Annotated in this window: 53 protein-coding genes, 2 pseudogenes and 2 riboswitches (2 of these 57 cut by a window edge); of the genes and pseudogenes, 20 read left to right on the forward strand and 35 right to left on the reverse strand. The window is 74.8% G+C overall.

Features of this window, described 5'->3' with window-relative positions:
- Nucleotides 1–918, forward strand: partial view of a GlxA family transcriptional regulator gene (locus ACQEU6_RS07990; protein WP_499330167.1) — the 3' portion only. The gene continues 57 nt to the left of window position 1, outside the view; 918 of the gene's 975 nt are visible here — the last part of the coding sequence; its start codon lies off the left edge, out of view; its stop codon occupies nt 916–918.
- Between the two features lie 27 nt (nt 919–945).
- Here ACQEU6_RS07990 and ACQEU6_RS07995 read toward each other — a convergent pair whose 3' ends face one another.
- The 4 genes from ACQEU6_RS07995 to ACQEU6_RS08010 form a co-directional block, all read right to left on the reverse strand.
- Entirely contained in the window at nt 946–1,155 is a 210-nt protein-coding gene (locus ACQEU6_RS07995; RefSeq protein ID WP_499330168.1) for a PDZ domain-containing protein, read from the reverse strand.
- Nucleotides 1,101–1,934, reverse strand: coding sequence for a S1C family serine protease (locus ACQEU6_RS08000; RefSeq protein WP_499330170.1), 834 nt, complete (start codon nt 1,932–1,934; stop codon nt 1,101–1,103). The genes ACQEU6_RS07995 and ACQEU6_RS08000 overlap by 55 nt, the downstream gene beginning before the upstream one ends.
- 88 nt (nt 1,935–2,022) lie before the next feature.
- The gene (locus ACQEU6_RS08005; protein WP_499330172.1) at nt 2,023–2,823 is read right to left on the reverse strand and encodes an SDR family NAD(P)-dependent oxidoreductase; all 801 of its coding nucleotides are present in this window, start codon (nt 2,821–2,823) and stop codon (nt 2,023–2,025) included.
- Between the two features lie 269 nt (nt 2,824–3,092).
- On the reverse strand, nt 3,093–3,416 hold the full coding sequence (locus ACQEU6_RS08010; protein WP_499330173.1) for a hypothetical protein: 324 nt from the start codon (nt 3,414–3,416) through the stop codon (nt 3,093–3,095).
- 18 nt (nt 3,417–3,434) lie between these two features.
- Between ACQEU6_RS08010 and ACQEU6_RS08015 the strand changes: the two genes are divergently transcribed.
- The 4 genes from ACQEU6_RS08015 to ACQEU6_RS08030 all read left to right on the forward strand — a co-directional run bounded on the left by ACQEU6_RS08015 (nt 3,435) and on the right by ACQEU6_RS08030 (nt 7,015).
- Nucleotides 3,435–3,698, forward strand: a complete 264-nt coding sequence (locus ACQEU6_RS08015) for a hypothetical protein (protein ID WP_499330174.1) — start codon at nt 3,435–3,437, stop codon at nt 3,696–3,698.
- A gap of 168 nt (nt 3,699–3,866) precedes the next feature.
- On the forward strand, nt 3,867–4,454 hold the full coding sequence (locus tag ACQEU6_RS08020) for a biotin transporter BioY (RefSeq protein ID WP_499330176.1): 588 nt from the start codon (nt 3,867–3,869) through the stop codon (nt 4,452–4,454).
- A gap of 205 nt (nt 4,455–4,659) precedes the next feature.
- The gene (locus tag ACQEU6_RS08025) at nt 4,660–5,934 is read left to right on the forward strand and encodes an isochorismate synthase (protein WP_499330178.1); all 1,275 of its coding nucleotides are present in this window, start codon (nt 4,660–4,662) and stop codon (nt 5,932–5,934) included.
- 43 nt (nt 5,935–5,977) lie between these two features.
- Nucleotides 5,978–7,015 (forward strand): helix-turn-helix transcriptional regulator, encoded by a 1,038-nt coding sequence (locus tag ACQEU6_RS08030; protein WP_499330180.1) that lies wholly within the window; start codon nt 5,978–5,980, stop codon nt 7,013–7,015.
- Between the two features lie 57 nt (nt 7,016–7,072).
- Here the strand turns inward: ACQEU6_RS08030 and ACQEU6_RS08035 are convergent, their stop codons facing one another.
- Together ACQEU6_RS08035 and ACQEU6_RS08040 are read right to left on the reverse strand one after the other, a co-directional pair.
- Nucleotides 7,073–7,888, reverse strand: a complete 816-nt coding sequence (locus tag ACQEU6_RS08035; RefSeq protein WP_499330183.1) for an Fpg/Nei family DNA glycosylase — start codon at nt 7,886–7,888, stop codon at nt 7,073–7,075.
- A gap of 21 nt (nt 7,889–7,909) precedes the next feature.
- The gene (locus tag ACQEU6_RS08040) at nt 7,910–8,941 is read right to left on the reverse strand and encodes a fatty acid desaturase family protein (RefSeq protein WP_499330184.1); all 1,032 of its coding nucleotides are present in this window, start codon (nt 8,939–8,941) and stop codon (nt 7,910–7,912) included.
- A 228-nt stretch (nt 8,942–9,169) separates the two neighbouring features.
- Between ACQEU6_RS08040 and ACQEU6_RS08045 the strand changes: the two genes are divergently transcribed.
- Nucleotides 9,170–9,958 (forward strand): tyrosine-protein phosphatase, encoded by a 789-nt coding sequence (locus ACQEU6_RS08045; protein ID WP_499330185.1) that lies wholly within the window; start codon nt 9,170–9,172, stop codon nt 9,956–9,958.
- A gap of 525 nt (nt 9,959–10,483) precedes the next feature.
- Here the strand turns inward: ACQEU6_RS08045 and menD are convergent.
- The 3 genes from menD to ACQEU6_RS08060 all read right to left on the reverse strand — a co-directional run bounded on the left by menD (nt 10,484) and on the right by ACQEU6_RS08060 (nt 14,062).
- Nucleotides 10,484–12,151: a 2-succinyl-5-enolpyruvyl-6-hydroxy-3-cyclohexene-1-carboxylic-acid synthase gene (menD, locus tag ACQEU6_RS08050; RefSeq protein ID WP_499330187.1), complete on the reverse strand. Its 1,668-nt coding sequence runs from the start codon at nt 12,149–12,151 to the stop codon at nt 10,484–10,486.
- Nucleotides 12,148–13,077, reverse strand: coding sequence for an o-succinylbenzoate synthase (locus ACQEU6_RS08055; RefSeq protein WP_499330188.1), 930 nt, complete (start codon nt 13,075–13,077; stop codon nt 12,148–12,150). The genes menD and ACQEU6_RS08055 overlap by 4 nt, the downstream gene beginning before the upstream one ends.
- Nucleotides 13,078–13,162: 85 nt before the next feature.
- Nucleotides 13,163–14,062 carry a 1,4-dihydroxy-2-naphthoyl-CoA synthase gene (locus tag ACQEU6_RS08060; protein ID WP_499330190.1) on the reverse strand — a complete coding sequence of 300 codons (900 nt, stop codon included), beginning with the start codon at nt 14,060–14,062 and terminating at the stop codon, nt 13,163–13,165.
- Between the two features lie 111 nt (nt 14,063–14,173).
- Between ACQEU6_RS08060 and ACQEU6_RS08065 the strand changes: the two genes are divergently transcribed.
- The 3 genes from ACQEU6_RS08065 (at nt 14,174) to ACQEU6_RS08075 (ending at nt 18,075) form a co-directional block, all read left to right on the forward strand.
- On the forward strand, nt 14,174–15,337 hold the full coding sequence (locus ACQEU6_RS08065; RefSeq protein ID WP_499330192.1) for an AMP-binding protein: 1,164 nt from the start codon (nt 14,174–14,176) through the stop codon (nt 15,335–15,337).
- Nucleotides 15,338–15,423: 86 nt separating this feature from the next.
- Nucleotides 15,424–16,461, forward strand: a complete 1,038-nt coding sequence (locus tag ACQEU6_RS08070; RefSeq protein ID WP_499330194.1) for a cation diffusion facilitator family transporter — start codon at nt 15,424–15,426, stop codon at nt 16,459–16,461.
- Nucleotides 16,462–16,728: 267 nt separating this feature from the next.
- The gene (locus ACQEU6_RS08075; RefSeq protein WP_499330196.1) at nt 16,729–18,075 is read left to right on the forward strand and encodes an RNA polymerase sigma factor; all 1,347 of its coding nucleotides are present in this window, start codon (nt 16,729–16,731) and stop codon (nt 18,073–18,075) included.
- Between the two features lie 81 nt (nt 18,076–18,156).
- Here the strand turns inward: ACQEU6_RS08075 and ACQEU6_RS08080 are convergent, their stop codons facing one another.
- The 3 genes from ACQEU6_RS08080 to ACQEU6_RS08090 form a co-directional block, all read right to left on the reverse strand.
- Complete coding sequence (locus tag ACQEU6_RS08080) at nt 18,157–19,359, reverse strand: esterase-like activity of phytase family protein (RefSeq protein ID WP_499330198.1); 1,203 nt, start codon at nt 19,357–19,359, stop codon at nt 18,157–18,159.
- A 78-nt stretch (nt 19,360–19,437) separates the two neighbouring features.
- Entirely contained in the window at nt 19,438–20,325 is an 888-nt protein-coding gene (locus ACQEU6_RS08085; protein WP_499330199.1) for an ABC transporter permease, read from the reverse strand.
- Between the two features lie 2 nt (nt 20,326–20,327).
- Nucleotides 20,328–21,311 (reverse strand): ATP-binding cassette domain-containing protein, encoded by a 984-nt coding sequence (locus tag ACQEU6_RS08090; RefSeq protein WP_499330200.1) that lies wholly within the window; start codon nt 21,309–21,311, stop codon nt 20,328–20,330.
- 115 nt (nt 21,312–21,426) lie between these two features.
- On the opposite strand from ACQEU6_RS08090, the gene ACQEU6_RS08095 reads away from it, so the two are divergent.
- Complete coding sequence (locus ACQEU6_RS08095; protein WP_499330202.1) at nt 21,427–21,990, forward strand: MarR family winged helix-turn-helix transcriptional regulator; 564 nt, start codon at nt 21,427–21,429, stop codon at nt 21,988–21,990.
- Here the strand turns inward: ACQEU6_RS08095 and ACQEU6_RS08100 are convergent.
- The 5 genes and pseudogenes from ACQEU6_RS08100 to ACQEU6_RS08120 form a co-directional block, all read right to left on the reverse strand.
- Nucleotides 21,942–22,109 carry a hypothetical protein gene (locus ACQEU6_RS08100; protein ID WP_499340588.1) on the reverse strand — a complete coding sequence of 56 codons (168 nt, stop codon included), beginning with the start codon at nt 22,107–22,109 and terminating at the stop codon, nt 21,942–21,944. The two genes, ACQEU6_RS08095 and ACQEU6_RS08100, sit on opposite strands and share 49 nt — an antisense overlap.
- Before the next feature lie 76 nt (nt 22,110–22,185).
- A pseudogene (locus ACQEU6_RS08105) lies at nt 22,186–22,359 on the reverse strand (sirohydrochlorin chelatase); the annotation flags it as partial.
- The gene (locus ACQEU6_RS08110) at nt 22,352–23,566 is read right to left on the reverse strand and encodes a uroporphyrinogen-III synthase (protein WP_499330204.1); all 1,215 of its coding nucleotides are present in this window, start codon (nt 23,564–23,566) and stop codon (nt 22,352–22,354) included. The gene ACQEU6_RS08110 and the pseudogene ACQEU6_RS08105, both read right to left, overlap by 8 nt.
- Complete coding sequence (nirD, locus tag ACQEU6_RS08115) at nt 23,550–23,942, reverse strand: nitrite reductase small subunit NirD (RefSeq protein WP_499330205.1); 393 nt, start codon at nt 23,940–23,942, stop codon at nt 23,550–23,552. The genes ACQEU6_RS08110 and nirD overlap by 17 nt, the downstream gene beginning before the upstream one ends.
- A 101-nt stretch (nt 23,943–24,043) precedes the next feature.
- A pseudogene (locus ACQEU6_RS08120) lies at nt 24,044–26,148 on the reverse strand (molybdopterin oxidoreductase family protein).
- 291 nt (nt 26,149–26,439) lie between these two features.
- Here ACQEU6_RS08120 and ACQEU6_RS08125 point away from each other — a divergent pair.
- The gene (locus tag ACQEU6_RS08125; RefSeq protein ID WP_499330207.1) at nt 26,440–26,934 is read left to right on the forward strand and encodes an NUDIX domain-containing protein; all 495 of its coding nucleotides are present in this window, start codon (nt 26,440–26,442) and stop codon (nt 26,932–26,934) included.
- A gap of 62 nt (nt 26,935–26,996) precedes the next feature.
- Here the strand turns inward: ACQEU6_RS08125 and ACQEU6_RS08130 are convergent, their stop codons facing one another.
- On the reverse strand, nt 26,997–27,245 hold the full coding sequence (locus ACQEU6_RS08130) for a metallothionein (protein ID WP_499330211.1): 249 nt from the start codon (nt 27,243–27,245) through the stop codon (nt 26,997–26,999).
- A 186-nt stretch (nt 27,246–27,431) separates the two neighbouring features.
- On the opposite strand from ACQEU6_RS08130, the gene ACQEU6_RS08135 reads away from it, so the two are divergent.
- On the forward strand, nt 27,432–28,805 hold the full coding sequence (locus tag ACQEU6_RS08135; RefSeq protein ID WP_499330212.1) for a nitrate/nitrite transporter: 1,374 nt from the start codon (nt 27,432–27,434) through the stop codon (nt 28,803–28,805).
- Here ACQEU6_RS08135 and ACQEU6_RS08140 read toward each other — a convergent pair.
- Both ACQEU6_RS08140 and ACQEU6_RS08145 read right to left on the reverse strand, forming a co-directional pair.
- Nucleotides 28,753–29,478, reverse strand: coding sequence for a maleylpyruvate isomerase N-terminal domain-containing protein (locus tag ACQEU6_RS08140; RefSeq protein WP_499330213.1), 726 nt, complete (start codon nt 29,476–29,478; stop codon nt 28,753–28,755). The two genes, ACQEU6_RS08135 and ACQEU6_RS08140, sit on opposite strands and share 53 nt — an antisense overlap.
- A gap of 179 nt (nt 29,479–29,657) precedes the next feature.
- Nucleotides 29,658–30,074, reverse strand: coding sequence for a plectin (locus ACQEU6_RS08145; RefSeq protein ID WP_499330215.1), 417 nt, complete (start codon nt 30,072–30,074; stop codon nt 29,658–29,660).
- 117 nt (nt 30,075–30,191) lie between these two features.
- On the opposite strand from ACQEU6_RS08145, the gene ACQEU6_RS08150 reads away from it, so the two are divergent.
- Nucleotides 30,192–30,800 carry a TetR/AcrR family transcriptional regulator C-terminal domain-containing protein gene (locus tag ACQEU6_RS08150; RefSeq protein WP_499330219.1) on the forward strand — a complete coding sequence of 203 codons (609 nt, stop codon included), beginning with the start codon at nt 30,192–30,194 and terminating at the stop codon, nt 30,798–30,800.
- Here ACQEU6_RS08150 and ACQEU6_RS08155 read toward each other — a convergent pair.
- Genes ACQEU6_RS08155 through ACQEU6_RS08165 form a run of 3 tightly spaced genes read right to left on the reverse strand, consistent with a single transcriptional unit; the run spans nt 30,787 to nt 33,625 of the window.
- Entirely contained in the window at nt 30,787–31,428 is a 642-nt protein-coding gene (locus ACQEU6_RS08155) for a LutC/YkgG family protein (protein ID WP_499330221.1), read from the reverse strand. The two genes, ACQEU6_RS08150 and ACQEU6_RS08155, sit on opposite strands and share 14 nt — an antisense overlap.
- Entirely contained in the window at nt 31,425–32,900 is a 1,476-nt protein-coding gene (locus tag ACQEU6_RS08160; RefSeq protein WP_499330222.1) for a lactate utilization protein B, read from the reverse strand. Before ACQEU6_RS08160 ends, ACQEU6_RS08155 begins: the two co-directional genes overlap by 4 nt.
- The gene (locus ACQEU6_RS08165; RefSeq protein WP_499330224.1) at nt 32,897–33,625 is read right to left on the reverse strand and encodes a (Fe-S)-binding protein; all 729 of its coding nucleotides are present in this window, start codon (nt 33,623–33,625) and stop codon (nt 32,897–32,899) included. The genes ACQEU6_RS08160 and ACQEU6_RS08165 overlap by 4 nt, the downstream gene beginning before the upstream one ends.
- A gap of 279 nt (nt 33,626–33,904) precedes the next feature.
- On the opposite strand from ACQEU6_RS08165, the gene ACQEU6_RS08170 reads away from it, so the two are divergent.
- Nucleotides 33,905–34,108 (forward strand): DUF5999 family protein, encoded by a 204-nt coding sequence (locus ACQEU6_RS08170; RefSeq protein WP_141575683.1) that lies wholly within the window; start codon nt 33,905–33,907, stop codon nt 34,106–34,108.
- Between the two features lie 98 nt (nt 34,109–34,206).
- Here ACQEU6_RS08170 and ACQEU6_RS08175 read toward each other — a convergent pair whose 3' ends face one another.
- Nucleotides 34,207–34,824, reverse strand: a complete 618-nt coding sequence (locus ACQEU6_RS08175) for an alpha/beta hydrolase family protein (RefSeq protein ID WP_499330226.1) — start codon at nt 34,822–34,824, stop codon at nt 34,207–34,209.
- Nucleotides 34,825–34,875: 51 nt separating this feature from the next.
- Between ACQEU6_RS08175 and ACQEU6_RS08180 the strand changes: the two genes are divergently transcribed.
- Nucleotides 34,876–35,301, forward strand: a complete 426-nt coding sequence (locus tag ACQEU6_RS08180) for a PPOX class F420-dependent oxidoreductase (RefSeq protein WP_499330228.1) — start codon at nt 34,876–34,878, stop codon at nt 35,299–35,301.
- 122 nt (nt 35,302–35,423) lie between these two features.
- On the opposite strand, the gene ACQEU6_RS08185 is transcribed toward ACQEU6_RS08180, so the two are convergent.
- Entirely contained in the window at nt 35,424–36,539 is a 1,116-nt protein-coding gene (locus ACQEU6_RS08185; protein ID WP_499330230.1) for a tetratricopeptide repeat protein, read from the reverse strand.
- Between the two features lie 508 nt (nt 36,540–37,047).
- Nucleotides 37,048–39,915: an aminomethyl-transferring glycine dehydrogenase gene (gene gcvP, locus ACQEU6_RS08190; RefSeq protein ID WP_499330231.1), complete on the reverse strand. Its 2,868-nt coding sequence runs from the start codon at nt 39,913–39,915 to the stop codon at nt 37,048–37,050.
- A gap of 58 nt (nt 39,916–39,973) precedes the next feature.
- A riboswitch (glycine riboswitch) is annotated at nt 39,974–40,085 on the reverse strand.
- Nucleotides 40,086–40,180, reverse strand: a riboswitch (glycine riboswitch).
- A 272-nt stretch (nt 40,181–40,452) separates the two neighbouring features.
- Between gcvP and ACQEU6_RS08195 the strand changes: the two genes are divergently transcribed.
- Together ACQEU6_RS08195 and ACQEU6_RS08200 are read left to right on the forward strand one after the other, a co-directional pair.
- Nucleotides 40,453–41,451 (forward strand): hypothetical protein, encoded by a 999-nt coding sequence (locus tag ACQEU6_RS08195; RefSeq protein WP_499330232.1) that lies wholly within the window; start codon nt 40,453–40,455, stop codon nt 41,449–41,451.
- Nucleotides 41,451–42,926: a lysylphosphatidylglycerol synthase transmembrane domain-containing protein gene (locus ACQEU6_RS08200; protein ID WP_499340116.1), complete on the forward strand. Its 1,476-nt coding sequence runs from the start codon at nt 41,451–41,453 to the stop codon at nt 42,924–42,926. Before ACQEU6_RS08195 ends, ACQEU6_RS08200 begins: the two co-directional genes overlap by 1 nt.
- Nucleotides 42,927–42,936: 10 nt before the next feature.
- On the opposite strand, the gene ACQEU6_RS08205 is transcribed toward ACQEU6_RS08200, so the two are convergent.
- From ACQEU6_RS08205 to ACQEU6_RS08240, 8 genes are all read right to left on the reverse strand, one after another.
- On the reverse strand, nt 42,937–43,542 hold the full coding sequence (locus ACQEU6_RS08205; RefSeq protein ID WP_499330234.1) for a MerR family transcriptional regulator: 606 nt from the start codon (nt 43,540–43,542) through the stop codon (nt 42,937–42,939).
- Nucleotides 43,543–43,880: 338 nt separating this feature from the next.
- Complete coding sequence (locus ACQEU6_RS08210) at nt 43,881–44,351, reverse strand: bifunctional nuclease family protein (RefSeq protein WP_067886188.1); 471 nt, start codon at nt 44,349–44,351, stop codon at nt 43,881–43,883.
- 142 nt (nt 44,352–44,493) lie between these two features.
- Complete coding sequence (ftsR, locus tag ACQEU6_RS08215) at nt 44,494–45,225, reverse strand: transcriptional regulator FtsR (protein WP_499330236.1); 732 nt, start codon at nt 45,223–45,225, stop codon at nt 44,494–44,496.
- A gap of 39 nt (nt 45,226–45,264) precedes the next feature.
- A complete protein-coding gene (locus ACQEU6_RS08220) occupies nt 45,265–45,795 on the reverse strand; it encodes a double zinc ribbon and FHA domain-containing protein (protein ID WP_499330237.1) in 531 nt (176 codons plus the stop codon).
- Nucleotides 45,796–46,104: 309 nt separating this feature from the next.
- Complete coding sequence (locus ACQEU6_RS08225; protein ID WP_499330238.1) at nt 46,105–46,905, reverse strand: DUF881 domain-containing protein; 801 nt, start codon at nt 46,903–46,905, stop codon at nt 46,105–46,107.
- Entirely contained in the window at nt 46,902–47,234 is a 333-nt protein-coding gene (locus tag ACQEU6_RS08230) for a small basic family protein (protein ID WP_179834833.1), read from the reverse strand. Before ACQEU6_RS08230 ends, ACQEU6_RS08225 begins: the two co-directional genes overlap by 4 nt.
- A gap of 22 nt (nt 47,235–47,256) precedes the next feature.
- Nucleotides 47,257–48,087 (reverse strand): DUF881 domain-containing protein, encoded by an 831-nt coding sequence (locus ACQEU6_RS08235; RefSeq protein WP_499330240.1) that lies wholly within the window; start codon nt 48,085–48,087, stop codon nt 47,257–47,259.
- 136 nt (nt 48,088–48,223) lie between these two features.
- Nucleotides 48,224–48,859, reverse strand: coding sequence for a LysE family translocator (locus ACQEU6_RS08240; RefSeq protein WP_499330242.1), 636 nt, complete (start codon nt 48,857–48,859; stop codon nt 48,224–48,226).
- A 93-nt stretch (nt 48,860–48,952) separates the two neighbouring features.
- Between ACQEU6_RS08240 and ACQEU6_RS08245 the strand changes: the two genes are divergently transcribed.
- The 3 genes from ACQEU6_RS08245 to ACQEU6_RS08255 all read left to right on the forward strand — a co-directional run bounded on the left by ACQEU6_RS08245 (nt 48,953) and on the right by ACQEU6_RS08255 (nt 53,480).
- A complete protein-coding gene (locus ACQEU6_RS08245; RefSeq protein ID WP_499330244.1) occupies nt 48,953–50,293 on the forward strand; it encodes an aminotransferase-like domain-containing protein in 1,341 nt (446 codons plus the stop codon).
- A gap of 73 nt (nt 50,294–50,366) precedes the next feature.
- Nucleotides 50,367–51,959 (forward strand): ABC transporter ATP-binding protein/permease, encoded by a 1,593-nt coding sequence (locus ACQEU6_RS08250; RefSeq protein WP_499330246.1) that lies wholly within the window; start codon nt 50,367–50,369, stop codon nt 51,957–51,959.
- A gap of 105 nt (nt 51,960–52,064) precedes the next feature.
- A complete protein-coding gene (locus tag ACQEU6_RS08255) occupies nt 52,065–53,480 on the forward strand; it encodes an aminotransferase class V-fold PLP-dependent enzyme (protein ID WP_499330247.1) in 1,416 nt (471 codons plus the stop codon).
- A gap of 7 nt (nt 53,481–53,487) precedes the next feature.
- On the opposite strand, the gene ACQEU6_RS08260 is transcribed toward ACQEU6_RS08255, so the two are convergent.
- Nucleotides 53,488–55,233, reverse strand: the 3' portion of a protein-coding gene (locus ACQEU6_RS08260) for a sugar phosphate nucleotidyltransferase (RefSeq protein WP_499330249.1). It continues 753 nt past the right edge of the window; 1,746 of the gene's 2,499 nt are visible here — the last part of the coding sequence; the start codon falls outside the window, past its right edge; it ends in the stop codon at nt 53,488–53,490.

Below are 55,233 nucleotides of genomic sequence, written 5' to 3' on the forward strand. Positions count from 1 at the left end.
GAGCTGGGGATCGTCCACCAGTTGTTCGGGCAGGCGCGGTCGGCGGGGGGCGCGCCGCTGTACGAGGTGGTGTCGTGCGGGGTGGAGCCCGGGCAGGTGCGGGCGGACGCGGATTTCGCGGTGGCGGTGCGGCACGGCCTGGAGGCGCTGGAGTCGGCGGACACGGTGGTCGTGCCGGCGTCGCATCTGCTGGACGAGGGCCGTCCCGGGGAGGGGCCGGTGCCGGGGGCGCTGGCGGCGGCCGCGGGGCGGGGCGCGCGGGTGGCGTCGGTGTGCACGGGCGCGTTCGTGCTGGCGGCGGCGGGGCTGCTGGAGGGGCGGCGGGCCACGACGCACTGGCTGTCGTGCGGGCGGCTCGCGGAGATGTTCCCGGGGGTGAGGGTGGACGCGGCGGTGCTGTTCGTCGACGAGGGCGCGGTGCTGACCTCGGCGGGCGAGGCTGCGGGCATCGACCTGTGCCTGCACATGATCCGCCGTGATCACGGCGCGGCGGTGGCGGGGGACGTGGCGCGCCGCACGGTGGTGCCGCCGCACCGGGAGGGCGGGCAGGCGCAGTTCGTGGCGCTGCCGGTGCCGCCGGCGCGGGAGTCCTCGACGGGCGCGGCGCGGGCGTGGGCGCTGGAGCGGCTGGACCGGCCGGTGACGCTGGCGCAGCTGGCCGCGCGGGCGTCGATGAGCGTGCGGACGTTCACGCGCCGGTTCCGGCAGGAGACGGGCGTGTCGCCGCAGGTGTGGCTGGCGGCGCAGCGGGTCCAGGCGGCGCGGCGGCTGCTGGAGGAGAGCGACCTGCCGGTGGAGCGGGTCGCCGAGCGGGCGGGGTTCGGGACGGCGGCGTCGCTGCGCCAGCACCTGCACGCGGCGATCGGGGTGTCGCCGTCGGCCTACCGCGCGACGTTCCGCGGCCCCGGCGGCGCGTAGCGGGCGGCGGCCCCCCGGGAGCGGGGGTCAGGCGCGCTCGGCGTCGAGTTCGACGGGTTCGGCGATGACGTCGACCATGGCGCCGTTGCGCAGGACGGTGACCGGCAGGGGGCGCCCGATCGCCTCGGCGAACATGAGCCGCTGCAGCGACTGGGCGTCGGTGACCGGCGCGCCGCCGGCGGTCAGGACCAGGTCGCCGCGGCGCAGCCCGGCCCGGTCGGCGGGGCCGGCGGGCACGACCTCGGCGACGCGCAGCGCCGGTCGCGGCCGGTGCGCTCGCGCAGGTCGGCGGGCACGGGGACGGGGGCCGCGGCCAGGCCGAGGAACGCGCGGCGCACGCGGCCGTCGCGGATGAGGGCGCCGATGATGCGGCGGGTGGTGGCGTTGACGGGGACGGCCAGGCCGAGGCCGATGCCGGCGACGGCGGTGTTGACGCCGACGACGCGGCCGCGGGCGTCGGCGAGGGCGCCGCCGGAGTTGCCGGGGTTGAGGGCCGCGTCGGTCTGGATGACGTCCTCGATGACGCGGACGGCGGTGCCGGTGCGGGTGGGCTGGGAGGTCGGCAGGGACCTGCCGAGGGCGGACACGACGCCGGCGGTGACGGATCCGGCCAGGCCGAGGGGGTTGCCGACGGCGACGACGAGCTGCCCGACGGCCAGGGCGTCGGCGTCGCCGAGGGTGACCGGGTCGGGGACGGGCCCCTCGGCGCGCACCACGGCCAGGTCCGACAGGGGGTCGGTGCCGACGACGGCGAACGCGCCTTCGGTGCCGTCGGCGAACGCGGCGTGCCCGCCGGACGCGGCGCCGACGACGTGGGCGTTGGTGAGCAGGAACCCGTCGGGGGTGAACGCCACGGCCGAGCCGGCGCCCTCGCCGCGGCGGTGCCGCACGCGCAGGGCCGCCACGCGCGGGGTCAGCTCGCGGGCGACGGCGGTCACGACGCGCGAGTAGGCGTCCAGCGGCGGCTCATCCCCGCCGGGCCGGGCCGCGCGGGGGTCGCTGTCGTGGGGGATCATCACACCTCCCGATGATTACATCGTTACACGGTAACGGTGTGAGGGGAGGGCGTGTTCCCGGCGGCCGCGCATCGGGCCGCCCCGGGGGTCAGCGCAGGGTGGACAGGCCGCCGTCGACGTGCAGGACCTGCCCGGTGACGTAGGACGCGCGGTCCGACAGCAGGAACACCGCGACGTCGGCGACCTCCCACGCGGTGCCCTGCCGCCGCATGGGGATCAGTCCGGCGACCCGGTCGCGGCCGGTGTTCCCCGCGGAGGCGTCACGCCCCATCACGGTGTCGATCAGGCCGGGCGCCACCACGTTGGCGCGCACGCCGCGCGGCGCGCCCTCGGCGGCGATGTGGCGCACCAGCCCGGTCAGGCCGGCCTTGGAGGCGTCGTAGGACGGCGACCGCGAACCCGGCTTGGTCCCGGCCAGCGACCCGATGAACACCATCGCCCCGCCGGCCTCCAGCGCGGGCATCGCGGCCTTGCCGACCAGGAACGGCGCCCGCAGGTTGACGTGCAGGACCCGGTCCCAGTCGGCCAGCGCCGTGCCCGCCAGCCCGTACCCGATGCCGATCCCGGCGTTGAACACCACCCCGTCCAGGCCGCCGAGGCCCTCGGCCGCCTGGACCACGACCCGGTCGCAGGCCACCGGGTCGGTCACGTCCGCCGCCACCACGCAGGCCCGGCCGCCCTCCGCCTCGATCAGCGCGGCGGTCTGCCCGGCGGCGTGCTCGTCGACGTCGGCGCACGCGACCGCCGCGCCCTCCCGTGCCGCGGCGACCGCGATCGCGCGGCCGTTGCCGACCGGCGCGGCGGGATCGTCGCTGGGGCGCGTCCCCGCGCCGACGACCAGGATCCGGCGGCCCGGCAGCAGCCCGCCGGACGGTGCGATCTCGGGCATGCCCGGCACCGTAGCCGACTCCGCCGCCCCCGCCCACCCCCACCGGCCGCGAAGATCACCCGGACCGGTCCCGGCGGCGGCTAGGGTGCGGTCATGGGATCGGCTGCGGACGTACACGGGGAGCCGGCCGCGCCGCCGGAGACGGCGCCGGCGGTGGTGACGGCGCCGGCGGTGGTGACGGCGCCGGCGGTGGTGACGGCGCCGGCGGTGGTGGTCGAGCGCGCCGAGGGGCTCGGCGGCGAGCTGGTGCTGCGCCGGGCGGGCGCCGACTACGAGATCATCAGCAACGGCGTGTTCCTGATGGACACCCGCAACGGCGAGTCCGAGCGGCTGCTGGTCCGCGCCGCCCTCGACGCGGCCGCGCGGCGCCCGGCGGGCCCGCCCGGGTCCTCATCGGCGGCCTGGGCGTCGGGTTCTCCCTCGCCGAGGCCCTCGCCGGCGACGGCGCGGCGCACGTCACCGTCGTCGAGCGCGAGCCCGCCGTCGTCGCCTGGCACGCCACCGCGCTGCGGCCCTGGTCGCGGGGCGCCCTGGAGGACCCCCGCGTCACCGTCGAGCGCGCCGACCTCCTCGACTACGTCACCGCCCCGCACGCGGGCCGCTTCGACGCGGTGTGCCTGGACATCGACAACGGCCCCGACTGGACCGTCACCCCCGGCAACACCCGCCTGTACGCGGCCACCGGCGTGGACGCCCTGGCGGCGCTGCTGACGCCGCGCGGCGTGCTCGCGGTGTGGAGCGCCAACGCCGCGCCGGCGTTCGAGGCGCTGCTGCGGGACCGGTTCGGCTCCGTGGAGGCCAGGCCCGTCCCGGTGCCGCGCGGCGAGCCCGACGTGGTCTACCTCGCCTCCGACCCGCGCGCCGCCGCCGGCTGAGGGCCGCACCGACCGAGGGGCGAGACCGGGGCGCGACCGGGGGCGCCGTCGAAGAGCGCGGTCGAGGGCGGCGACAAAGCGGGGTGCTCGTTTCTGTAGGCCGCGCCGTCCACTCCGGAAAGGCAGTTCGCTAGGTTTCGGCCTGACACAACCGTTTTGGGAGGATCTGTGGCTACTGCCCACGCAGCCCGGCGGCGTCCCGCCGTCCTGGGCGACCTGCTGCCCGGCTCGCTGGCCCGCGACGCCGCGCTCGTCATCGGCGCCGCCGCCTTCGTCGGCCTCGCCGCGCAGATCGCGGTCCCGCTGCCCGGCACCCCCGTGCCGGTGACCGGGCAGACCTTCGCCGTGCTGCTCGCCGGCGCCGCCCTCGGCTTCGGCCGCGCCGGCCTGGGCATGCTGGTCTACCTGCTGGCCGGAATGGCCGGCGTCCCCTGGTTCACCGACGGCACCTCCGGCGCCGGATTCCCCACGCTCGGCTACGTCATCGGGTTCGTCGCCGCGGCCGCCGCCGTCGGACGCCTCGCCCAGCTCGGCGGCGACCGCACCCCGCTGCGCACCGTCGGCACCATGCTCGCCGGAACCGCCATCATGTACGCCGCCGGCGTCCCCTACCTGATGGCCTCCCTGCACGTCGACCTCGCCAAGGCGCTCGACCTGGGCGTCACGCCGTTCCTGGCCGGCGACGCGCTGAAGGTCCTGCTGGCCGCCGGGCTGCTGCCCGCCGCCTGGAAGCTCACCGGCGCCGCCCGCCGCTGACCCCGGGCCGCGCGCGCCGCGCCGCCGCGTCCCGTCCCCGCGCATGGGGACGGGACGAACGGGGCATACGCGCAACCAAGCCCGGCCACCGCGCCCACCGCCCGGACGGCCCCGCCGCCCGGGCGGACCAGTGTGGCGCACACCTCACACCCCACCGCCACCCCGCCCGTTTGAACAGGTTCAAATCTGGCGTACAGTGGCTCACGTGAAGCTCGCCGTGACAGCACCGGACCGACTCACCGTCCGCACCGTCCCGATCCCCGACCCGGGCGACCTCATCGCGCGGCTTCCCCACCCCTCCGCGCTGGCCTGGATCCGCCACGGCGAGGGAATCGTCGGCTGGGGCGAAGCCGCCCGCCTCACCCTCCCCGGCGGCCACGACCGCTTCGACGCCGCCGCCCGCATGCTCCACGACCTGTTCGGAGCCGCCGCCGTCGACGACGCCGTCAACGTCCCCGGCTCCGGACCCGTCGCCTTCGGCACCTTCGGCTTCGACCCCAAATCCCCCGACTCCACCCTCATCGTCCCCTGCCGCATCCTCGGCCGCCGCGACGGCCGCGCCTGGCTCACCACCATCGGCGACGACACCGACCCCCTCACCCTCGCCAACCCGCCGCAGCCCCCCACCGGGCTGGCCTGGAACGACGGCGCCCTCCCCGAGAACGCCTGGAAGGACGCCGTCGCCACCGCCGTCGACCGCATCCGCAGCGGCCACCTCCTCCCCGGCGGCCCCACCGCCGCCGACAACGGCCACCTCGGCAAAGTCGTCCTCGCCCGCGACCTCACCGTCCGCGCCGACACCCCCATCGACGCCCGCGTCCTCCTCCAGCGCCTCGCCGCCCGCTTCCCCGGCTGCTACACCTTCTCCTGCGCCGGCATGGTCGGCGCCACCCCCGAACTCCTCATCCGCCGCACCGGCGGCGACATCGAATCCCTCGTCCTCGCCGGCACCACCGCCCGCGGCGCCACCCCCGCCGACGACCAGGCCCGCGCCGCCCGCCTCTTCACCTCCGCCAAGGACCGCGAAGAACACCGCTACGCCGCCGAGATGGTCCGCGACGCCCTCACCCCCCTGTGCGCGCACCTCACCATCCCCGACGAACCCGAACTGCTCACCCTCCCCAACCTCCTGCACCTCGCCTCCCCCCTGCGCGGACGCCTGGCCGCCGACCGCTCCGTCCTCGACGTCGTCGCCGCCCTGCACCCCACCCCCGCCGTCTGCGGCACCCCCACCGACACCGCCATGGACCTCATCCGCGAACTCGAAGGCATGGACCGCGGCCGCTACGCCGGCCCCGTCGGCTGGGTCGACGCCCGCGGCGACGGCGAATGGGGCATCGCCCTGCGCTGCGCCGAGATCGACGGCACCCGCGCCCGCCTCTTCGCCGGCTGCGGCATCGTCGCCGACTCCGACCCCGAAGCCGAACTCGCCGAAGCCCGCACCAAGTTCCGCCCCATGCAGTACGCCCTGCACGGCTGACCCCCCGCACCCACCACCGCGCCCCGACCGGCACACTTGACCCATGCGCGCGAGCCGGCTGCTGTCCCTCCTCCTGCTCCTGCAGACCCGGCAACGCATGACCGCCCGGGAACTCGCCGCCGAACTCGACGTGTCCGTCCGCACCGTCTACCGCGACGTCGAATCCCTCAGCGCCGCCGGCGTCCCCGTCTACGCCGACCGCGGACCCGACGGCGGCTACCGCCTCCTCGACGGCTACCGCACCCGCCTCACCGGCCTCACCGCCACCGAAGCCGAATCCCTCACCCTGTCCGCCCTCCCCGGCCCCGCCTCCCAACTCGGCCTCGGCGACGTCCTCGCCGCCGAACTCAAACTCATGGCCGCCCTCCCACCCGACCTGCGCACCCGCGCCTCCCGCATCCGCGAACGCTTCCACCTCGACGCCCCCGGCTGGTTCCGCACCCCCGACGACGTCCCCCACCTGCACGCCATCGCCGACGCCGTCTGGAACCAGCACCCCATCGAGGTGCTCTACCGCCGCTGGCGCCGCCCCCAGCAGGTCACCCGCCTCCTGGAACCCCTCGGCGTCGTCCTCAAGGCCGGCTCCTGGTACCTCATCGCCCGCCCCGCCCCCGGCACCCCAACCGACCACGACACCGACACGCCCGCCGACACCGGCACCGCCCCACAGGACCCCCGCACCTACCGCGTCTCACGCGTCCTGAACCTGCGCACCCACACCGACCGCTTCGACCGCCCCAGCGGATTCGACCTCGCCGCCTTCTGGGCCGCCTACGCCGAACGCTTCGAAGCCGACGCCTACCGCGAGCACGCCACCGTCAAGCTCTCCCCCGACGGCCTCACCCGCACCCAGATCCTGCTCCCGCCCACCATGGCCCGCGCCGCCCTCGCCACCGCCACCCCACCCGGCCCCGACGGCTGGGTCCAGGCCACCCTCCCCATCGAATCCGTCCGCCACGCCCACGTCGAATTCCTCAAACTCGGCGCCGACGTCGAGGTCATCGACCCCCCGCACCTCCGCGACATGATCGCCGCCACCGCCCGCGCCCTCGCCGCCCGCTACACCCCCGACCAGAACTGACGAGCAACCGACCGCACGGCACACGCAGAAGACACCCCGCGCCCCCGAGAACACGACTCACACCGCAGGCGGCTGGCACCCCGGACACCAGAACAGATTCCGCCCCGCCAGCTCCACCGTCGCCACCGCCGTCCCGCACACCAGACACGGCAGCCCCGCACGCCGGTACACGTACACCTCACCGCCATGACCGTCCACCCGCGGCTCCCGGCCCATCGCCTCCGGCATGTGCTCCGGCCGCACCGTGTCGATCCGCCCCGCACGCACCCCCGCCGCCATCAACACCACCAGGTCGTCCCACAACGCCGCCCACCGCCGCGCGTCCAACCGCCGCCCCGGCAAACGCGGATCGATCCCCTGCCGGAACAGCACCTCCGCCCGGTAGATGTTCCCCGGCCCCGCCACCACCGACTGATCCATCAACAGCACCGCGACCGCCGTCCGCGACCGGCCGACCCGCCGCCACGCCGCCCCCGGATCCCCGTCCCCCCGCAACGGATCAGGCCCCAACCGGTCACGCAGCAGCTTCACCTCACCCGGCTGCAGTAGCTCGCAGGTATTAGGCCCCCGCAGATCCGCGTACCGCCCGCCGCCCTCCAGCCGCAGCCGCACCATCCCCACCGGAGCCGGCGCCGGCCCCTCCCCCAGCGCGTACTTGCCGTAGATGCCCAGATGCACATGCAGCGTCCGGTCGTCGTCGAACCCCAGCAGCAGATGCTTGCCATGCGCGTCCGCCTCCGACAGCACCCGCCCGTCCAGCCACCGCGCCCCCTCGGCGAACCGCCCCTGCGGACTCGTCGCGGCAACGGCGAGGCCGCCGAACATCCTCTGATGCTCGGCGGCCAGACGGTGAATGGTGTGTCCCTCGGGCATGGCCCGGAGCATAGCCCCGCCCTAGCGCAGAGGCTCCCCGACCTCCCGCATGTGCCCCAGCGCCAACCGGTACGACTCCACCAGACCCGTCTCCGCGTACGGCAGCTCCACCTGCGCGCAGTGCTCGCGCACCAGCGGCTGCAGCCGCCGCAGACTGCACCGCGGAACCCCTGGGAACAGGTGGTGCTCGATCTGGTAGTTCAGGCCCCCCATCAGCCAGTCCGTCACCACACCGCCCCGCACGTTCCGCGACGTCAGCACCTGCCGCCGCAGATGCCCCCACCGCTCCCCCGGCTCCGGCATCGCCATCCCCTTGTGATTCGGCGCGAACACCGCACCCAGGTGCACCCCGAACACCGCATGCTGCAGCGCGACCAGCGCCAGCGCCTGCCCCACCGGAAGCAACGCGAACGCCAGCCCCAGATACCCCACCGCGTGGACGAGCAGCAGCCCGCCCTCCAGAACCTGATCCCGCCGCGAACGCCCGCGCAGGAACAGCAGGCTCCCCACCTTCAGGTTCACACCCTCCAGCGTCAGCAGCGGAAAGAACAACGCGGCCTGGTGCCGCGCCACCCACCGCAGCACACCCCGCTTCCCCTCCGCCTGCTCACTCGTCCACGCCAGCACGCCCTCCCCCACATCGGGGTCCTTGCCGACATGGTTCGGATTCGCGTGATGCCGGTTGTGCTTGTCGTTCCACCACCCGTGCCCCATCCCCAGCAGCAGATTCCCCAGCAGCAGCCCGAGCCACCGGTTCGCCCGCGCGCTCCGCGCGATCTGCCGATGCCCCGCGTCATGCCCGAGGAACGCCGTCCGCGCCGACACCACCGCCAGCGGAATCCCCAGCAGCACCGTCCACCAGCCGTCCCCCGCCCACGCGACCGCCCCCCACAGCGCCGCGGTCGCCGCCAGGTTCAACCCGATCACCCGCGCGTAGTAGCCGCGCCGCCGATCCAGCAGCCCGCTGCCGCGGACGCGCCGCGCCAGCGGCGCGAAATCACTGCCGGCCGACCGCTCGGACGGCCGGGACGGAGCGGACACGGTCGCGAGCATGGAGACTCCATTCACCAGGGGGCGGAACATCGCGCGATAGGCACGGAGAAAGACGCCTCGAAAACTACGGAGCGCGGCACCCCCGGGTCACCCCGCTACGGAGCCATTCACCGTCTGGCTCCCAGGTCCCGGTACCGGCCCGCCCCGTCACCCGCCAAGTCGATCACCCGCGGCACACCGGCCCCTGCCCAAAAGTCCGGACACGTCGGCCATATAGGGTCACAAGTCATGGACGACGACTCTCGATGGATCGAACTGGACGGTGCCGTCAACACCCGCGACCTCGGCGGCCTCCCCACGGCCGACGGCCGCACCACACGGCTCGGACGCGTCCTGCGCTCCGACAACCTCCAGGACCTCTCCGTCGCCGACGTCCGGATCCTCCTCGACGACTACGCCCTCAAGAACGTCATCGACCTGCGCAGCGACGCCGAGGTGCGCCTCGAAGGCCCCGGCCCCCTCGCCCGCGTGCCGTCGGTGACGATCCACCACCTCTCGCTGTTCGCCGAGGGCGGGCGCCACACCGACGTCGCCGCCGACGTCGCCAAGGCCCTGCCCTGGCAGGAAGACCCGTCCGACGGCCCCGAACAGGACCGCTCCACCGGCCACTACCTCGGCTACCTCGCCGACCGCGGCGACTCCATCGTCGCCGCCCTGCGCGTCATGACCCGCACCGACGGAGCCGCGCTGGTCCACTGCGCCGCCGGCAAGGACCGCACCGGAGTCGTCTGCGCCCTCGCCCTCGACGTCGCCGGCGTCACCCGCGAGGCGATCGTCGCCGACTACGCCCAGACCGGCGAACGCCTCGAAGCCGTCCTGGGCCGGCTCCGCGCCAGCGACACCTACGCCGCCGACCTCGACTCCCGCCCGGCCGACACCCACCAGCCCCACGCCGCCATCATGGACAAGTTCCTCGCCCGCATCGACGAGGAGCACGGCGGAACCATCGGCTGGCTCGCCGGACACGGCTGGACCGCCGAAGACACCGACACCCTCCGCGAGCGCCTCCTCGGCTGACCCGGAGAACCCCGGCGGGCATCGCCGTCAGGGAAGGAGCACGGCGACGGCTTGTCGGCGAGCACGGCGGAACGCGGAGCGTCCGGATCGGTCTGCGCCAGACGCTGCGGCCCGAGGATGGCCCCGTAGGCGACCCGCGCCCGCGACGCCGCCCGGTCCGGCGACGTGCTCGTCCAGAGCGGCACCCGGCACGCCTGGCACAACCGCGGCACCGGACCTGCACGGTCGTCGGCGTCGCCATCGGCGCCGACCGCACTCGGCCGGCTTAGAAGGCGCCGGGCAGGGCCCCTACGGTCCGCGCCGCCCCTCCCCCGACGTGGCCCACGAGAGCCACAGGTCGGCGAGTCGGTCTCGTCCAGGAGATCTCAACGACTCATGTGCGTACTGAGGGGTCTCCTCGTCGTTGGTCTTTTGGAGGTTTTGTCGACCGCCATGATCACGCTCCAGCCCGACGCCTTTACATTGTAATTTGAGGGTTGAAGTATTGCGAGGAGGCGTCGGCCCTTCGTGCGGGTGATCTCTCGGTCAGGCGAGGACGTCGCGGACGGCCGCCTGGGCGGCCTTGCGGATCTCCGCGTGCAGGGCCGCGTTCGCTTCCCTGTCGGTGCGCGCCTCGATGATGCGCAGCCCCTCCCCCGCGAGCGCCTTCGGCAGGTCCGCCGCCGCGGCGAGCCGCCGGTACGGGACGCCGTGCGCGGCGGCGACCGCCTCCAGGTCCACCTGGTGCGGGGTGCCGAAGACCCGCTCGAACGGGCCCCGCAGCGCCGCCTGCGGCAGCAGCGAGAAGATCCCGCCGCCCTGGTTGTTCACCACGACGATCGCCAGGTCCGGGCGCCGCTCGCGCGGCCCCAGGATCAGGCCGTTCTGGTCGTGCAGGAACGCCAGGTCGCCCAGCAGGGCGAAGGAGCGGCCGCTGTGCGCCAGCGCCGCGCCCATCGCGGTCGACACCAGCCCGTCGATGCCGCTGGCGCCCCGGTTCGCCATGATCCGGATGCCGCGGCGCGGACGCATCACCTGGTCCAGGTCGCGGATCGGCATGCTCGCCGCCGTGAACAGCAGCGACCCGCCCGGCAGCGCCGCGGCCATGTCGCGGGCCAGCCGCGGCTCGCTCACCTCGGGGACCGCGTCCAGGACGGCGTCCACCGCCGCGGCCGCCGCCCGGTCGGCCGCCCGCCACGACTTCAGCCACGTGTCGTCGCCCGACACCACCGGGATCTCGACCTCCGGCGCCACCTGCGTCGCCGACCGGACCGGGTCCGGCCAGTGCGCCAGGTCGGGCGCCAGGACGATGTGCTCCTCCGCGCGGCGCAGCAGCGACAGCAGCGGACGTGACAGGCCCGGCTTGCCCAGCGTCACCACCACCTCGGGACGGTGCCGCTCCACGAACTCCTGGACGCCCAGCAGGAAGTGGTGCGACGACAGCGCGTGATCGCCGTACCGGGCGTTGCCGTTCGGCTCGGCCAGCACGGGCCACCCCGCCATCGACGCCGCCGCCACGTACCGCTTGACGTTCACCGCGCCGTCCCCGACCACCAGGACGCCGCGCCGCGTCGGCGGCACGTGCAGCACCGACCCGGGCGTCGCCGGGCGCACCTTGGTCCACGCGCCGGTCGCGTCGCCGTCGAGGGGCTCGCACCACGTCTCGTCGCCGTCGGGGATCAGCGGCTCGCGGAACGCGGCGTTCATGTGCACCGGCCCGGGCACGGGCGCCTGCGCCAGCCCCCACGCGCGGCTCACCAGCGACCGCCAGTACGCCACCATGCCCGGACGGTTCTCCGGGACGCCGATCTCGGCGCTCCACCGCACCGCCGTCCCGTACAGCTTCACCTGGTCGATCGTCTGGTTCGCGCCCGTGTCGCGCAGCTCCGGCGGCCGGTCCGCCGTGATCACGATGAGCGGGACGCCGGACTCGTGCGCCTCCACCACCGCCGGATGGAAGTTCGCCGCCGCCGTCCCCGACGTGCACACCAGCGCGACCGGGCGCCCCGACCGCTTCGCCAGGCCCAACCCGAGGAACGACGCCGACCGCTCGTCGATCCGCACGTGCAGCCGCAGGCGGCCCGCCTCCTCGGCGGCGTGCAGCGCCAGCGCCAGCGGCGCCGACCGGGACCCCGGCGCCAGCACCACGTCGGTCATCCCGCAGCGCTGGAGCTCGTCGACCAGGACGGTCGCCAGCGCGGTCGCCGGGTTCACGGCGCCACCCCCACCACCACAGGGCCGTCCAGATGGGCCTGCGCGGCCAGCGCCCGGCTCCGCCAGGGCGCGGCGGGCGCCTCCCAGCGGCCCAGCGCCTCCTCGTCCACCGCCGGCCGGCGCACCTCGATCTCCCCCGCGACCGGACGCAGCGGATCGCGCACGACGTCGCCCTCCAGCAGCGACAGCGTCCCCAGGCCGCAGGCGTACCGCAGCTCCGGCAGCGCGGCGGCCAGCGCCACCCCCGCCGCCAGCCCCACCGACGTCTCCACCGCGCTCGACACCACCACCGGCAGCCCGCACGCCTCCGCGACCCGCAGCGACGCCGCGACCCCGCCGAGCGGCTGCACCTTCAGCACGGCCACGTCGGCGGCGCCCGCCGCGCGCACCTTCAACGGGTCCTCGGCGCGGCGGATCGACTCGTCGGCCGCGATCGGCACGTCCACGCGGAGCCGCACCGCCGCCAGCTCCTCCAGCGTCGCGCAGGGCTGCTCGGCGTACTCCAGCTCCCACCGGTCCAGCGACCGGATCATCCGGGCGGCGCGGTCGACGTCCCAGGCGCCGTTCGCGTCGATCCGGACCCGGCCCTGCGGGCCGATCGCCGCGCGGACCGCCTCCACCCGGGCCAGGTCGTCGGCGTCGGTCTGGCCGCGCTCGGCGACCTTGACCTTCGCGGTCCGGCAGCCGGACTCGCGCGTCATCTCGAAGGCCCGCTCCGGGCCTACCGCCGGGATCGTCGCGTTCACCGGGATCCGGTCGCGGACGGGCGCCGGCCATCCCTCCCGCGCGGCCTCCCGGGCCGCGGCCAGCCAGCGCGCGCACTCGGCCGGCCCGTACTCGGCGAACGGCGAGAACTCCCCCCAGCCGGCGGGGCCCCGCAGCAGGGCGCCCTCCCGCCGCGTGACGCCGCGGAACCGCGTCCGCATCGGGATGGAGTACACCCGCACCCGCCGACCCCCTGACCTGACCGTTTGATCACGGCATTTCGGATCACACCGTGCACTCGGACCCTTAGTAGTACCACGGGAAACGCGACCAATCGGGATCGCGCTTCTCCAGGAAGGAGTCCCGCCCCTCGGCGGCCTCGTCGGTGCCGTAGGCAAGGCGCGTCGCCTCCCCGGCGAACACCTGCTGCCCCACGAGACCGTCGTCCACGAGGTTGAAGGCGTACTTCAGCATCCGCTGCGCCGTCGGGCTCTTGCCGTTGACCTTGCGCGCCCACTCCAGCGCCGTCGCCTCCAGCTCGGCGTGCGGGACGACGGCGTTCACCATGCCCATCCGGTGGGCGGCCTCGGCGTCGTACTCGTCGCCCAGGAAGAAGATCTCCCGGGCGAACTTCTGCCCCACCTGCCGCGCCAGGTACGCCGACCCGAAGCCGCCGTCGAAGCTCGCCACGTCCGCGTCCGTCTGCTTGAACCGCGCGTGCTCCCGACTGGCGAGCGTGAGGTCGCACACCACGTGCAGGCTGTGCCCGCCCCCCGCCGCCCAGCCCGGCACCACGCAGATGACGACCTTGCCCATGAAGCGGATCAGCCGCTGCACCTCCAGGATGTGCAGCCGCCCCGCCCGCGCCGGGTCGATCGTGTCGGACGTCTCGCCCTCGGCGTACCTGTATCCGTCCCTGCCGCGGATCCGCTGGTCCCCGCCCGAGCAGAACGCCCAGCCGCCGTCCTTCGGCGACGGCCCGTTGCCCGTCAGCAGCACGCAGCCGATGTCGCTGGACATCCGCGCGTGGTCCAGCGCGCGGTACAGCTCGTCCACCGTGTGGGGCCGGAACGCGTTGCGCACCTCCGGGCGGTTGAACGCCACCCGCACCGTCCCGTGGTCGACGGCCCGGTGGTAGGTGATGTCGGTGAAGCCGAACCCCTCGACCTCTTTCCAGGCGTCCGCGTCGAACAGCTCCGAGACCATGTCTTCCTCTCCGTGGGCGACCGCGCCGCGGCCGGGGCGCGGCGCTCGGGCACCATTCAACCGGCCCCACGTTTGAACGCGTTCAGCGGGGTCGTCTACGCTGACGAGATCATGGATCGCCCGCTGCACGCCGTCGTCCTGCCGCCCGGCCCCCGGCTGCTGGACGCCCTGGCCGGCGCCCTCGACGACGGTCCCGCGATCTGCCCCCTGCCGCCGGACCTGCCCGAGCCCGCGCTGCGCGCCCTCCTGGACGCCCTGGCACCGGACGCGATCGAGACCGCCGGCGGCCTCGTCCCGCACTCCCCCGGCGGGGGGAACGCACCCGTCGACGCCGACACCGCCGTGCTCATCCCCACGTCCGGGTCCACCGGCGCCCCCAAGTTCGTCGAGCTGTCGGCCGGCGCGCTGCGCCACTCCGCCGCCGGCACCCTCGCCCGCATCGGGGCCGGGCCCGGCGACCGGTGGCTGTGCTGCCTGCCCACCAGCCACATCTCCGGTGTCCAGGTCCTCGTCCGCTCCCTCGTCGCCGGCACCGACCCCGCCATCGCGCCCCGCTTCGACGCCGCCGCCGTCGCGGCCGCCGACGGGTTCCACGTCTCGCTCGTCCCCACGCAACTGCGCCGGCTGCTGGACGCCGGCGCCGACCTGTCCCGGCTCGGCGCGATCGTCCTCGGCGGCGCCGCCGCCTCGCCCGGCCTCCTGGCCGAGGCGCGCGGGCGGGGGGCCCGCGTGTTCACCACCTACGGGATGAGCGAGACCTGCGGCGGGTGCGTCTACGACGGCGCGCCGCTGGACGGCGTGCGCGTCGCGCTCGGCGACGGCGGCCGGATCCGCCTCGCGGGCCCCTCTTTGTTCACCGGCTACCGGCTGCGGCCCGAGCTGACCGCCGGGGTCCGGGACGGCGACTGGTTCGTCACCCAGGACCTCGGCGCGATCGAGGACGGCCGGCTCCGCGTCCGCGGCCGGCTCGACGACGTGATCAACACCGGCGGGGAGAAGGTCGTCGCGGGCGAGATCGCCACCGCGCTGTCGCGGCACCCGAAGGTCCGCGACGTCGTCGTGGTCGGCCGGCCCGACCCCGAGTGGGGCGAGCGGGTCACCGCGGTCGTCGTCCCCGCCGCGTCCGGCCTGCCGGACCTGACCGAGCTGCGCGCGTTCGTGCGCGAGACGATGCCCCCGTACGCGGCGCCGCGCGAGCTGGAGCTGGTGGAGGCGATCCCGCTGCTGGCGTCCGGGAAGCCCGACCGGGCCCGGCTCCGCGCCCCCGCGCGCTGACGGCGCCGCGCCCTGACGACGCCGCGCGGGCGCGTCTCCGCCAGCACCGCGCATGGCGGGCTGACCACCTGGGCAGAGGACGGACCATGGCGGCACAGAGCGATGATCAGCATGAGGACGGGCGGCGGGACGGCGGGGCGAAGGACGAGAGCCGCCTGACCGTCGCCCTCGCCTTCGCCGCCAACCTCGGCATCGCCATCGCCAAGATCGTCGCCGCGCTGATCACCGGTTCGGCGTCGATGGCGGCGGAGGCCGCGCACTCGATCGCCGACACCTTCAACGAGGTGCTGCTGATGGTGGGGCTGCACCGCAGCGGGCGCCCTGCCGACCGCCGCCACCCGCTCGGCTACGGCAAGGAGCGCTACATCTGGACCCTGCTCGTCGCCGTCGCGATCTTCGGGATGGGCGCGCTGTTCTCCTTCTACCAGGGCGTCCAGACGCTCACCGGGCACCGGGGGGCCGCCGAGACCGGCACGGTCGTCGGGTACGCGGTGCTCGCGGTCGCGTTCGTGCTGGAGGCGGTCTCGTGGCGGCAGGCCGTGCGGCAGGTGAGGGCCGCCGCGCGGGAGGAGGACCTGCCGCTGCGCGCCTACATCCGCCGCACCGACGAGCCCACCTCGGTCAGCGTCCTGCTGGAGGACTCGGCGGCCCTCGTCGGCCTGGTCATCGCGTTCGGCGGGCTGGGCCTGCACCAGCTGACCGGCTCGGCGACCTGGGACGCGGTGGGCTCCCTGCTCATCGGCGTGCTGCTGTCCGCCGTCGCGCTCGTCCTCGGCCGGATCAACCTCAACCTGCTGATCGGTTCGCAGGCCGACCCCCGGCTCGTCGCCGACGTCCGCGCCCGCCTCGGCCGCGCGGACGAGGTGGAGTGGGTCGTGGACATCGTCACCGTCACCTTCGGCGCCGACCGCGTCCTGGTCTGCGCCCGGCTCGACTTCCGCGACACCCTCTCCGCCGCCGAGGTCGAGCGCGCCTGCGTCCGGATGGCCGCCGAGCTGCGCGGCGCGCACGAGGAGGTCGACGAGGTGTTCCTCGAACCCGTCCCCCGCGACGACCCTGAACTGCGCGAACGGGTCATCGCGCGTTATGGTCGGACATTGCGGCCCAGGGATTCGGAGGCGTAGTGGTCTATCTCACGTCATGGCGACCGCCGCCACGACCAGGGGCCTTTACGAAGTAAGGTTGAAACGGACCGGTTCGGGCGGTGTGAAACCGCTGGCCGTGGGCACCACGACCGTCTGGATCGCTCCTTCACGATCCCCCGGCGGAACGCCGCCCGGTGACGGAGCCGGGAACAACAGGCCCGTCCTGCGACGTTCCGTTAAGTGCGTGCGCCACGAGCGAACACAATCCGCGCCGCACTCACACACCGAAGGGAGGGGGGTGTCCTCATGCCGCGAAGCGCCGTCGAGACCCCGCTCACGGAGTCGCCGAGCCCCGCGCTCGACGACCTCCTGAAGCGTGGCCGCGCCCACGGGCGCCTCTCGCTCGACGAGGTGAGGGGGGCCTTCGAGACCGCCGGGATCAGCCCGGCCCAGGGCCGCTCCATCCTGCGCGAGCTGTCCGAGGCCGGCATCAGCCTGGCGGGCGAGCCCGACGCCGTCCGCACCATGGCCGCGGCCGCCGACCACGCCGGCGGGGAGACCGCCCAGGACGCCTCCGGCGCCCCCCGGAAGCGCGCCGCCCGCAAGGGCGCCGTCAGGAAGACCGCCAAGGCCGCCGGCACCCCGGCGCGGCCGGGCGGGCAGGACGACGCCCCCGCCGACGAGGGGTTCGAGGTCACCGAGGTCGAGGTCGAGGAGAACTCCGCCGACCTGGACGACCAGTCGACCACGATGGGCGACTCCGTCCACACCTACCTCAAGGCCATCGGACGCCGGCAGCTCCTCACCGCCGAACAGGAGGTCGACCTCGCCAAGCGCATCGAGGCCGGCCTGTACGCCGAGCACAAGCTGGAGAGCGAGGACCTGTCCCCCGCCGTGCGCGCCGACCTGGAATGGGTCGCCGCCGACGGCCGCCGCGCCAAGGCCCACATGCTGGAGGCCAACCTCCGGCTCGTGGTGTCGGTCGCCAAGAAGTACTCCGACCGCGGCCTGTCGCTGCTGGACGTCGTCCAGGAGGGCAACCTCGGCCTGATCCGCGCCGTCGAGAAGTTCGACTACTCCAAGGGCTACAAGTTCTCCACCTACGCGATGTGGTGGATCCGGCAGGCGATCCAGCGCGGCTTCGCCGACTCGGCCCGCACGATCCGGCTGCCCGTCCACGTCCTGGAGATGCTCAGCAAGCTGAGCCGCGTCGAGCGCGACATGCACCAGCGCCTCGGCCGCGAGCCCACCCCCGAGGAGCTGGCCGCCGAACTGGACAAGAGCCCCGAGCAGGTCCGCGAGCTGCTGCGCACCAGCCGCCAGCCGATCAGCCTGGACTCCACCATCGGCGAGGACGGCGAGACCCGCATCGGCGACCTCATCGAGGACACCGACAGCCCCGAGGCGTCGGAGCTGGTGGACCGCCAGCTCATGGCCGACCAGCTGCGCCGCACCCTCGACATCCTGTCCCCCCGCGAAGCCAAGATCATGGCGATGCGTTTCGGCCTGTACGACGGGACGCCGCGCACGCTGGACGAGATCGGCAAGGCCCTCGGCCTGACCCGCGAGCGGATCCGGCAGCTGGAGAAGGAGTCGCTGTCCAAGCTGCGGCACCCCAGCAACGCCCGCCCGCTGCTGGACTTCGCCGTCTGAACCGCCCCCGGCCCGGCACGCGAAAGGGGCCCGCGAGACCGTGACGGTCTCGCGGGCCCCTTTCGCGTCGCGCGGCGGCGGTCAGCAGCCCCGGACGGCGAACGCCAGGAACTGGGTGGCCTCGCGCTCGTCGAAGTTGTCGTCGGAGCCGACGACCAGGGTGCACTCCCCCGACCTCAGGCGCGGCCCCCACGCCAGCGCCTCCAGGTTCTGCGTGGGGTCGGCGTAGCGGCCGAGGTCGGCGACGAGGCGCTTGCGCGCCGGGCGGAACCGCCCGCCCTCGACGAGCCGGTCGCGGCGCCGCACGTCCGTGGCGCCCCTCAGGTCGAACTCGTACAGCCGGACCTTGTATCCGACGCCCTCCAGCCATGACCGCTCCAGCGCCAGGAACCGGTGGCCGCCGGCGGCGAGGATCTCCGAGACGCCGCTGTCGGCGGCGCCTGCGGCCGGCTTCGGCGCCGCCGGGAGCCGGTCGACGGGATAGGCGTACTGGGCGGCCGCGTGCCCGGCTCGGTCCCACAGGGTGAGGCGGGTCATGGCGCCGTGCCGGACGGTCGGCGGCTCCCCGTCCTCGTACCGGGGGCCTTCGGCCATCGCGGCGACGCCGTCCGGGGTGAACGTGAGCGCCTCGAAGCCCGCGTTGCGGCGCGGACCGCGGTGCTCCTCGGTCAGCCGCATCGACGGCGGGAGGCGCAACTCCCCGGCGTACCGGCCGTCCCGTCCCGCCCACCGCAGCGACATCGGCGCCAGGGGGACGTCCTTGTGCGTCTCGTCCGGGCGGTCGCCCTCGCTGCCCCACAGGACGCGCCGGGAACGCGGGTCGAAGCGGATCGTCTCCGGGTCGACCGACCCGGGCTTGCCGAACCCGGGGTAGGGCCGCCCGTCCGGGCCCCGCAGCGTCGACACCCCGGTGATCCGGACGCCGGTGAACGCGCCGGTGGCGGGGTCGATGTCCAGGCTGCCGGTGTAGAACCGGGCCGGGTCGTAGCGCCACCGGTCGTCGGAGACCAGGTACCAGGTCCCCGTCCGGGGGTCGCGGTCGATGCCCGACAGCCCGCCGACCGTGGTGCCCCCGAACTTCGCCATGTGCGGCAGGCGCCGCTCCCCCAGGAACCGCGTGATGCGCAGCCCCTCCGCCGCGGCGGCCGTCCGGGACCCGTCCGCGGCCTCCGCGCGGAACCGTCCGTCCGCGGCCGCGGCACCCGTCACCGCCGCCAGGACGGCGGCCGTCGCCGCCGCCCCGCGCCATATCGCCCTGTGCCCGTTCACGTCGCTCGCCGTCACCCTTCGCATCCGACCGAGTGCGCTGTGTCGCGCACGCGGTCAGTATCCTTCAACACGGTGGGTGACGGCGGCCTTTTCTCAGTCGACGCGGCGGAACTCCAGGATGGCCACGCCCATCAGCCCGACGCCCATGCCGAGGACGAGCAGGATCTCCAGCCAGATGGGGACCACCCAGCCGCCCCAGGTGACGCCCGGGTCGAACGTCCGCATCAGCTGCGGCGAGACGTCCAGGCGGGAGAACACCGCGTGCCGCAGCGGGTCGACGGCGTAGGTGAGAGGGTTGAACCGGGTCAGCACGGTCAGCCACGCGGGGAGCCCGCTCAGCGGGTACAGGGCGCCGGACAGGAACATCATCGGCATCATCGCCATCTGCATGAGGCCGAAGAACGACTGCATGCTGGTGATCCGCGCGGCCATCATGACGCCGAACCCGGTGAGCGCGAACGCCCCGACGAACATCAGGCCGAGCAGCTCCAGCAGCAGCCCCGGGTCGTAGGGGACGCCGGCGAGGCCCGCCAGCAGCACGATCACCGCGCCCTGGAGGGTGGCCACCAGGGCGCCCCCGATGCACTTGCCGACGACGATCGCGGCGCGGCTGACCGGGGCGACGAGCATCTCGCGCAGGAACCCGAACTCGCGGTCCCACACGATCGACCCGGCGGAGAACATCGCGGTGAACATCACCGACATCGCGCACACGCCGGGGAAGATGAAGGTCTTCAGGTCGACGTTCCCGGCGGGGCCGCCGCCGCTGGCCATCAGGTTGGACAGCCCGGTGCCCATGACCAGCAGCCACAGCACCGGCTGGACGAGCCCGGACACCATCCGCAGCTTGTCGCGCCAGAACCGGATCAGCTCCCGGTGCAGGACGATCTTCACGGCGCGCAGGTCCTGCCGCAGGCCGCGCTCGGGCACCCTGACCCGGACGACCCCGGCGCCCGCCGCCTTCTCGGCCGTGCTCGCCATCGTCACCTCCTCATCGCGCGCATCGCGACGCGCATCCCGTCGCTCGCCGAGGCCTCGGCGTCGCGGATCGTGGTGCCGGTGAAGGACATGAACACGTCGTCCAGGGACGGCCGCGCCACGTTCACCGACCTGATCGGCACGCCCAGCTCGGCGAACAGCCGCGGGACGAACGCCTCGCCGGAGGCCACCGAGAACGCGACCGCGCCCTCCGACACGACCGCCTCCAGCCCGAACCGGTCCTTCAGCGCGGCGATCGCGGCCTCGTCGTCGGCGGTCTGGATGCGGATCCGGTCCTCGCCGACGCCGGCCTTGAGCGCCTCGGGGGTGTCCAGCGCCACGATCCGCCCCGAGTCCATGATCGCGATGCGCTCGCAGAACTCGGCCTCGTCCATGTAGTGCGTCGTCATGAAGATCGTGATCTCCTCGGCGTCCTGCAGGTGCCGGATGTACTCCCAGATCGAGGCCCGGGTCTGCGGGTCCAGGCCGACGGTCGGCTCGTCCAGGAACAGCACCCGCGGGGAGTGCAGCAGGCCCCGCGCGATCTCCAGGCGGCGCTTCATCCCGCCGGAGTAGGTCTGCACCAGGTCGCCGCGCCGGTCCCACAGGTTGACCATCTCCAGCACCTGCCGGATCCGGTCGGCCGTCAGGGAGCGCGGCACCCCGTACAGCTCGGCGTGGAAGCGCAGGTTCTGCTCGCCCGACAGGTAGCCGTCGAGCGTCGGGTCCTGGAACACCAGCCCGATGTTGCGGCGGACGTCGTCGCGCTGACGCACCACGTCGTACCCGGCCACCCGCGCGCTGCCGCCGCTCGGCCGCAGCAGGGTGCACAGCATGTTGATCGTCGTGGACTTGCCCGCGCCGTTCGGGCCGAGGAACCCGAAGATCTCCCCTGGCCGCACGGCGAAGTCGATGCCCCGCACGGCCTCCACGTCGCCGAACCTCTTGGTCAGGCCGTCGACCTCGACGGCCGGTTCCCCGTCCGGCATGGGGCCTCCCTCCACGATGGACCAAACACCCATATTTTGGGCCATCCAACGGTAGGAGTAACCTATTTCTCAGGTCAAGAGAAATAGGACCGGCCAAGAACCTGAGGGAGCAGTCGTGGAGGACCGGCCCGATCCCCTGTGCGCGTCGCCCACCTACCTGCTGTTCGAGACCGGGCGGCTCGTGCGGCGCACCTCCGCCCGGCGGTTCCCCGACCGGCCGAGGCTGCCCGCCCTGCTCGTGCTGTCGTGCGTGGCGCGGCACGGGCCGCTGTCGCAGCGCCAGGTCGCCGAACGGCTGCGCATGGACGCCGGCGACCTCGTCGGCATCGTCGACGCGCTGGAGGAGGCCGGCCACGTCCGGCGGCGCCGCGACCCCGAGGACCGGCGCCGGTACGCGCTCGACGCCACCGAGGACGGGCGGCTCTTCCTCGGCGCCTGCCTGGACGACCGCGCACGCCTCGACGACGCGCTGTTCGAGGCGCTGTCACCCGACGAGACGCGCCTGCTCAAGGACCTGCTGCTGCGGATACTCGTCCACCACGACGAGCGGTTCGCCCGCCCCCCGGACGCGCGGGGCCCGCGGGAGGCGCCGGGGCCGCACGAGGAGCCGCTCCGGGAGGACGGCGCGGCTCAGCGGACCGGCAGCGCGGTCGCGAGCGGCAGCACGGCCTCGTCGTAGCGGCGCAGGACCAGCCGGGCCGCCGCGCCGTGCGCGCCGATCGGCTCGGCGACCGCGTCGGCGCCGCAGTCCCGCATCCGGTCGTGGAAGCGGCCGGGCGCCAGCAGGTAGGACGCCACGGCGACCCGGCGGGCGCCGCCCCCGCGCCAGCAGCAGCGGGACCACGACCACCGGGCCGCCGCGCAGCCCCTCCGCCGCCTCCTCCAGCGACGGCCCGCACAGCTCGCCGTGCGCCTCGGCGACCCGCAGGCCCGGCCGCATCGCCCGCACCCGGTCCAGCAGCGCCCGCACCACCGCGGCCCCCGCCGGGTCCCGGGTGCCGTGCGCCACCGCAAGCAGCGCGGGCGCCGCCGCTCCGGCCTCAGCCACCGGCGCCCGCCGGGAGCCGGTCGACGATCCGCGGGTCGCACGCCAGCCGGTAGCCGCGCTTGACGACGGTCTCGACGATGCCGGGCCGGCCGAGGCCGCGCCGCAGCCGCGCCACCGCCATCTCCACCGCGTGCTCGTCGGCCTGCGGGCGGGCGTCGCGCAGACGCGCGTCCCGCGTCCAGGCGTCCCTGATCCCGGGCGCGACGGCCAGCCGGCCCGGCAGCACCCCGCACAGCTCCGCCCGCGACACCACGTGACCGGGGCGCCGCGCGAGGGCCCGCAGGATCGCCATCGGCGCGGGCGCGATGGGCCGCAGCTGACCGTCCAGAACGACGGCGTGCCCGCGCAGCTCCAGCGAGAACCCCCGCACCGACAGCCGCCGCGACCGGCGCCGCGGCAGGTCGGCGACCAGGGCCCGCACGAGCGCGCCGAGCCGGGCGCGTTCGGGCTGGACGGTCGGGACGCCGCGGTCGGTGAGCGCCTGCGCGGTGACCGGGCCGACGCACGCCGCCACGACATGGGTGCGCAGGGCCTCCAGCAGGGCCTCCTCCAGGTCGTCCTCGGCCGCGACGGCGAGCGTCGCGGCGACCGCCGGGGCGCTGGTGAAGGTGATCGCGTCGATCGTGCCCGCGACCGCCTGGCCGACGAGGCGGCGCAGCTGCGTGGAGTCCTCGGACCGCGACCACCGGTACACCGGGATCTCGATCACCTCGGCCCCCGCCGCGCGCAGCGCCGCGATCAGCTCCGGCTGGCGCTCCCCGTACAGCTGCACGGCCACGCGCGCCCCGGCCGGGTCCCGGTCCAGCAGGTGCCGGATCACCTCGGCGCACTCCTCCGAGTCCGGCGACCAGCGCTCCTGCAGGCCCGCCGACCGGATCGCGCCGCGCGCCTTCGGGCCCCGCGCCAGGATGTCGGTCTCGGCCAGGCGGGCGATGAGGGCGTCGCGCATGCCGTGCCCGTCGGCCGCCTCCAGCCAGGCCCGGAACCCGATCCCGGTCGTGACCACGACGTGGTCGAGCGGCCCGGCCAGGCACGCCCGGGTGGCCTCCAGCAGCTCGGCGTCGTCGGCGAGCGGGACCAGGCGGATGGCGGGCGCCAGCACGACCCTCGCCCCGCGCCGCTCCAGCAGCGTCGCGAGCTCCTCGTGGCGCCGGGCCGCGGTCACGCCGACGGCGAACCCGGCCAGCGGCTCACTGCCGGTGCTCATCGGTGAGCGCCACCTCCACCCGGTCCCCGGAGCGGCGGACCGGGAAGGTCGGCAGCGCCACCCGGGGGTCGTCCAGGCATGCCCCGGTCCGCAGGTCGAACACCTGCTTGTACATGGGGGACGCGACGGTCGGCGCCTCGTCCCTGGTGCCGAGGATCCCCCGCGACAGCACGTAGGCGCCGCTGAACGGGTCGAGGTTCGACAGCGCGTACAGCCCCCCGTCGAAGGTCCGGAAGATCGCCACCTGCGTTTCGTCGACCATCGCGCAGGCCCCCCGCTCGGGGGTCAGGCCTGCGTAGGAGCAGATGTCGAACCAGCGGGCCGCGGGGCGGCCCGCCCGCTCCCTGACGATCGTCGCTTCGGGTGTCGTGGTCATCGCGCGGCAACCTCCTGGCGGGGAACTGTCCGATGGTCCGATACTCGGAAGGGGCGGTTTCGCGGTTGGGTCTCCTTTGTCACCGCCGTGTTAAAAGCGGCTCACCTCGCGGCGGGGGCGCCGTCCCCCTCGGCGGGCAGGGGCCGCAGGCGGACGGCGCACACCTTGAACTCCGGCATCCGCGAGACCGGGTCCAGCGCCGGGTTCGTGAGCAGGTTCGCCCGGCCCTCCCCCGCCCAGTGGAACGGGATGAAGACCGTGTCGGAGCGGATGGCGCCGGTCAGCCGCGCGGTCACGGTGGCCGCGCCCCGGCGGCTCTCCACCCGGACGCCGGCGCCGTCCTCGATCCCGAGACGCCCGGCCAGATCGGGGTGCAGCTCGACGAACGGTCCGGGCGCCGCCTCGGCCAGCGGCCGGACGCGCCGGGTCTGCGCGCCCGACTGGTACTGCGCGAGGACGCGGCCGGTGGTGAGGTACACCGGGTAGTCGGCGTCGACGTCCTCGGCGGCGCCGCCGTGCTCGACGGGGACGAACCGGGCCCGTCCGTCGGGCGTGGGGAAGCGGTCCAGGTAGGGCCTCGGCGTGCCGGGGTGGTCCGGCGACGGGCAGGGCCAGAACACCCCGCCCTCGGCCTCGATCCGCTCGTAGGTGATGCCGGAGTAGTCGGCCGCGCCGCCGGCGCTGGCGCGGCGCAGCTCCCCGAACACCGCCCGCGGATCGGTGCTCCACTCGCCCGGCGCCTCGAGCCGCCCGGCGAGCGCGGCGAGGATCTCCAGGTCGGTGCGCACGCCGTCCGGCGGGCGGACGGCGCGGCGCCGCCGCAGCACCCGTCCCTCCAGGTTCGTCATCGTCCCCGACTCCTCGGCCCACTGCGCGGTCGGCAGGACGACGTCGGCGCGCCGCGCGGTCTCCGACGGCACGAAGTCGGCCACCACCAGCAGGTCGAGGGCGCCGAGCCGCTCCTGCACGGCCGCGGCGCGGGGCGCGGACACGACGGGGTTGGAGCCGAACAGCAGCAGCGCCTTCGGCCCGCCCGCCGTGCCGAGCGCCGACAGCAGCTCGTAGGCCGACCGGCCCGGCCCCGGCAGGTCGCCGGGGTCGACGCCCCAGACCCCGGCGACGTGCGCGCGGGCCTCCGGGTCGTCGATCCGGCGGTAGCCGGGAAGCTGGTCGGCCTTCTGGCCGTGCTCGCGCCCGCCCTGCCCGTTGCCCTGCCCGGTCAGGCACCCGTAGCCGGAGCCCGCGCGGCCCGGCAGCCCGAGCGCGAGGGCCAGGTTGATGAAGGAGCTGACGGTGTCGGTGCCCCGCGCGTGCTGCTCCGATCCCCGCGCCGTGAGGACGTGGGCGCGGGAGGCGCGGGCCAGCAGCCGGACGGCCTCGCGCATCAGCGGCACGGGCACGCCGGTGACGCGCTCGACGCGGTCGGGCCAGTAGGCGTTGGCGACCGTCCGGACGGCGTCGAACCCGGTGGTGCGGGCCGCGATGTACTCCTCGTCGGCCAGTCCCTCGGCGAGCGCCAGGTGCAGCAGCCCGTTGGCGAGCGCGATGTCGGTCCCGGGCGTCGGCTGCAGGTGCAGGTCGGCCTGCCGGGCGGTCGCGGTGCGGCGCGGGTCCACGACGACGAGGGCGCCGCCGCCCTCGCGCATCCGCGCCAGGTGCCGCATGAACGGCGGCATCGTCTCGGCGACGTTGCCGCCCGCGAGCAGGACCGCGCCCGACCCCGCCAGGTCGGTGACCGGCCGGGCAGGCCGCGGTCCATGCCGAACGCCCGCACGGACGCCGCGGCGGCCGACGACATGCAGAACCGCCCGTTGTAGTCGATCTGGGAGGTGCCGAGCGCGATCCGCGCGAACTTGCCGAGCTGGTACGCCTTCTCGTTGGTCAGGCCGCCGCCGCCGAACACCGCGACGGCGTCCGGCCCGTGGAGCCCGCGCAGCCGCCCGATCTCGCCGGTGATCCGGTCGAGGGCCTCGTCCCAGCCGCACGGCTCCAGCGGCGCGTCCCGGCTCCGGCGCATCATCGGCGCGGTCAGCCGGTCCGGCACGGTGAGCAGCTCCGGCGCCGTCCACCCCTTCTGGCAGAGCCCGCCGCCGTTGGCCGGCACATCGTCGCGCGGCACCACCCGCAGGGGTTCCGCGCCGTCGTCGTGCAGGGTCATGCCGCATTGCAGAGCGCAGTACGGGCAGTGCGTGTCGGTCCCGGCCATCCGCCGAGACTCGGCGCGCCCGGTTTCGCCGCCGAGTCCCGGGCGTGACCCCGGCGTTAAATGGCGTTCACGCCGCGCGCTCCTCGATGTCAAGGGATCCGGGGCGCGGGATCGCGACACCGCCTTGACGAACGCGTGTCAAGCGTTGTCGATCCCTGTCATGGCCTAATCGTTGCCTTTTGCCCGGTTGCCGAACGGATTCGCGGTGGCCCGGCGATCCCGCGGACGGATGCGGCCCCGGACCCGCGACGGCCGGAACCGGCCCGGGTTGATCACAATTAACCTCGGAGCATGCCCGACCTTGCCTACTACGCCTCCCTGCCGCGCGCCCGCGGCGCCGCGGCGGCCCTGCTGCAGGACGACCTGGGGCGGGTGCTGCTGGTCAAGCCCACCTACAGCGAGGGCTGGCTGCTGCCCGGCGGGGTGATCGAGGCCGACGAGTCCCCGCTGTCGGCGTGCGTGCGCGAATGCGAGGAGGAGCTCGGCCTCGTCCCCCGCCTGCACGGCCTGGCCTGCGTCGACTGGGGCTCCCCGCGCGACGACGGCGTCGACGCGGTCAACGTCTTCGTGTTCGGCGGCGCCATCACCGGCGCGGAGATCGCGGCGATCCGGCTTCCGCCCGAGGAGCTCTCCGACCACATCCTCGTGGCGCCGGAGAAGGTCCCCGAGCTCGCGCCGCCGCACGTCTCGCGCCGGATGGAGCCCAGCCTGCGGGCCATGGCCGCGGGCAGCGCCGTCTACCTCGAGGACGGCCGCGAGCAGGCCTTCGGCACCGCCCGCGCCTGAACTCCGGGCGGTTGGTCACACCCGCACCCGTTCCGGGGCTTCAGCCGCGCCTGACCCCGCGCCTACACCGGCACCGCGTCCTGGATCGTGCGGGCGCGTTCGGGCTCGGCGGCGCGGGCGCAGTGGGCGCCGCAGTAGAAATGCCCGCCCACGTCCACGCCGTGCCCCATGATGCGGCACTCGCAGTGCTCGCAGATCGGCGCCATCTTGGTGACCGCGCACTCGAACGAGTCGAACGTGTGCACCTGGCCCTGCGCGTGCACCTCGAACGCCATCGCGTAGTCGTTCCCGCAGACTTCGCAGGTTCCCATCGTCGCGTCTCCGTTCCCCCGCCGCCTCCATCCGTGCCTACCCGGGCGCACCGGATCTACCCGCTCCTCACAGCGGGCGGGACACGCTGTGCAGCGGAGTTATCACCGTCGTATGACCGGTCACACACGCGCGAAACCACAGATTCCTACGGTCGGGCCGTCCGAGCGACCCAAGGAGACCGCCTGATGACCGCCACCACCGACGTCGCGCGCGCCGAGCGCACCCATCGGCCGAAGGGCCGCTGGATCGACGACTGGCGCCCCGAGGACCCCGCCTTCTGGGCCGCCGGCGGCGCCCGGACGGCCCGCCGCAACCTCGTGTTCTCGATCTTCTCCGAGCACATCGGGTTCTCGGTGTGGACGCTGTGGTCGGTGCTGGTGCTCTTCCTCGGCCCCGCCTACGGCGTCGACCCCGCCGGGAAGTTCACCCTCACCGCCGTCCCCGCCCTCGTCGGGTCGGCGCTGCGCGTCCCCTACACCCTCGCCGTCGCCCGGTTCGGCGGCCGCAACTGGACGGTCTTCAGCGCCGTGATGCTGCTCGTCCCGGCGGTGCTCGCCGCGGTCCTCATCCAGCCCGGCGTGTCGTTCACCACGCTGCTGGTCCTCGCGGCCGTCGCGGGCGTCGGCGGCGGCAACTTCGCGTCCTCGATGGCCAACATCAACGCGTTCTACCCGCAGCGGCTCAAGGGCTGGGCGCTCGGGATCAACGCGGGCGGCGGCAACCTCGGCGTCGCCGTCGTCCAGCTCGTCGGGCTGGCCGTCCTCGCGACCGCGGGCAAGGACCACCCCGGCCTCGTCGCGGGCGTCTACATCCCGTTCATCGTCCTCGCCGCCCTCGGCGCCGCGCTCGCCATGGACAACCTGGCGCACGCCCGCAACGACAGGCGGGCCATGCGGGACGTCTGCCGGGACGGCCACACCTGGATCATGTCGGTGCTCTACATCGGCACCTTCGGGTCGTTCATCGGGTTCGGCTTCGCGTTCGGCCAGGTCCTGCAGGTGCAGTTCAAGGCCGAGTTCGACACCCCGATCAAGGCCGCCTACCTCACGTTCCTCGGCCCCGCGCTCGGGTCCCTGATCCGCCCCGCCGGCGGATGGCTCGCCGACCGGCTCGGCGGCGCGAAGGTCACCTTCTGGACCTTCGTGGCGATGGCCGCCGCCGCGCTCCTCGTGCTCACCGCCTCGCAGCGCGGGTCCCTCGCCCTTTTCCTCACCGGATTCGTGCTGCTGTTCGCCTTCAGCGGCCTCGGCAACGGGTCCACGTACAAGATGATCCCGGCGATCTTCAGGGCGAAGGCGCAGGCCGGCGTCGCGGCCGGCGGGGACCCGGGCGCCGCCGAGCACGAGGCCCGCCGCCTCGCCGGGGCGCTGATCGGCATCGCGGGCGCGGTCGGAGCGTTCGGCGGCGTGCTGGTCAACATCGCGTTCCGGCAGTCGTTCCTGACCTCCGGGACGGGCGACGGCGCCTACATCGCGTTCATCGCCCTCTACGCCGTGTGCTGCGCGCTCACCTGGCTGGTCTACCTCCGGTCCCGCCCGGGGAGGCCGGCGGGCGTCTGACGGCGGACTGCCGGCCCGAACGCCGCCGCCGCGTCCGGCCGGGCCCCTCCCCGGGGTCCGGCCACCGCGGCGAGCGGCCCGAGGAGCACAGCACCGCCTCCCACGCGTCCCCCGGGCCCAGCGGCAGGTGCGGGACGCCCCAGTGCCAGGCCGGGACCAGAAGGTCGGGGTCGCGCGGCCGGTAGTCGGCCCCGATCGCGCGGGCCATGTCCCAGGCGTGCAGGTGCCACTCCACGCACGCCGCGCCCGCGTGGTCGCCGACCGTGTACTTGGTGCCCCGGTAGATCAGATGCGTCCGGTCCCACATGTCGGGCATCAGGTCGGCGTACGCCCCCGCCGACACCCCGAACGCCAGGATCCGCTCCGGGCCGGGCTCGGGCGGCAGCACCGCCAGCTCCGCCGCGTTCTGCCGCGCCTGCTGCCTGATCAGCACCGCCGTGGCCGCCTCCTGCGCGAACAGCTTCGCCAGCCGGCTGTCGGGCGCGTCCTGGAGGTACTCCAGGAAGTTCTCCGCGACGCACCGCAGGTGCCCCGCCAGGTCGATCAGCTGCCAGTCGGCGCAGGGCGTCGGCACGTCCCAGTCCGCGACGGTCTCCGCCAGGGCCAGGATCGCCTTCACCCCGTCCTGGTAGGACTCCAGTACGCGGCACCGGTCCGGCGGCGTGCGCTCCACGTGACATCCCCCAACGTCCAGAGCACCGTGTGCCCTCCCCGCCGGGACGCGCCTGCCCCCGTCACGCTGGCGCGACGTGCGGCGCGAGTGCCCCCGGCGTTCCCCGGAGAGGGCAGACTCTCAAAGTTCGGCGGCCCGTGCCACCCGGTGAAGCTGTGTCGGCACGCGTCCGCGGCGGCTCACACGCGCGCGGCGGGGCGCGTCCTGAAGCTCAGGCGGTGCGCCTCGCGCGCCGTGCGCAGCCGGTCGACCTCGTCGGTCCACGGGCGCACCGCCGGGCGCGCCTTGGCCTTGCGGTAGGCGATCTCGGCGGCGCGGCGGGCCTTGGCGTCCTGCGCCTCCGTCGAGTACACCTTCGGGCCCATCGCGACCCGCTCGGCCGCCTCGGCGGCGGCGAGCACGGCCGTCATCGCCTGGTCGAACGCGGCCGTCAGCTCCCGCAGCCGAGGCTCGGCGTCGCCGGAGGCCTCCGCGTCCCGCAGCGCCCGCTCCGCGTCGCCGGCCGCCGCGAGCCGGTCGTCGTACTCGGCGGCCAGCCGCTGGTCGGCCTCGTACGGCTCCGCGACGTCCTTGCTCACCCGGCGACCCAGCGGCATGGCGGTACTCCCTCGACGGTCGTGCAGTGTTCGATCGAGGTAAGCGTACGCGGCGTCCCGGCGTGTTGTGACGGCGGACACCCGGCTCCGGCCCTTTACGTAGTAAGGTGTGCACTCATGGTCAGGCAACCCAGCATCAACGCCCAGAACCGCGCCCCGCTGTCCATCGAACGGATCACCGAGGCAGCCCTGCACATCGTGGACGGCCAGGGGCTCGGCCGCCTCACGATGCGCCGGCTCGGCGACGCGCTGGAGGTCGAGGCGATGGCGATCTACCACCACCTCCCCCGCGGCAAGGAGCAACTCCTGGACGGCCTGGTCGCGCACGTCGCCGCGGCGCCGGCCGACACCTCGGCCTCCGGCCGCTGGCAGGACGTCCTGGGGGCGTGGGCGGGGGGCTACCGCGAGCGCCTGCTGGCCCACGCGGGCGTCCTCCCCCTCGTCGTCACGCGCCGCAACCCCGCCGCGCTCACCGACACCCTCGCGTCGCTGCGGGAGGTGCTGCGCCGCGGCGGCGTCGCCGAGGACGCCGCGGCCGTCGCCGCGCACACCCTCCTCGGCTACGTGATCGGTCACGCGGCCCTGGAGGTGCGCGGCACCGCGCAGGAGGGCGCCGCCGCCCGGACCGCCGCCGGCGAGGGCGCGGTCGACTGGGACGCCCGCTTCCGGGCGGGCCTCGGCGTCGTCCTCGGCGGCGTGCGCCAGGACCCGGTCAGTCCTCGATGAGGATGATCTCCAGGTGGCGGGGGCCGTGGGCGCCCTCGACCCGCGCCGCCTCGATGCCGTGGGTGGCGGACGGCCCGCTGATCCACGTCAGCGGCCGCGCCGGGTCGAGCCGTCCGACCGCCTCCGGGACCGTTCCGACGATCTGGTCGGCGTGCACCACGCACAGGTGGTAGCCGGGGACGAGGGTGAGCGCCCGCCTCCCCTGCGCCCGGCCCCCGTCCAGGACCACCGTGCCCGTCTGCGCGACGGCGACCGCGCAGCCGGTGACGACGCCGTCCGAGGCGGCGAGGGTGTCGAGGTCGACCGCCGGCGCGTCGGCCAGCGCCCGCACGCCGTCCAGCTCGGCGAGCCACCCGAAGGGCAGGTCGGCCGGCACGACGATCTGCTTGGCCTCCCGCCCCCACAGCGCGGCCGCCACGGCCGTGCCCGCCTCGTCCGCGCCGACGTGCCGGACCGCCGCGCGGTTGTCGGCGACCCGCTCGGTGAACAGCGCGAGGACGTCGGCCCTGGTCTCGGCGTCGGCCGCGGCGAGCCGCCGGGCGTAGCCGCGCGGCACCGGCGGGCGGGCGCCGCGCGCCCCGCCGACCGCCTCGCGGACCCGGCGCAGCACCTCATCGCGCGAGCTCATGCCCGCGTCCTGTCCCACCAGCCGCGGAAGCTCTCGTCCGGCGGCGCGGGAAGGTCGCGCGCCTCGGTCCACTTGCCGAGCAGGCCGGGCAGGCGGCGGATCCGCCCGCCGCGCGACAGCAGCCGCGCCCACCGGGCCCCCCGCCGCACCGCCGCCTCGTGGCGGCGCGGATCGCCCATCGTCCAGGCGAGGCCGCGCATCAGCGCCATCTCGGGCGACGGGACGGGACGCCGCCGGCGCGACTCGACCACCTTCCCCCGCAGGTGCACCAGCACGTCCGGGATGTCGATCTTCACGGGGCAGACGTCGGCGCAGGCGCCGCAGAGCGTGGACGCGTAGGGCAGCGAGGCGTCGGCGGCGCTCTCCACCCCGCGCGTCAGCGGGGTGAGCACCGCGCCGATCGGGCCGGGGTGGACGGGCCCGTAGGGGCGCCCGCCCGTCCGCTCGTAGACGGGGCAGACGTTGAGGCACGCGGAGCAGCGGATGCAGCGCAGCGCGGCGCGGCCGACCTCGTCGGCGAGGGCGCGGGTGCGGCCGTTGTCGAGCAGGACGAGGTGGAAGTCGCGCGGCCCGTCGCCCGGCGTCACGCCCGTCCAGGACGAGACGTACGGGGTCATCCGGTCACCGGTCGACGAGCGCGGAAGGAGCTGAAGGAACACCTCCATGTCATCCCATGTCGGGACGACCTTGTCGATGCCGGCGACGCTGATCAGCGTCTCGGGGAGCGTCAGGCACATCCGCGCGTTGCCCTCGGACTCCAGCAGGACCAGGGTGCCGGTCTCGGCCACCAGGAAGTTCGCGCCGGTGACCGCGACGCGGGCGCGCAGGAAACGGTCGCGCAGATGGGCGCGGGCGGCGCCGGCCAGCGCCTCGGGATCGTCGGCCAGGCCGGGCCCGGCGGCCGGGACCGCGCGCCGGAACAGCTCGGCGATCTCCGCGCGGTCGCGGTGCGCGGCCGGGGACAGCAGGTGCGACGGCGCGTCCTCGCCGAGCTGCACGGCCATCTCGGCGACGCCGGTCTCGCGGACGGTCACCCCCGCGCGGGCCAGCGCGTCGTTCAGGCCGATCTCCCGCGTCGTCGCGGACGCGGCCTTGACGACCTCCCCGGCGCCCGTCGCGCGGACCAGCCCGGTGACGACGCGGCGCGCCTCCGCCGCGTCCGCCGCCCAGTGCACGGTGCCGCCGGCCTCGGTGACGGCCCGCTCCAGCTCCTCCAGGTGGACGTCGAGGTCGAGCAGCGCGCCGTCCCCGATGGCGCGCCCGGCCTCGCGCAGGTCCTCCCAGTCGGCGGTCTCGGCCGCCGCGGCGGCCTCCCGCCCCCGCAGCGCGGCCGTCGCGCCGCGCAGGTTGCGCCGCAGCCGGGTGTCGGCCAGTTCCGGCCGCGCGGCGGCGGCGAACTTCGGCCGCGGCGCCGGGACGGGCCCGCTCCCTCCCGGGGAGGAGGGCGTCGTCCCCGGGGAGGAGCCCGTCACGCGGGCCCCGTCGCCGCGAGGATCTCGGCCAGGTGCATCGTCCGGACGCCGCCGCGCAGCCGCGACAGCGCGCCGCCGATGTGGGCCAGGCACGAGTCGTCGACCGCGCAGACCACGTCGGCGCCGGTGTCGCGGACGTGCCTGACCTTGTCGGCCACCATCGCGACGGACACGTCGGAGTTCTTCATCGCGAACGCGCCGCCGAACCCGCAGCACTCCTCGGCGGACGGCAGCCCCACCAGGTCCAGGCCGCGCACCGCTCGCAGCAGCCGCGCCGGCCGGTCGCCGACGCCGAGGGCCCGCAGGGACCGGCAGGACGGGTGGTAGGTCACCCGGTGCGGGAAGTAGGCGCCGACGTCGGTGACCCCGAGGACGTCGACGAGGAACTCCGTCAGCTCGTAGACGGCGAGGCTCTCGGCCGCGCGCGCCAGGCCGGGGTCGCGGGCCGTCCGGGCGATCTTCGGGTAGTCGTCGCGGACGGTCGCGGCGCACGACGCCGACGGCGCCACCACGACCTCGCAGCCCTCGAACGCGGCGGCGTGGGAGCGGGCGAGCCCGGCGGCCTCGCGGTGGTAGCCGGCCGTCCAGTGGAACTGGCCGCAGCAGGTCTGCCCCGGCGGGAACGCCACCTCGTGCCCGAGCCGCTCCAGCAGCACGGTCACGGCCTTCGCGGTGCCGGGGAACAGCACGTCGTCGAAGCACGCCACGGACAGCGCGACCCGCACCGGCCTCACTCCCCCAACCCCTGCAAAGCCCGTTCCCCCGCCGAACATCGTAGGGGTTTCAGGCTCCGGCGGCGTGTCGTTCTTCGTCCGTTATCGCGCGGGAGGGACGCTACTGCATGGCACCCCGGAGTGGGAGGGATCACACCCGACCGGTACTCCGGTACCAATGGACAACCGTCCCAACGGGCTATGGCCGGTGGGGGCGAACCACACCACACTGGGGTGCGTCAGAACAGGAAAGCACCACGACCGACCAGTAGTTGAGACCGGAGGCACGCCATGTGCCCGCACCAGCCGCCTTGTCCCTCCCACGACGCACCCGACCGCGACGCCGCCCGCACGCTCGCCTCACACCCCGAGCAGGGGTGGAGCCTGCTGTGCAACGGGGTCGTGCTGTTCGAGGACACCGGTGAGCTGCTGCCCGACGGGGGAGTCATCGCGCCGCACCGGCCGACGGACGCGCAGGCGACGTCCGCCGCTTGAGCGGGTCTCCACGGGGGACTAGTTCAAACGGGTGATCATCCTCGGGGGCACGCCCACCGACCATCGGCCCCTGGGCCCGCACCGGGCCCGGAGCCTTCCTACTCACGGCCCGTCCGCACCGGACGGGCCGTCCATCGTCTCAGCCACGGCTCCACCTCCCGGCCGACCGCCGCGGGGTCCTTGTCGAGGGCGTGCCGCTCCCCCGGCAGGACCGCGACCCGCGCCGCGTCCGCCGGGTCGGGCACGCCGAACGGGTCCCGGTCGCCGTTGACGACGAGGACCTCGACCCCCGCCGACCGCAGTTCCTCCACCCGGGTCTTCTCCGGCCTGCCCGGCGGGTGCAGCGGGAACGCCAGCGCCACCACGCCCGCCGCCCCCGCGGCGGCCGCCGTCCGGCACGCCACCCGCGCCCCGTTGCTCCGGCCGCCCTGCACCAGCGGGACGTCCCCGAACCTCTCGCGCAGCACCGCGACGATCTCCAGCCACGCCTCGTCCTGCTTGGCCGCCGGGCCGGGCGCCCGCCGCCCGGCGAGCCGGAACGGCTGCGTCACCCGCGCGACGGCGCCGCCGAGCCGCAGCGCCTCCGCCCGCACCGCCAGCAGGTCGGCGGCCTCCACTCCCCCGTTCGACCCGTGCGTCAGCACCAGCAGGAGCGCCGGGTCGTCCACCTCGTCCAGCACCACCTCTGCGGGCCCGTGCGCCGTCGCGACCTTCATGTGACTCACGGTAGCGGCAGGCGCGGACGGGTCGTGCGGCAGACTGGGTCCATGGAGACGATGAGCGACAGCGAGTGGCGCGCGTTCGCCATGGAGGGCACCCGCACCGGCAAGGCCGCCGTCACCCGCAAGGACGGCTCGCCGCACGTGACGCCGATCTGGTTCGTCCTCGACGGCGACGACCTGCTGTTCAACACGGGGCACCGCAGCGTCAAGGGCCGCGTCCTCGCCCGCGACCCGCGCCTGTCCGTCTGCGTCGACGACCAGACGCCGCCGTACTCGTACGTGCTGATCCAGGCCGAGGCGTCCCTCGTCGAGGACCTGGACGAGGTGCTCCGCTGGGCGACCGTCATCGGCGGCCGCTACATGGGCGCGGACCGGGCCGAGGAGTTCGGGCGGCGCAACGCCGTCCCCACCGAGTACCTCGTCCGCGCCCGCATCACCAAGGTGATCGCCGAGCGCGCCATCGCCGGCTAGTAGGGCCCGTCTCGAAGTGGCCCAGGCCACGCGCGCAAACGCGACGCCGCGTTCGCCCCGGCCCGGTCACGTGGCGAGCCGCCAGGCGAGCGAGGTGGGCCGGGACTGTGAAACACGGCCGGCTAGCCTTCGGTCCAGTCCGGGACGGCCGTGCCCGTCGCCAGGCGGAACCGCTCGGCGAAGCTCTCGTGCAGCAGGGGGCCCCACGCGTAGCCGGCCGGCACCCGCACCGCCCGGCCGAGGGTTTCGCGGGCGTCGTCCGTCCGGCGCTCGGCGTACCGGACGCCGAGCAGCGCGTACATGTGGTCGAGGGCGCCGAACGCCTCGCCGGCGAGCGCGGGGAGGGTGCCGTCCGACACGGCGTGCTCCACGACGGGCTCCCACCACAGGTCGCCGTCGCCCTCGTCGTCGGCGTCGCCGAACTCGCGGCGCAGCCGCGCCCGCACCTGCCCCGCGGTGCCGGGCTCGGCGAGCCCGCGCCGCCACACCTCGCTCGCCTCGGCGCCCCGGCCGCGCAGCGGCAGCGTCCGCGCCAGCAGTTCGGTGGCGAGCGGCCCGACCTCCGGGTCGGACGGCTCCTCCTCCAGCGCCGCGCCGAACGCGCCGATCGCCTGGTCGAGGTAGGAGATGCCCAGCGCGACGGCGAGCCGCCCGTGCGCGTACGGGTCGGCGCCCCGGTCGATCAGCTTGAGCCCGGCGGTCAGGACCCGCTGGGCCCGGGCGGGCTCGTCGCGCTCCAGCAGCCGCTGGGCCAGGTCGTGCGCGGCGGGCGGCCCGTACTCGGCGTCCCCGGTCGCGATCACCGCCTCCCAGTGGTCGCGGGCGGCGTCGAAGTCGCCGGCGTCGTCGGCGATCCGGGCGAGGGCCAGGTGGGCGGGCGGCAGGTAGGCGGGGTTGCCGAAGTCGACCACGACCCGCCAGGCGGGCGCCGCCCGCTCGTGCTCGCCGGCCCGCTCGTGGGTGAGCGCCAGGTGGTAGGCGGCGCGCGGCCCGTACTCGGGGTCGGCGGTGGCGATCGCGGCCCGGTCGGCCTCCCTGGCGCGCTCCACGTGCCCGGCGTCGTCCAGGACGACCGCCAGCCCGAGCGCCGCCCGCGCCCGGAAAGGGGTGTCGCCCAGCGCGAGCACCCTCTCGAACAGCAGCGCGGCCCGCTCCGCCTCACCGCTCTCGGCGAGGCCGCGGGCCTCGTCGCACAGTCGCGCCGCGTCGTCGGATACCGCGTCCGGAGACTCGATCATCGCTCTTCTGCCCTCTGGGGGTCGGGGTCCGCAAAGAGCGTAGCGATCCACCCCCCGCCCCGTCCCGCCCCGACACCCCGAAAACCGAACCATGATCACAAATCCATCGCCGGAGCCACCCGCGGCATCGCCGAACGCCCGATCCGCCAACCCGAACCAATGCGAGCGCCCGCCAACCCGCGCCCTCAGCGCGGGCGACACCCTCGCACCAAAGGCGACGCCCCCAACCGCAAGCGCCACAAGCCCTCGCGATCACCCGCGTCCGCAGGCACGCCCGGCAGCACCCACTACTGCAACGACCTCAGCCCGCTGGGCAACCCCGCGACAACCCGAGGCCCGCGATCGCGTCCGAAGGCAGGTTCGAGCTTGCGAGAACCTGATCGCGCAGCGAGCCCCTGGGCGAGCCGGAGCGATGCCAGCGATCGCCCGCAGTTCTCGACGATGGAGGGCCCCCAGGCCCGAAGAAGGAGGGCACTGCCATAGGCACAGCAGGAGGAGATAAAAGAATCTACTCGTACGCTTCGGGGGGCGGGCAGGAGCAGACGAGGTTGCGGTCGCCGTAGGCCTGGTCGATGCGACGGACGGGCGGCCAGTACTTGTTCTCCCGGAGGGACGGGAGGGGGTAGGCGGCCTCCTCGCGGGTGTAGGCGTGCTTCCAGTCGTCGGAGACGAGGCAGGCGGCGGTGTGGGGGGCGTTCTTGAGGGGGTTGTCCTCGGCGTCGTAGCCTCCGTCGGCGACGCGCTGGATCTCCCGGCGGATCTCGATCATGGCTTCGCAGAACCGGTCGAGCTCGGCGAGGTCCTCGGACTCGGTGGGCTCGATCATCAGGGTGCCGGCGACGGGGAACGACAGGGTCGGGGCGTGGAAGCCGTAGTCGATGAGGCGCTTGGCGACGTCCTCGGCGGTGATCCCCGTCTCCTTGGTGATCTTGCGGAGGTCGGCGATGCACTCGTGCGCAACGAGGCCGTCGCGGCCGGTGTAGAGGATCGGGTAGTGCGGGGCGAGGCGGGCGGCGAGGTAGTTGGCGCCGATGATGGCGCCCTCGGTGGCGGCGCGCAGGCCGTCCGGGCCCATCATCGCGATGTAGGCCCAGGAGATCGGCAGAATGCCCGCCGATCCCCACGGGGCGGCGGAGATCGGGCCGACGCCGGTGCCGGGGCCGGCCTCCTCGCGGAGCGGGTGGTTGGGCAGGAACGGGGCCAGGTGCTCGCGGACGCCGATCGGGCCGACGCCGGGGCCGCCGCCGCCGTGCGGGATGCAGAACGTCTTGTGCAGGTTGAGGTGGGAGACGTCCGACCCGAACTCGCCGGGGCGGGCCAGGCCGACGAGCGCGTTGAGGTTGGCGCCGTCGACGTAGACCTGGCCGCCGGCGTCGTGCACGGCCGCGCAGACCTCGGTGATCGTCTCCTCGAAGACGCCGTGCGTGGACGGGTAGGTCACCATGATCGCCGCGAGCCGGTCGCCGTGCTCGCCGAGCTTGGCGCGCAGGTCGCCGAGGTCGACGTTGCCGCCCTCGTCGCACTTCACGACGACGACCCGCATCCCGGCCATGACGGCGCTGGCGGCGTTGGTGCCGTGCGCCGAGGACGGGATCAGGCAGACGTCGCGGTGCTCCTCGCCGCGGGAGGCGTGGTAGCCGCGGATGGCGAGCAGCCCGGCCAGTTCGCCCTGGGAGCCGGCGTTCGGCTGGACGGAGACCTTCGCGTACCCGGTGATCTCGGCGAGGAAGCCCTCCAGCTCGCCGATCAGCTCGACGTAGCCGGCGGCCTGGTCGAGCGGCGCGAACGGGTGGAGGTCCGCGAACTGCGGCCAGGTGATCGGCTCCATCTCGGCGGTCGCGTTCAGCTTCATCGTGCAGGAGCCGAGCGGGATCATGGAGCGGTCGAGCGCGATGTCCTTGTCCTGGAGCCTGCGCAGGTAGCGCAGCATCGCGGTCTCGGAGCGGTGCGCGTGGAAGACGGGGTGGGTCAGGTAGGGGCTCTCGCGGCGCAGGGCGTCCGGGAACGCCTCGGGGACCTCGCCGGGCACGGCGGCGCCGAACGCCTCCAGCACGGCCGCGACGTGCTCGGGCCGCGTCGTCTCGTCGCAGGCGGCCGCGACGTGGTCGGGCCCGTCCGGGCGCAGGTTGATCCCGCGCTCGCGGGCGGCCTCGACGACCGCGGCGGCGCGGCCGGGCACGCGGGCCAGGACGGTGTCGAAGAACGAGTCGTGCACGACCTCGACGCCGGCGGCGCGCAGCCCCGCGGCGATCTCGGCGGCGCGGCGGTGCGTCCGCTGCGCGATCGCCGCCAGCCCCTCGGGGCCGTGGTAGACGGCGTACATGCTCGCCATCACGGCGAGCAGGACCTGGGCGGTGCAGATGTTGCTGGTGGCCTTCTCGCGGCGGATGTGCTGCTCGCGGGTCTGCAGCGCCAGCCGGTAGGCGGTGGCGCCGTCGGCGTCGACGGACACGCCGACGAGCCGTCCGGGGAGCTGGCGCTGGATGCCCTCACCGACCGCCATGTAGCCGGCGTGCGGGCCGCCGAACCCGTAGGGGACGCCGAACCGCTGCGCGGAGCCCACCGCGATGTCGGCGCCGCACTCGCCCGGGGGGCGCAGCAGCGTCAGCGCGAGCAGGTCGGCGGCGACGACGGCCTTGGCACCGCGCTCGTGGGCCTGCGCGATGACCGGCTCCAGGTCGCGGACGGCGCCGGACGCGCCGGGGTACTGCAGCAGCACGCCGAAGAAGTCGCCGGCGGGGAGGCCGCCGGACAGGTCGGCGATGACGACCTCGATGCCGAGCGGGATCGCGCGGGTCCGGACGACCTCGATCGTCTGCGGGAGGGTGTCGATGTCGACGAGGAACGTCCCGGGCTCCCTGCGCCTGGAGACGCGGTGGGCGAGGGCCATGGCCTCGGCGGCGGCGGTGCCCTCGTCCAGCATGGAGGCGTTGGCGACGGGCAGTCCGGTCAGGTCGCCCACGACCGTCTGGAAGTTCAGCAGGGCTTCGAGGCGCCCCTGGGAGATCTCGGGCTGGTAGGGCGTGTAGGCGGTGTACCAGCCCGGGTTCTCCAGCACGTTCCTCATGATCACCCCGGGCGTGGTCGTCCCGTGGTAGCCGAGCCCGATCATGGACGTGAGGACGGTGCTGCGGGACGCCAGCTCGCGGAGCCGGTCCAGCGCGGCGGTCTCGCTCAGCGCGGGCGGCAGGTCCAGGGGCCGGGACGTGCGGATCGCGGCGGGGACCGCCCTGTCGATCAGAGCCTCGGCGCCGGAGTAGCCGATGGCGGCCAGCATCCTCGCCTGGTCGTCCGGCGAAGGGCCGATGTGCCGGTCGGCGAACGCCGTCCGGGGGTGCTGCGGCGCGGCCACAGGGGCGAAGAACTGGGCGGTCATGGAGGGCCTCCTGGCTGCTGCGGTCGCTCAGGTGCGCCGCCGGCGCGGCCGGCGGCCGGTCTCCCCCTCTGTCATCGGCACCTGAGAGCTTCACCCGCGCGGCGGGGTTTCCCCTTCGGTGAGCCGCCCCTCCCCGCGCGCGGGGACCGACGCCTGCTTTCCAGAGGTGCCTCGCCCGCACGGTCCTTTTGCCTGAGAGGTTCCGGGGAGGTTGCTCCTTCGGCGCCCCACGCTGGCGGCGTGGGGTCTCTCCCGCACAGGGTCGACGGCATGTCCTAGGTCGAACCCTACCCAAAGGTGCGTCCGCGACGTCGTTCCGGCCCGCCGCAAGAGGCCCCGCCCTCCGTCGCCGGCGCTGTACCGGCGAGTACCATGTGCTGACTCACCTGGGCCGCGACGGTCCCGGACCGCACGGGGGGCGGGCGGATGAGGCTGCGGGATGGACGCGCGTCCCGGGGGCGGCCCCGCGACTCGACGGCGCGCCGCCGGGTCTGGGACGCTGATCACGATGGCGGATGGTCAGGGCGGCGGTACGGCGTGACACAGACCCACGACGACGCGGTGCGCCCGGTGCAGGGTGCGGCCGCGGGCGCGACGGTCGACGAGCCCGCGCAGCCGTACCGGATCCGCCGGTCCTCCGACGCCATCCGGTTCGCGGCGTCCGTGGTGGGGCTGGCGGCGGTGATGCTGCTGGTGTCGATCGCGCAGCAGACGACCCACGGCCTGCAGACCGACATCGCGCAGGGCACCGCGCACGCGCCGCGGCTGCTGCTGACGCTGGCGACGCTGGTGTCCAGCTTCGGGGTGCTGGCCGTGCCGGTCGCGTTCGCGATCGAGCGGCTGTTCCACAAGGACGGCATGCGCGTGGCCGTCGCGCTGCTGGCGGCGATGATCGCCTTCGGGATCACGGTGGGCCTGGACGACCTGGTGGTGCGGGCCGCGCCGGGCGGCGTGCTCGACTCGCTGATCTGGGGCGGCACCGAGACCGCGCCGGTGCACACCGACATCGCCCCGGTGATCGCGTTCGTCAGCGCGGTCGGGATGGCGGGCCGCGCCCGCTGGCAGGCCGCGACCTGGACCATGATCGGGCTGGCTGCGCTGACGGGGCTGACCGCGTCCTACGCCTCCGTCGCCGCGCTGGCGGCCACCTACCTGCTCGGCCGCGCCATCGGCCACGGCGCCCTCTACGCGGTCGGGACGCCGAACCCGCGCCCGCCGGGCGCGGCCGTGGTGGCCGCGCTCGAACGGCTCGGGCTGCGCCCGCTGCGGGGGCGCGCCTGGACGGCACGCACGACGCCGACGAGACCCGCCGCTACGGCGTCGCCCTCGCCCCCTCCCCGCGCGGCGCGTACGGCGCCCGGCTCCCGGCGGGACGGGAGCCGCACGGCGACTGGGACGTGGAGGTCCGCGTCCTGGACCGCGACCAGCAGTCCGCCGGCCTGCTCTACCGCGTCTGGCGGCTGCTGCGGCTGCGCGGGGCGACGACGGGGCGGACGCTGCGGTCGCTGCGCCGGTCCCTGGAGCTGGAGTCGCTGATGGCGTACGCGGTGGACGCCGCGGGCGCCCGGACGCCGCGGCTCGTCGGCACCTGCGAGGCCGGCACCGAGGCGGCGCTGCTGGCCTACGAGCACGTCCCGGGGCGGCGGCTCGGGGACGTCCCCGGCGAGGAGATCACCGACGAGCTGCTGACGGACGTGTGGCGGCAGTTCCGGTCGCTGCAGGCGGGTCGGCTCGCGCACCGGAGACTGGAGGGCGAGGCGGTCCTCGTCGGCGACGACGGCCTCGCCTACCTCACCGACCTGCGGTCCGGGGAGACGGCGGCCGGCGACCTGGCGCTGCGCCTGGACCTCGCGCAGCTGCTCACGACGCTGGCACTGCGCACGGGGCCGGAACGGGCGGTGCGGACGGCGGCGCCGGTGCTGGGCGAGGAGGCCCTCGGCGGGGCGGTGCCGCTGCTCCAGCGGGTGGCGCTGTCGCGGGCGACCCGCACCGCGCTGCGGCACAACAAGGACCTGCTCACCCGCATCCGGGAGCAGATCGTCCGGCTGAAGCCGGAGACGGAGGCGCCGCCGGCCAGGCTGGAGCGGTTCCAGCCGCGGACCATCGTCAGCATCGTGGCGCTGTCGGTCGCGGCGTACATCGTCATCCCGCAGGTGACGAGCCTGGACATCGGCCACCTGGCGGCCACGGCGAGCTGGCACTGGGTGGCGGCGGCGCTGGGGGCCGCGGCGCTCACCTACGTGGCCGCCGCGTTCATGCTGATGGGGTTCGTCCCCGAACGGCTGCCGCTGGGGCGGACGGTCCTGGCGCAGCTGGCCGCGTCGTTCGTGAAGCTGGTCGCGCCGGCGGCCGTCGGCGGCGTCGCCGTCAACACGCGCTACCTGCAGCGCTCGGGCGTCCGGCCCGCCCTCGCCGTCGCGAGCGTGGGCGCGTCCCAGCTCGTGGGGCTGGTCACCCACATCCTGCTGCTGGTGCTGTTCGGGTTCCTGACCGGTTCGACGGCGAAGGCGACGCACGACCTCGCCCCGTCCCGGACGATCGTGCTCGCGGTGCTCGGGCTGGGGCTGCTGGCGGGGCTCGCGCTGACGGTGCCGCGGGTGCGGCGGGTGGTCGCCTCGCGGCTGCGGGCCATGTTCTCGGGCGTGGTTCCGCGCCTGGTGGACGTCCTGCAGTCGCCGCGGAAGCTGTCCACCGGCATGGGCGGCACCCTGCTGCTGACGCTGGCGTTCACGCTGTGCCTCGACGCGTCGATCCGGGCGTTCGGCGGTTCGCTGCCGTGGACGACGGTGGTGCTGGTGTTCCTGACCGCGAACGCGGTCGGGTCGGCGGCGCCGACGCCGGGCGGGCTCGGGGCCGTGGAGGGCGCCCTCACGCTGGCGTTGACGATCTCGGGGCTGACGGCGGAGACGGCCACGTCGGCGGTGCTGCTCTACCGGCTCCTGACGCTGTGGCTGCCGGTCCTGCCGGGATGGGGGGCGTTCGCCTTCCTGCAGCGCAAAGAAGCGCTCTGAGGCGTCGGCCTCAGCCGGTGCGGCGGGCGCGCCGCCGGTCGGCCAGTTCGTCGTGGTGGTGTCCGGAGGGGTCGTCGTCGCCGGTGGAGGCGCGTTCAGCGGGCAGTTCCGCCAGACTGCCCTCCACCTCCTGCCACACCCGCCCGAGCGCGATGCCGAACACGCCCTGCCCGCCCTGGAGGAGGTCGACGACCTCGTCGGGAGAGGTGCACTCGTAGACGCTGACGCCGTCGCTCATGAGGGTGATCTGGGCGAGGTCCTGGACGCCGCGGTCGCGCAGGTGGGAGACGGCCGTGCGTATCTGCTGCAGCGAGACGCCGGTGTCCAGGAGCCGCTTGACGACCTTCAGGACCAGGACGTCGCGGAAGCTGTACAGCCGCTGGCTGCCCGATCCCTGCGCCGACCGCACGCTGGGCTCCACCAGCTTGGTGCGGGCCCAGTAGTCGAGTTGCCGATAGGTGATCCCCGCCGCGGCGCACGCCGTCGGGCCGCGGTAGCCGACGTCCTCCGGCGGCGCCGACACCTGGGTGTCGAAGAGCAGGCCCTGCTCTCCGGCACGGCGGGACGCCACGCGCCTGTCGGGGGTCGCCTTGCCCTCGCCGCTGCTCACCGCCACGCGGACCTCCGGCTTCTATCATCCCGCGGCGGCTCGTCAAGGGGGTTTGACGAATTACACCACGGGTGTTCCACCAGCACGGTAGGTGCCGGTCAGGGTGTGGTCAACGTTCATCGTCGGCGCGTCGCATGCCCGGATGAACCGGCTTCACGTGGGCAAACTGCGCACCTTCGCCACCCACGCAGTCCATACCCCGATGGTTCCCCCGCAAAAACCGCCAGGTCCGGCGCAATGGGCGACCATTCGCCCCATGGCATGAACTCGCACTCCAGAGTGACATACACCACGGCACCACCCACCCATCCGCAGGCGGGCGCGCGGGCAGGAGGGCAGAACAGCTAGCCGGCGCGGCCGAAGTCCTCCGGGGAGATCGTGTCGAGGAACTCGCGGAACTTCTCGACCTCGTCCTCCTGCTCGTCGGGGATGGCGACGCCGGCCTCCTCCAGGACGTCCTCGCTGGCGAAGATCGTGGCGCCGGTGCGCAGCGCGAGGGCGATGGAGTCGGACGGGCGCGCGCTCACCTCGACGCCGTTGGAGAAGACGAGGTCGGCGAAGAAGATCCCTTCGCGCAGCGCGGTGATGTTGACGGTGCGGAGCTGGACGCTCAGCGCGTCCAGCACGTCGCGGAACAGGTCGTGGGTGAGGGGCCGGGCGGGCAGCACCCCCTGCTGGGCGAAGGCGATCGCGGTCGCTTCGACCGCCCCGATCCAGATGGGCAGGTAGCGATCGCCCTCTGTCTCCTTCAACAGGACGATCGGCTGATTGGAGGGCATCTCGACCCGGACGCCGACGACCTCCATCTGCTTCACTGCGGCTCCCTGCTGGTTCTCGCTGTCTCGATCACCACGTGCAGCGGATCGATTCCTGACCGAACCATGTAGCCAACGTACACCCAGGCTCGGACAGCTCGCGGCGCACGGGGGGCGGCAAAATCCTCCACCGGCCGCGTGATCAGTGGTCGAGGCTCTCGCGCAGACCCGCGGCGACCAGCGCGGCGTGCAGCCGCACCGACAGCGCGGCGATCTCCCGCGCGGTCTCGGCCGCCTGCTCGTGCGCGCCGCTGCTGCGGCGGCGCAGCTGCGGCGCGACCATCTGCTCGATCAGGCCGACCTGCCGGTCGGCGGCGGCCTTGACGGCGCGCAGGTGCCGGACCTCGAAGCCGAACTCGCCGAGCGCGGCGGCCACGCGCGCGATGTTCAGCGCCTCGCCCTCGTAGTGGGCGCCGGTCCGGCGGACGAGGCCGTACTCCTCCAGGCGGGCGAGAAGGGCCTCGTCGATCCCGGCGCCGTCCAGGAGCTGGCGGCGCGTGAGCCGCACGGCGGGGTCCGGAGCGGTCGTGTCGGCGGCCACGAGCGTGCGCGGGCGCCGGCGGTCGGGCTCGGGCGGGCCGGTCCGGCGCGCGCCGAGCGGCGGGGCGCTCTCACCCCGGTCGCGCGCCTCCAGGTGCTGCCTGATGACGCGAAGCGGCATGTAGTGGTCGCGCTGCGCGGTGAGGACGTACCGCAGCCGCTCGACGTCGGCCTCGCCGAACTTGCGGTAACCGGAGGGGCTGCGCTCCGGTTCGACGAGTCCCTCGGACTCCAGGAAGCGGATCTTGGAGATGGTGATGTCGGGGAACTCGGGCCTGAGCAGCCCGAGGACGTCCCCGATCGTCATCGGGGACCGGGCCGGCTCCGCGCTCAAGGGCCCTCCCATCGTTCGCCGCGTCCTCGCCGCGTTCCGTCAGCCGTGGGCCGGGTTGGTCAGGAAGACCAGCCGGAACTTGCCGATCTGGACCTCGTCGCCGCCCGACAGCCCGGCCTGGTCGATCCGCTGCCGGTTGACGTAGGTGCCGTTGAGGCTGCCGGTGTCGCGGACGGAGAACACGCCGCCCTGCCGGGCGAACTCGGCGTGCCGACGGGAGACGGTGACGTCGTCCAGGAAGATGTCGCTCTCGGGGTGCCGGCCGGCGGACGTGCGGTCCTTGTCGAGCAGGAAGCGGCTGCCGGCGTTGGGCCCGCGCTTCACGACGAGCAGCGCGGTGCCCGGGGGGAGCGCCTCCATCGCCATCTGGTCGGGCCCGACCGGCTCCTCGGCGCCGGCGTCGGTGTCCAGCGCCTCGAATCCCCCGATGGAGATCGTGGACGTGGACTCGCCCGGCGACTCCCGGGGAGGCGGCGGCGCCGAACCCCTCAGCGGAGTGCCGCAGTTCGAGCAGAAGCGGGCATCATCCGGGTTGGCGTGACCGCACTGCGTGCAGTAGACGCTCGGCATCGATCGGCTCGGCCTCCTACCATCGGCGTGCCGCCCGCGGACCGCCCGCCGTAGCGGGGACCGCCTGCGCCACGCGCATCCTTCACCCAACCCACGCCGGGGAACCGCCCCCGGCCACGGTCCAACTCACCGCCCGCTCACACGACGGTCGCCGCAACTTACGCGGGTATTACCCGAGGGGTCAACTGGAACGGTGAACCGGCTGCACCAAACTACATTCGCCGATGATCGCAGGTCCATGCCGCCGCGCGGACCTCCGCGATCGCGACGTGCCGGCCCGGCGTCCGTCCACCGTCCCCCCCGTTCCCTCTAGGGAGACCGTACCGCGCCGACGGACACCTTCGCGCGCCGGGTGATCAGGACGTGGGCCCCCGCGCCCTCCAGGGTGCGGACGAGGCCGCCCGGGATGCCCAGCGCCGTCGTCATCGTGTGCGGGTCGCCGATCGCCAGGAACCGGTACGGGGCGGTGAGGAGCGCGCCGTCCGCGCGGATGCCGTCGCGGCCGTCCAGGAAGTAGGTGTCAACACCGACGCGCACGTCGCCGACCTGGATGACCTCGGCGCCGGCGTCGCGGAGCTCCTCCAGGGCGTCCAGCAGGTTCAGGGCCCTCACACCGCCGCCGGGGTCGTCGATGCGCAGTTCGATCCCGGGGCCCTCGGCCGGGAGCGTGCCCGCGAGCAGGCCGTAGGTGGTGGCCCGCTCGCGCGCCTCCTCCAGGGCCGTCCCGCCCTCCGCGTCCCGCTCCAGCCGGGCCCTGGTCTCCTCCAGGTCGCGCAGGTCGCCTCTCAGCCGCTCGGAGCGCTGGCCCAGATCCGCCAGGATGCCGACGAGCTCGTCCTGCCGCGCGGTGGCGAACGTGGTGTCGTGCTCGGTCGAGCGCACCTGGGCGGCGACCGCGAATCCGAGGACGAGGCACAGGAGCCCGCCGACGAGCTGCCCCCCGCTGAAGCGCGGGCGCAGCAGGTCGGCGAGGGCGTGCAGGCCCCCGGGCTCCGCCGGCACCGGTCCCTCCTCGCGCGCCTGCTCGTCCTCAGGGACCTGCTCGTCCTCAAGGACCCGCTCGTCCTCCGGCGCGGTCCCGCCGTGCCGGGTGGCCTCGCCGCCGGTCACGCGCCGAACAGCTTCCGCCGGATGGCCGCGGCGTTGGAGAAGATCCGGATGCCGAGGACGACCACGACGCCGGTGGACAGCTGCGAGCCGACGCCGAGCTTGTCCCCCAGGAAGACGATCAGCGCGGCGATGACGGTGTTGCTCACGAAGGACACCGTGAAGACCTTCTCGTCGAAGATCCCCTCCAGCCGGGCCCGGACGCCGCCGAACATGGCGTCGAGCGCCGCCACGATCGCGATCGGCAGGTAGGGCTGGAGCCAGAGCGGGACGTCCGGCTGGATCAGGAAGCCCAGCGTGACGCCGACCACGAGCCCGATCAGCGCGATCATTCCCGGGCCACCCCTCCTCCGCTCACCGGCCGCCCCCGTCGCGGGGCGCGGCGTACCGCAGCCGGAACGCGCCCGCGGCGGGCAGCCGCACCTCGTCCGAGCGGCGCGTGCCGTACCTGATCCCGAACCGGTCGCGCAGCGCCGCGAACCGCCGGTCGGCGGGCGAGCCCGCGAAGGCGTCCCGCAACCGCCGGGGGTCGCCGAGCGCCGTGACCTCGTAGGGTCCGCCGATCGGCCGGTAGTCGACCATGATCGCCTCGCCGGCGGCGCGGATCGCGGTGGTCGGGGTGAGCCGCTGGCCGTTGACGCCGATGGCCCGCGCGCCCGCCGCCCACAGCCCGTTCACCAGGACCTGGAGGTCCTGATCATAGACCTGGCCGCCGTCGTCGGCGCGGCCCGGCGCGGCCGGGCCGCCGCGCGGGGCGTCGTCCACGGTGATCACGAGGCCCTCGCCGGCGGCGGGCGCCGCGGCGGCCGCGGCGCCCGCCGCGGCCACGTCCCGCCGGACGCGGCGGCCCTCGGCGCTGCGGGCCAGCGCGGCGGCCCGGCGGCGCTCGGTGTCGGCCCGCAGCCGGACGAGCCGGCGCTGGAGGGCATCGGTCTCGGCGGTGCGGGCGCGGATCTGGCCGACGAGCTCGGAGCGCCGCTCGGCGGCCACCGGTTCGCCGCGGTGCGCCTCGACCCCGGCGACGGCGGCCAGCGCCCCGGTGAGGACGAGGACGAGCAGGACGCCCGTCCCGCGGAGCCGTCCCCTGCGCGGCGCGGGCTCGCCGGCCGCGGCCCGGCGCGCCGCGGCCTCGGCGTAGCCGGGGTCGAGGCGCCTGCCGGCGAACAGGTCGGCGAGCAGCGACATGGAGGCGTCGAGGCGGCGCCCGGGCGGCCCGCCCGGGCGCCGGGCTCGTCCTGGCGTTCGATCACCGGCCCATCATGGCAAGGACCGGCGGGCCGGCGCGGGCCGCGCCCCCCGGAGGCGGCCCGGGGCCGCCCGGTCAGGCGGTCGCGGGGCGCAGGCCGATGTGGACGGCGAGGGCGGCCAGCACCGAGCCCATCAGGTAGCGCTGGGCGCGCCGCCAGCCGGGCCGGCGCGCGAGGAACGCGGCGATGGATCCGGCGCCGAGCACGATGAGGGCGTTGACGGTGACGGCGATCACGACCTGGACGGCGCCGAGCAGCAGGATCTGGACGGCGACGTGGCCGCGCCCGGGGTCGGCGAACTGCGGCAGCAGCGACACGTACAGGACGGCGATCTTGGGGTTGAGCAGGTTGGTGACCAGCCCCATCGCGAACAGCCGGCGCGGCGGGTCGGCGGGCAGGTCCGCGGGCGCGAAGGCGCTCGTGCCGCCCGGCCGCAGGGTCTGCCAGGCCAGCCACAGCAGGTAGCAGGCGCCGGCCAGCTTGATCGCCGTGTAGAGGGGCGGGACGAGCGTGAAGACGGTGGTGAGGCCCGCGGTGGCGGCCGCGACGTACACAAGGAATCCCGCGGCCACGCCGCAGAGCGAGATCAGCCCGGCGCGGCGGCCCTGCGTCACCGACCGCGACACCAGGTAGACCATGTTGGGCCCGGGCGTGAGGACGAGCCCGAGCGCGAAGAGGGCGATGGCCGCGACGGCCCCGTACGAGATCATTTCGCTCCAGTCGACTCGAAGTGCCCCAAGCCTAGAAGTCGAGCTATTCTCGGTGCAATAAAAACATTGTTCTCGGTGCAATATGGGGATCGCATGGACGACTTCCGGCGGGTCGCGGACGAGCTGGCCGCCGACATCGCGGCGGGACGGCTGCGGCCGGGCGAGCGGCTGCCGCCGCAGCGCGCCTTCGCCCGGCGCCGCGGCATCGCGGGCTCGACGGCGAACCGCGTGTACCGGGAGCTGGCCAGGCGCGGCCTGGTGGTGGGCGAGGTCGGGCGCGGGACCTTCGTCCGCGCGTCCGAGCGGCCGCCGGGGCCCGCGCTCGCCGAGCCCGCCGCCGCGCGCGTCGACCTGGAGCTGAACCATCCGGTGGCGCCCGGGCAGAGCGCCCTGCTCGCGGAGGGGCTGGAGCGCCTGCGCCGTTCCGACGTCCTGGACGCCGCGCTCGGGCCCGCCGGGGTCGCGGGGACCGCCGCCGCCCGCGAGGCCGCGGCGGCGCTGCTCGCCTCGCCCGGCCTGCGGCCCGCCGCCTCCGAGGTGCTGTTCGCGGGGAACGGCCGGCAGGCCATCGCGGGCGCGGTGGCGGCGCTCGTGCCCGCGGGCGGCCGGCTCGGCGTCGAGGCGCTCACCTATCCGGTGATCAAGGGGATCGCGGCCCGGCTCGGCGTGACGCCGGTCCCGATCGCGACGGACGGGCACGGGCTGCGTCCGGACGCGCTCGCCGAGGCCCATCGCGCCGCCCCGCTCGGCGGCGTCTACGTCCAGCCGACGCTGCACAACCCCTGCGGGACCACGATGCCGCGGGAGCGCCGCGCCGAGCTGGCCGGCGCGCTGGAGCGGCTCGGCCTCCACGCCGTCGAGGACCGCGTCTGGGCGTTCCTGCCGGAGAGCGGGCCGGAGCCGCTGGCGGCGCACGCCCCGCACCGCACCGTGCTGGTCGACAGCCTCTCCAAGCGCCTCGCGCCCGGCCTGAGCCTCGGTTTCGCCGTCCCGCCCGCGCCGCTCGCGGGGCGCGTCGCCGCCGCGCTGCGCTCCGGCGCCTGGGGCCCGCAGGGGTTCGCCCTGGAGGCGGCGGCGGGCTGGATCGCCGACGGGACGGTCGAGAGGATCGTGCGCGCCAAGCGCGCCGACGCCGCGGCCCGCCAGCGGATCGCGGCCCGGTGCCTGCGGGGCGCGGCGGTCCGGTCCGATCCCTGCTCGTACTTCTGCTGGTGGGAGCTGCCCCAGCGGTGGCGGGCGGAGACGTTCGTGGCGGCGGCCGCCCGGCGCGGCATCGCGGTCACCCCGGCCGCCGCCTTCGTCGTGGGCGGCGCCGCCGCCCCGCGCGCCGTCCGCTTCGGCCTGGCCTCGCCTCCGCCGGACGTCCTCGCGCGAGCCCTGGAGACCCTCGCCGGGATCGCCGCCGGGGATCCCGACGACGACGCCCTCGACTGACCGGTTCCGGAGGGGTGGACGCGCACCCGAAGATCGTCCATCGTCGGGGTGGGGTCGCCCGGCGGGAGGACAGATGATCGAGGTCCGCGAGGTGGGGCAGCGCGCGGCCGGGGGACGGCAGACGCTGCGGGAGGTGTCGCTGTCGATCGGCGCCGGGGAGCTGGTGGCGATCATCGGCGGCAGCGGGGCCGGCAAGACCACCCTCCTGGACGCGATCGCGGGCGTCCGGCCGCCCGCCGAGGGCGAGGTCAGGTACGACGGCGGCGCGGGCGGCCCGGCCGCGGACGCGCTCGGCTACGTGCCGCAGGACGACATCGTGCACCGGGAGATGCCGCTGCGGCGCACGCTGCGGTACGCGGCCGGGCTGAGACTGCCCGCGGGAACGCCTCCGGAGCGCGCCGAGCGCGCCGTGGACGGCGTGCTGGAGGCGCTCGCGCTGACCGCCCGGGCGGAGCAGCGCGTCGGGTCGCTGAGCGGCGGCGAGCGCAAGCGGGCCAGCATCGCGGTCGAACTGCTGACGCGGCCGCGCGTGTTCTTCCTGGACGAGCCCACGTCCGGACTCGACCCGGCGACCGCGGCCGACCTGATGCGGCTGCTGCGCGGACTCGCGGACTCGGGGACGACCGTGGTGCTCACCACGCACCACGCACCGGACGTCCTGGTCTGCGACAGGGTCGCGGTCCTCGCCCCGGAGGGGCGGCTGGCCTTCTACGGCGAGCCGGACGAGGCGCGCGAGCGGTTCGGGGCCGACGGGATCGAGGACATCTACCTGCGGCTGGCCGAGGCGGAGGCGCACGAGTGGGAGGGGCGGTTCGGCGCGGCCTCGGCGCCGGCGCCCGGCCCGGCGATCGGCGCGTTCCGGCAGTGGGCCCTGCTCACCCGGCGCAGCCTGGACCTGCTCACCCGCAACCGGCTCACCCTGGCCGTGCTGCTCGGGTCGCCGCTCATGGTGCTGGCGATGTTCGCGGTCCTGTTCCGCCCGGGGGCGTTCTCACCGGAGTCACCCAGCCCCGCGGCGACCGTGATGATCCTGTTCTGGATCGCGTTCGGCGGGTTCTTCTTCGGCCTGACCTACGGGCTGCTGCAGATCTGCACCGAGCTGCCCGTGCTGCGCCGTGAGCGGCTCACCGGGCTGCGGATCGCACCGTACGTGCTGGCGAAGGCGACCGTGCTGCTGCCGCTGCTGGCCGCGGTGGACGCGCTGATGCTCGGCGTCCTGCGGGCCCTGGACCGGCTGCCCGCGATGGGGTGGGGCACGTACGGGGAGCTGTTCGTCACGCTGCTGCTGTGCTCGCTGGCGGCGCTGGCTCTGGGCCTTCTGGTGTCGGCGGCGGTCACCGACCCGGCCCAGGCCACGATGGCGCTGCCGATGCTCTGCTTCCCGCAGGTGCTGTTCGTGGGCGCCATCCTCCCCGTCCCGGTGATGGCGGCACCAGGACGATGGCTCAGCTGCGCCATGTCCAACCGGTGGGCTTTCGAGGGGCTCGGGCACAGCCTCGGAGTGGAGCGGCTCTGGGCCACCGGGCGCTCGCCGCTGGGCCCGCCCCTGCTCGACTCCTACGGAGACACGTTCTCCCGGGCTCCGGCCGTGGACTGGGCAGTGCTGGGCGGGTTCACGGCGCTGTTCCTCGTGGGAGCCTGTCTGGTCCTCACTCGAAGGACATAAAACCCCTTCCCCCTGGGCCATTGAAGGCCACCGCGGCGCTCTTGCGTCACCCCTGCCAATTCTGGACCGTTAAGCGAAGGATGTGGCTTTTGCTCACGGGGGTGCATGGTGGGCGTTTCGCCCGGTTTTGATGTCGACCTCATGCCCGGCTACGCCGAGACCCGGCGGCTGGACGAGCTGCGGGCCGCCGAGTACGCCTACCTGGACGCGCAGACGTACCTGGACTACACCGGCTCGGGCGTCGCCGCCGCGGCGCAGATCCGCGCGCACGCCGAGCGCCTCACCGGGCACTGCTACGGCAACCCGCACTCGGAGAACCCGACCTCCAGCGCCTCCACGGCGCTGGTCGAGCGGGCCCGGCGGGCGGTCCTCGCCTTCTTCAACGCCTCCCCCGAGGAGTACGCGGTCGTGTTCACGCAGAACGCCACCGGCGCGTGCCGCCTCGTCGGGGAGGGCTACCCGTTCGGGCCCGGCGGCGGGCTCGTCCTCACCGGCGACAACCACAACTCGGTGAACGGGATCAGGGAGTTCGCGCGGGCGCGCGGCGCCGAGGTCGTCCACGTGCCCGTCCGCGGGCCCGGCCTGCGGGTCCGCGAGACCGAGCTCGCCGCGGCGCTGGGCGACGGCGGCGGCCTGCTGGCGTTCCCCGCGCAGAGCAACTTCAGCGGCGTCCAGCACCCGCTGAGCTGGGTCGACCTCGCCCACGCGCACGGCTTCGACGTGCTGCTGGACGCGGCCGCCTTCGCGCCCGCCGGGGGCCTCGACCTGAGCCGGGTCCGGCCCGACTTCGTCCCCGTGAGCTGGTACAAGGTGTTCGGCTACCCGACCGGCGTGGGCAGCCTCCTCGCCCGCCGGGAGGCGCTGGCCCGGCTGCGCCGCCCCTGGTTCGCCGGCGGAACGATCCAGGCGGTCAGCGCGCTCGGCGGCTGGCACGTGCTCGCGCCCGACGAGACCGCGTTCGAGGACGGCACCCTGAACTTCCTGTCCATCCCCGACGTGGAGTTCGGCGTCCACTGGATCGAGGGCATCGGCATGGACCTCGTCCAGCGCCGCGTCGGGTGCCTGACGTCGCTGCTCCTGCACCGCCTCGCGGGCCTGCGCCACGCCGACGGCTCCCCCCTGGTCCGGGTGTACGGGCCAGAGGACGCCGACCGGCGCGGCGGCACCGTCGCGTTCAACGTGCTCGACCGCCGCGGCGCCGTCGTGGACGAGCGGATCGTCGCCCGCGACACCGCCGCCGCCGGCATCTCGGTCCGGACCGGCTGCTTCTGCAACCCCGGCGCCGGGGAGGGCGCGTTCGAGATCCCCGAGCAGGCCCTGCGCCGGACCGCGGCCCGGCGGATGCGGACGCTCGACGACTACCTGGGCGTGCTCGGGCTGCCGAGCGGCGGCGCGGTCAGGGCGTCCCTCGGCCTCGTGTCGAACACCGCCGACGTGGAGCACCTCGTCGCGTTCCTCGGCGCCCGGTACGCCGACCGGGAGCCCGACCGGGCCGGCCTCAGGCCCCGCGAACGCTGCTGAGGGCCGTTCAGGAGCCCGCGCGCTCGACGACGGCGGCCCACTCCGCCAGGAGGGCCTGCGCGGTGTCGGCGTCCGGCCCCTCGGCCCACAGGTGCGTCACCGCCTCCGCGGGGTCGGGCAGCACGAGGACCCAGCGGCCGTCGCCCTCGACCACGCGCACGCCGTCGGTGGTGTCGATCGTCCGGCCCCCGGCCGCCTCCACGACGCGGCGCATGACGCTCCCCTTGGCCGCCCACGGCGTCGGGACGGAGCGGCGCAGCAGGTGCGCGTCGGGGATGCGGCGGTCGATCTGCGACAGCGTCAGCCGCGTCCGCGCGACCAGGCCCACCAGCCGGACGAACGCCGCGATCCCGTCCACGGTGCCGCTGAACTCGGGCATCAGGAACCCGCCGCGCCCGTCCCCCGCGAAGACCACGCTCGGCTGGGCGGCCGCCTTGGTCAGCACGTCCTGGGACGTGGAGGTCCACTCGACCTGCACGCCGTGGAACCGGCACACCTGCTCGGCGACCCGCGTCGTCGTCACGGGAAGCGCCACCTTGCCGCCGCGCCGCTCGGCGGCGACGAGGTCCAGCATCACCAGCAGGGCCCGGTCGTCGCCGACCAGCTCGCCGTTCTCGTCCACCAGGGAGATCCGCTCCCCCACCGGGTCGAACCGGACGCCGAAAGCGGCCCGCGACGAGGACACCAGCTCGCCGAGCCGCTCCAGGTCGCGCATCCGCTCGGCGAGCGTCTCGGTCGGATTGGCCTCGTCCAGCCCGGCGTTGCGGGTGAGGACCTCCACGCCGACCTTGCCGAGCAGGTTCGGCAGCACGAGCGAGGCCACCCCGCCCGCGCAGTCCAGGACGATCTTCAGCCCCGCCTCGCGGACGCCGCGGATGTCGACGCGCCGCAGCAGGTCGCGGGTGTAGGTCTCCACGACGCGCGGCGGGTAGGTCAGCTCGGCGATCTCGCCGGGGAACGCGCGGCGGTACTCCTGCCGGCCGAAGACGCGCTCCAGCTTGCGCTGCGCCCCCTGGGACAGGTCGGCGCCGTCCGCGTCCAGGAACAGGATGTCGACGCCCTGCGGGTCGCCGAGCGTGGTGCGGATGTAGATGCCGCCGACGCTGTCCTCGCGGCCGGTCTCGAACCGGGCGACGGTCAGCGGCGTCGCCTCCAGGTCCTGGACGTTGACGGCGCTGGCGGTGAGAGCGCTGTTCACGGCGCGTTTCAGGGTGCGGGCCGCGCGGGAGACGTCCCGACCGGTGACGACGGTCGTGCCCTTCTTCAGCGTCGTCGCGTACGCGGAGGCGAGCCGCACCGCCAGCTCGGGGGTGATCTCCACGTTGACGAGGCCGGACACCCCCCGCGGCCCGAACAGGTTGCGCTGCCCCCGCGACTCCCAGATCACGCTGGTGTTGACGACGGCGCCCGCCTCGATGGTCTTGAACGGGTACACCTTCACGCCGCTCGACACGTACGCCTCGGCCTCGATGACGCACTCGTCCCCGATGACGGCGCCCTCCTCCACGCGGGCGCCGGCCATGATGTCGGTGTTCTTGCCGACGACGCAGCCCCGCAGGTTCGTGGACGGCGCGACGAACACGTTGTCGTGGACGACCGCGCGGTGCAGGAAGGCGCCCTCCTTGACGACGACGTTGCTGCCGAGCACGGTGAACTCGCGCAGCTCGACGCCCGCCTCGACCTTCGCGTAGTCGCCGATGTAGAGCGGGCCCTTGAGGACGGCCTCGGCGTCCACCTCCGCGCCTTCGGCGAC

This window comes from Spirillospora sp. CA-108201 (genome assembly GCF_050936235.1).
Taxonomy (GTDB): domain Bacteria; phylum Actinomycetota; class Actinomycetes; order Streptosporangiales; family Streptosporangiaceae; genus Spirillospora.

Bases quoted from the DNA above. Each gene is read 5' to 3' on its own strand.
- ACQEU6_RS08000 (WP_499330170.1), bottom strand. From the start codon at position 1,934: ATGATCCCCCACGACAGCGACCCCCGCGCGGCCCGGCCCGGCGGGGAT.
- ACQEU6_RS08005 (WP_499330172.1), bottom strand. From the start codon at position 2,823: ATGCCCGAGATCGCACCGTCCGGCGGGCTGCTGCCGGGCCGCCGGATC.
- ACQEU6_RS08030 (WP_499330180.1), top strand. From the start codon at position 5,978: ATGCGCGCGAGCCGGCTGCTGTCCCTCCTCCTGCTCCTGCAGACCCGG.
- ACQEU6_RS08035 (WP_499330183.1), bottom strand. From the start codon at position 7,888: ATGCCCGAGGGACACACCATTCACCGTCTGGCCGCCGAGCATCAGAGG.
- ACQEU6_RS08040 (WP_499330184.1), bottom strand. From the start codon at position 8,941: ATGCTCGCGACCGTGTCCGCTCCGTCCCGGCCGTCCGAGCGGTCGGCC.
- ACQEU6_RS08045 (WP_499330185.1), top strand. From the start codon at position 9,170: ATGGACGACGACTCTCGATGGATCGAACTGGACGGTGCCGTCAACACC.
- ACQEU6_RS08055 (WP_499330188.1), bottom strand. From the start codon at position 13,077: ATGCGGACGCGGTTCCGCGGCGTCACGCGGCGGGAGGGCGCCCTGCTG.
- ACQEU6_RS08060 (WP_499330190.1), bottom strand. From the start codon at position 14,062: ATGGTCTCGGAGCTGTTCGACGCGGACGCCTGGAAAGAGGTCGAGGGG.
- ACQEU6_RS08065 (WP_499330192.1), top strand. From the start codon at position 14,174: ATGGATCGCCCGCTGCACGCCGTCGTCCTGCCGCCCGGCCCCCGGCTG.
- ACQEU6_RS08070 (WP_499330194.1), top strand. From the start codon at position 15,424: ATGGCGGCACAGAGCGATGATCAGCATGAGGACGGGCGGCGGGACGGC.
- ACQEU6_RS08075 (WP_499330196.1), top strand. From the start codon at position 16,729: ATGCCGCGAAGCGCCGTCGAGACCCCGCTCACGGAGTCGCCGAGCCCC.
- ACQEU6_RS08085 (WP_499330199.1), bottom strand. From the start codon at position 20,325: ATGGCGAGCACGGCCGAGAAGGCGGCGGGCGCCGGGGTCGTCCGGGTC.
- ACQEU6_RS08090 (WP_499330200.1), bottom strand. From the start codon at position 21,311: ATGCCGGACGGGGAACCGGCCGTCGAGGTCGACGGCCTGACCAAGAGG.
- ACQEU6_RS08110 (WP_499330204.1), bottom strand. From the start codon at position 23,566: ATGAGCACCGGCAGTGAGCCGCTGGCCGGGTTCGCCGTCGGCGTGACC.
- nirD (WP_499330205.1), bottom strand. From the start codon at position 23,942: ATGACCACGACACCCGAAGCGACGATCGTCAGGGAGCGGGCGGGCCGC.
- ACQEU6_RS08125 (WP_499330207.1), top strand. From the start codon at position 26,440: ATGCCCGACCTTGCCTACTACGCCTCCCTGCCGCGCGCCCGCGGCGCC.
- ACQEU6_RS08130 (WP_499330211.1), bottom strand. From the start codon at position 27,245: ATGGGAACCTGCGAAGTCTGCGGGAACGACTACGCGATGGCGTTCGAG.
- ACQEU6_RS08135 (WP_499330212.1), top strand. From the start codon at position 27,432: ATGACCGCCACCACCGACGTCGCGCGCGCCGAGCGCACCCATCGGCCG.
- ACQEU6_RS08145 (WP_499330215.1), bottom strand. From the start codon at position 30,074: ATGCCGCTGGGTCGCCGGGTGAGCAAGGACGTCGCGGAGCCGTACGAG.
- ACQEU6_RS08150 (WP_499330219.1), top strand. From the start codon at position 30,192: ATGGTCAGGCAACCCAGCATCAACGCCCAGAACCGCGCCCCGCTGTCC.
- ACQEU6_RS08155 (WP_499330221.1), bottom strand. From the start codon at position 31,428: ATGAGCTCGCGCGATGAGGTGCTGCGCCGGGTCCGCGAGGCGGTCGGC.
- ACQEU6_RS08170 (WP_141575683.1), top strand. From the start codon at position 33,905: ATGTGCCCGCACCAGCCGCCTTGTCCCTCCCACGACGCACCCGACCGC.
- ACQEU6_RS08175 (WP_499330226.1), bottom strand. From the start codon at position 34,824: ATGAAGGTCGCGACGGCGCACGGGCCCGCAGAGGTGGTGCTGGACGAG.
- ACQEU6_RS08180 (WP_499330228.1), top strand. From the start codon at position 34,876: ATGGAGACGATGAGCGACAGCGAGTGGCGCGCGTTCGCCATGGAGGGC.
- ACQEU6_RS08185 (WP_499330230.1), bottom strand. From the start codon at position 36,539: ATGATCGAGTCTCCGGACGCGGTATCCGACGACGCGGCGCGACTGTGC.
- gcvP (WP_499330231.1), bottom strand. From the start codon at position 39,915: ATGACCGCCCAGTTCTTCGCCCCTGTGGCCGCGCCGCAGCACCCCCGG.
- ACQEU6_RS08200 (WP_499340116.1), top strand. From the start codon at position 41,451: ATGGCGTACGCGGTGGACGCCGCGGGCGCCCGGACGCCGCGGCTCGTC.
- ACQEU6_RS08220 (WP_499330237.1), bottom strand. From the start codon at position 45,795: ATGCCGAGCGTCTACTGCACGCAGTGCGGTCACGCCAACCCGGATGAT.
- ACQEU6_RS08230 (WP_179834833.1), bottom strand. From the start codon at position 47,234: ATGATCGCGCTGATCGGGCTCGTGGTCGGCGTCACGCTGGGCTTCCTG.
- ACQEU6_RS08235 (WP_499330240.1), bottom strand. From the start codon at position 48,087: ATGTCGCTGCTCGCCGACCTGTTCGCCGGCAGGCGCCTCGACCCCGGC.
- ACQEU6_RS08240 (WP_499330242.1), bottom strand. From the start codon at position 48,859: ATGATCTCGTACGGGGCCGTCGCGGCCATCGCCCTCTTCGCGCTCGGG.
- ACQEU6_RS08245 (WP_499330244.1), top strand. From the start codon at position 48,953: ATGGACGACTTCCGGCGGGTCGCGGACGAGCTGGCCGCCGACATCGCG.
- ACQEU6_RS08250 (WP_499330246.1), top strand. From the start codon at position 50,367: ATGATCGAGGTCCGCGAGGTGGGGCAGCGCGCGGCCGGGGGACGGCAG.
- ACQEU6_RS08255 (WP_499330247.1), top strand. From the start codon at position 52,065: ATGGTGGGCGTTTCGCCCGGTTTTGATGTCGACCTCATGCCCGGCTAC.